The 57,286-nt window shown below is 69.6% G+C and carries 52 protein-coding genes (1 of these 52 cut by a window edge); 22 read left to right on the forward strand and 30 right to left on the reverse strand.

Features of this window, described 5'->3' with window-relative positions:
• Positions 1-74 precede the first annotated feature (74 nt).
• Both hemQ and hemG read right to left on the reverse strand, forming a co-directional pair.
• Positions 75-803 (reverse strand): hydrogen peroxide-dependent heme synthase, encoded by a 729-nt coding sequence (gene hemQ / locus Q9R27_RS17610; RefSeq protein ID WP_311253716.1) that lies wholly within the window; start codon positions 801-803, stop codon positions 75-77.
• A gap of 23 nt (positions 804-826) precedes the next feature.
• Entirely contained in the window at positions 827-2,188 is a 1,362-nt protein-coding gene (gene hemG / locus Q9R27_RS17615) for a protoporphyrinogen oxidase (protein WP_311253717.1), read from the reverse strand.
• Positions 2,189-2,343: 155 nt separating this feature from the next.
• Here hemG and Q9R27_RS17620 point away from each other — a divergent pair, with 155 nt between their 5' ends.
• Positions 2,344-3,312, forward strand: a complete 969-nt coding sequence (locus Q9R27_RS17620; RefSeq protein ID WP_311253718.1) for a DUF4349 domain-containing protein — start codon at positions 2,344-2,346, stop codon at positions 3,310-3,312.
• Here Q9R27_RS17620 and hemE read toward each other — a convergent pair.
• The gene (gene hemE, locus Q9R27_RS17625) at positions 3,269-4,297 is read right to left on the reverse strand and encodes a uroporphyrinogen decarboxylase (RefSeq protein ID WP_311253719.1); all 1,029 of its coding nucleotides are present in this window, start codon (positions 4,295-4,297) and stop codon (positions 3,269-3,271) included. The genes Q9R27_RS17620 and hemE overlap by 44 nt on opposite strands.
• 72 nt (positions 4,298-4,369) lie before the next feature.
• Between hemE and Q9R27_RS17630 the strand changes: the two genes are divergently transcribed.
• The gene (locus tag Q9R27_RS17630) at positions 4,370-4,987 is read left to right on the forward strand and encodes a DUF3000 domain-containing protein (RefSeq protein WP_311253720.1); all 618 of its coding nucleotides are present in this window, start codon (positions 4,370-4,372) and stop codon (positions 4,985-4,987) included.
• Positions 4,984-6,267, forward strand: a complete 1,284-nt coding sequence (locus Q9R27_RS17635; protein WP_311253721.1) for a ribonuclease D — start codon at positions 4,984-4,986, stop codon at positions 6,265-6,267. Before Q9R27_RS17630 ends, Q9R27_RS17635 begins: the two co-directional genes overlap by 4 nt.
• 21 nt (positions 6,268-6,288) lie before the next feature.
• On the opposite strand, the gene Q9R27_RS17640 is transcribed toward Q9R27_RS17635, so the two are convergent.
• Positions 6,289-7,698 carry an extracellular solute-binding protein gene (locus Q9R27_RS17640; protein ID WP_311253722.1) on the reverse strand — a complete coding sequence of 470 codons (1,410 nt, stop codon included), beginning with the start codon at positions 7,696-7,698 and terminating at the stop codon, positions 6,289-6,291.
• Between the two features lie 96 nt (positions 7,699-7,794).
• Between Q9R27_RS17640 and Q9R27_RS17645 the strand changes: the two genes are divergently transcribed.
• A complete protein-coding gene (locus Q9R27_RS17645; RefSeq protein WP_311253723.1) occupies positions 7,795-8,535 on the forward strand; it encodes a hypothetical protein in 741 nt (246 codons plus the stop codon).
• On the opposite strand, the gene Q9R27_RS17650 is transcribed toward Q9R27_RS17645, so the two are convergent.
• The 4 genes from Q9R27_RS17650 to Q9R27_RS17665 form a co-directional block, all read right to left on the reverse strand.
• Positions 8,536-8,916: a type II toxin-antitoxin system PemK/MazF family toxin gene (locus tag Q9R27_RS17650; RefSeq protein ID WP_311253724.1), complete on the reverse strand. Its 381-nt coding sequence runs from the start codon at positions 8,914-8,916 to the stop codon at positions 8,536-8,538. It abuts the gene before it with no gap.
• A 245-nt stretch (positions 8,917-9,161) separates the two neighbouring features.
• On the reverse strand, positions 9,162-9,761 hold the full coding sequence (locus Q9R27_RS17655) for a hypothetical protein (protein WP_311253725.1): 600 nt from the start codon (positions 9,759-9,761) through the stop codon (positions 9,162-9,164).
• A 35-nt stretch (positions 9,762-9,796) separates the two neighbouring features.
• Positions 9,797-13,765: an ATP-dependent RNA helicase HrpA gene (gene hrpA / locus Q9R27_RS17660; protein WP_397220065.1), complete on the reverse strand. Its 3,969-nt coding sequence runs from the start codon at positions 13,763-13,765 to the stop codon at positions 9,797-9,799.
• Between the two features lie 40 nt (positions 13,766-13,805).
• A complete protein-coding gene (locus Q9R27_RS17665; RefSeq protein ID WP_311253727.1) occupies positions 13,806-14,396 on the reverse strand; it encodes a TetR/AcrR family transcriptional regulator in 591 nt (196 codons plus the stop codon).
• Positions 14,397-14,469: 73 nt separating this feature from the next.
• On the opposite strand from Q9R27_RS17665, the gene Q9R27_RS17670 reads away from it, so the two are divergent.
• Both Q9R27_RS17670 and Q9R27_RS17675 read left to right on the forward strand, forming a co-directional pair.
• Positions 14,470-15,957, forward strand: a complete 1,488-nt coding sequence (locus Q9R27_RS17670; protein WP_311253728.1) for an NAD(P)/FAD-dependent oxidoreductase — start codon at positions 14,470-14,472, stop codon at positions 15,955-15,957.
• Positions 15,954-16,796, forward strand: a complete 843-nt coding sequence (locus Q9R27_RS17675) for an SDR family NAD(P)-dependent oxidoreductase (RefSeq protein WP_311253729.1) — start codon at positions 15,954-15,956, stop codon at positions 16,794-16,796. Before Q9R27_RS17670 ends, Q9R27_RS17675 begins: the two co-directional genes overlap by 4 nt.
• A gap of 178 nt (positions 16,797-16,974) precedes the next feature.
• On the opposite strand, the gene Q9R27_RS17680 is transcribed toward Q9R27_RS17675, so the two are convergent.
• Positions 16,975-18,297: a threonine/serine exporter family protein gene (locus Q9R27_RS17680; protein ID WP_311253730.1), complete on the reverse strand. Its 1,323-nt coding sequence runs from the start codon at positions 18,295-18,297 to the stop codon at positions 16,975-16,977.
• A gap of 44 nt (positions 18,298-18,341) precedes the next feature.
• Here Q9R27_RS17680 and Q9R27_RS17685 point away from each other — a divergent pair, with 44 nt between their 5' ends.
• A complete protein-coding gene (locus Q9R27_RS17685; protein ID WP_311253731.1) occupies positions 18,342-19,469 on the forward strand; it encodes a glutamate--cysteine ligase in 1,128 nt (375 codons plus the stop codon).
• A 16-nt stretch (positions 19,470-19,485) separates the two neighbouring features.
• Here the strand turns inward: Q9R27_RS17685 and Q9R27_RS17690 are convergent, their stop codons facing one another.
• On the reverse strand, positions 19,486-19,833 hold the full coding sequence (locus Q9R27_RS17690; RefSeq protein WP_311253732.1) for a hypothetical protein: 348 nt from the start codon (positions 19,831-19,833) through the stop codon (positions 19,486-19,488).
• A gap of 271 nt (positions 19,834-20,104) precedes the next feature.
• Between Q9R27_RS17690 and Q9R27_RS17695 the strand changes: the two genes are divergently transcribed.
• Complete coding sequence (locus Q9R27_RS17695; protein WP_311253733.1) at positions 20,105-21,523, forward strand: wax ester/triacylglycerol synthase family O-acyltransferase; 1,419 nt, start codon at positions 20,105-20,107, stop codon at positions 21,521-21,523.
• Here the strand turns inward: Q9R27_RS17695 and Q9R27_RS17700 are convergent.
• A complete protein-coding gene (locus tag Q9R27_RS17700; protein WP_311253734.1) occupies positions 21,520-22,704 on the reverse strand; it encodes a site-specific DNA-methyltransferase in 1,185 nt (394 codons plus the stop codon). The genes Q9R27_RS17695 and Q9R27_RS17700 overlap by 4 nt on opposite strands.
• 192 nt (positions 22,705-22,896) lie before the next feature.
• On the opposite strand from Q9R27_RS17700, the gene Q9R27_RS17705 reads away from it, so the two are divergent.
• The 3 genes from Q9R27_RS17705 to Q9R27_RS17715 are packed head-to-tail and all read left to right on the forward strand — an operon-like array spanning position 22,897 to position 25,800.
• Complete coding sequence (locus Q9R27_RS17705) at positions 22,897-23,802, forward strand: ABC transporter permease (protein ID WP_311253735.1); 906 nt, start codon at positions 22,897-22,899, stop codon at positions 23,800-23,802.
• Complete coding sequence (locus Q9R27_RS17710; protein WP_311253736.1) at positions 23,795-24,712, forward strand: ABC transporter ATP-binding protein; 918 nt, start codon at positions 23,795-23,797, stop codon at positions 24,710-24,712. Before Q9R27_RS17705 ends, Q9R27_RS17710 begins: the two co-directional genes overlap by 8 nt.
• A complete protein-coding gene (locus tag Q9R27_RS17715) occupies positions 24,712-25,800 on the forward strand; it encodes a glycosyltransferase family 4 protein (protein ID WP_311253737.1) in 1,089 nt (362 codons plus the stop codon). Before Q9R27_RS17710 ends, Q9R27_RS17715 begins: the two co-directional genes overlap by 1 nt.
• 137 nt (positions 25,801-25,937) lie before the next feature.
• On the opposite strand, the gene Q9R27_RS17720 is transcribed toward Q9R27_RS17715, so the two are convergent.
• Positions 25,938-26,927: a glycosyltransferase family 2 protein gene (locus tag Q9R27_RS17720; RefSeq protein WP_311253777.1), complete on the reverse strand. Its 990-nt coding sequence runs from the start codon at positions 26,925-26,927 to the stop codon at positions 25,938-25,940.
• A 41-nt stretch (positions 26,928-26,968) separates the two neighbouring features.
• Positions 26,969-28,276 (reverse strand): UDP-glucose/GDP-mannose dehydrogenase family protein, encoded by a 1,308-nt coding sequence (locus Q9R27_RS17725; RefSeq protein WP_311253738.1) that lies wholly within the window; start codon positions 28,274-28,276, stop codon positions 26,969-26,971.
• Between the two features lie 280 nt (positions 28,277-28,556).
• Here Q9R27_RS17725 and Q9R27_RS17730 point away from each other — a divergent pair, with 280 nt between their 5' ends.
• Both Q9R27_RS17730 and Q9R27_RS17735 read left to right on the forward strand, forming a co-directional pair.
• On the forward strand, positions 28,557-29,843 hold the full coding sequence (locus Q9R27_RS17730) for an O-acetylhomoserine aminocarboxypropyltransferase/cysteine synthase (RefSeq protein ID WP_311253739.1): 1,287 nt from the start codon (positions 28,557-28,559) through the stop codon (positions 29,841-29,843).
• Between the two features lie 55 nt (positions 29,844-29,898).
• Positions 29,899-30,987 carry a homoserine O-acetyltransferase gene (locus Q9R27_RS17735; RefSeq protein ID WP_311253740.1) on the forward strand — a complete coding sequence of 363 codons (1,089 nt, stop codon included), beginning with the start codon at positions 29,899-29,901 and terminating at the stop codon, positions 30,985-30,987.
• A gap of 102 nt (positions 30,988-31,089) precedes the next feature.
• On the opposite strand, the gene Q9R27_RS17740 is transcribed toward Q9R27_RS17735, so the two are convergent.
• From Q9R27_RS17740 to Q9R27_RS17755, 4 genes are all read right to left on the reverse strand, one after another.
• The gene (locus Q9R27_RS17740) at positions 31,090-32,229 is read right to left on the reverse strand and encodes a GNAT family N-acetyltransferase (protein WP_311253741.1); all 1,140 of its coding nucleotides are present in this window, start codon (positions 32,227-32,229) and stop codon (positions 31,090-31,092) included.
• Positions 32,230-32,267: 38 nt separating this feature from the next.
• A complete protein-coding gene (locus Q9R27_RS17745; protein ID WP_311253742.1) occupies positions 32,268-33,911 on the reverse strand; it encodes an NERD domain-containing protein in 1,644 nt (547 codons plus the stop codon).
• Positions 33,912-33,969: 58 nt separating this feature from the next.
• Positions 33,970-34,503: a hypothetical protein gene (locus Q9R27_RS17750; protein ID WP_311253743.1), complete on the reverse strand. Its 534-nt coding sequence runs from the start codon at positions 34,501-34,503 to the stop codon at positions 33,970-33,972.
• Between the two features lie 80 nt (positions 34,504-34,583).
• Positions 34,584-34,928 (reverse strand): hypothetical protein, encoded by a 345-nt coding sequence (locus Q9R27_RS17755; RefSeq protein WP_311253744.1) that lies wholly within the window; start codon positions 34,926-34,928, stop codon positions 34,584-34,586.
• Positions 34,929-34,984: 56 nt separating this feature from the next.
• Here Q9R27_RS17755 and Q9R27_RS17760 point away from each other — a divergent pair, with 56 nt between their 5' ends.
• Complete coding sequence (locus tag Q9R27_RS17760; RefSeq protein ID WP_311253745.1) at positions 34,985-35,605, forward strand: hypothetical protein; 621 nt, start codon at positions 34,985-34,987, stop codon at positions 35,603-35,605.
• Here the strand turns inward: Q9R27_RS17760 and Q9R27_RS17765 are convergent.
• Positions 35,559-35,828 carry a DUF4031 domain-containing protein gene (locus tag Q9R27_RS17765; RefSeq protein ID WP_311253746.1) on the reverse strand — a complete coding sequence of 90 codons (270 nt, stop codon included), beginning with the start codon at positions 35,826-35,828 and terminating at the stop codon, positions 35,559-35,561. The genes Q9R27_RS17760 and Q9R27_RS17765 overlap by 47 nt on opposite strands.
• A 129-nt stretch (positions 35,829-35,957) precedes the next feature.
• Here Q9R27_RS17765 and Q9R27_RS17770 point away from each other — a divergent pair, with 129 nt between their 5' ends.
• From Q9R27_RS17770 to Q9R27_RS17795, 6 genes are all read left to right on the forward strand, one after another.
• Complete coding sequence (locus Q9R27_RS17770; RefSeq protein WP_311253747.1) at positions 35,958-37,115, forward strand: acyl-CoA dehydrogenase family protein; 1,158 nt, start codon at positions 35,958-35,960, stop codon at positions 37,113-37,115.
• A 9-nt stretch (positions 37,116-37,124) separates the two neighbouring features.
• Positions 37,125-38,267 carry an acyl-CoA dehydrogenase family protein gene (locus tag Q9R27_RS17775; RefSeq protein ID WP_311253748.1) on the forward strand — a complete coding sequence of 381 codons (1,143 nt, stop codon included), beginning with the start codon at positions 37,125-37,127 and terminating at the stop codon, positions 38,265-38,267.
• Between the two features lie 160 nt (positions 38,268-38,427).
• Positions 38,428-39,693 (forward strand): O-antigen ligase family protein, encoded by a 1,266-nt coding sequence (locus Q9R27_RS17780; RefSeq protein ID WP_311253749.1) that lies wholly within the window; start codon positions 38,428-38,430, stop codon positions 39,691-39,693.
• Entirely contained in the window at positions 39,690-41,801 is a 2,112-nt protein-coding gene (gene pta, locus Q9R27_RS17785; protein WP_311253750.1) for a phosphate acetyltransferase, read from the forward strand. Before Q9R27_RS17780 ends, pta begins: the two co-directional genes overlap by 4 nt.
• The gene (locus Q9R27_RS17790) at positions 41,798-43,000 is read left to right on the forward strand and encodes an acetate kinase (RefSeq protein WP_311253751.1); all 1,203 of its coding nucleotides are present in this window, start codon (positions 41,798-41,800) and stop codon (positions 42,998-43,000) included. The genes pta and Q9R27_RS17790 overlap by 4 nt, the downstream gene beginning before the upstream one ends.
• Complete coding sequence (locus Q9R27_RS17795) at positions 42,997-43,650, forward strand: hypothetical protein (protein ID WP_311253752.1); 654 nt, start codon at positions 42,997-42,999, stop codon at positions 43,648-43,650. Before Q9R27_RS17790 ends, Q9R27_RS17795 begins: the two co-directional genes overlap by 4 nt.
• 185 nt (positions 43,651-43,835) lie before the next feature.
• Here the strand turns inward: Q9R27_RS17795 and Q9R27_RS17800 are convergent, their stop codons facing one another.
• The 6 genes from Q9R27_RS17800 to Q9R27_RS17825 form a co-directional block, all read right to left on the reverse strand.
• Positions 43,836-45,233 carry a hypothetical protein gene (locus tag Q9R27_RS17800; protein ID WP_311253753.1) on the reverse strand — a complete coding sequence of 466 codons (1,398 nt, stop codon included), beginning with the start codon at positions 45,231-45,233 and terminating at the stop codon, positions 43,836-43,838.
• Between the two features lie 191 nt (positions 45,234-45,424).
• A complete protein-coding gene (locus tag Q9R27_RS17805; RefSeq protein WP_311253754.1) occupies positions 45,425-46,120 on the reverse strand; it encodes a hypothetical protein in 696 nt (231 codons plus the stop codon).
• Positions 46,117-48,279 carry a DEAD/DEAH box helicase gene (locus Q9R27_RS17810; RefSeq protein WP_311253755.1) on the reverse strand — a complete coding sequence of 721 codons (2,163 nt, stop codon included), beginning with the start codon at positions 48,277-48,279 and terminating at the stop codon, positions 46,117-46,119. Before Q9R27_RS17810 ends, Q9R27_RS17805 begins: the two co-directional genes overlap by 4 nt.
• 369 nt (positions 48,280-48,648) lie before the next feature.
• Positions 48,649-49,554 (reverse strand): LppM family (lipo)protein, encoded by a 906-nt coding sequence (locus Q9R27_RS17815; protein ID WP_311253756.1) that lies wholly within the window; start codon positions 49,552-49,554, stop codon positions 48,649-48,651.
• 125 nt (positions 49,555-49,679) lie between these two features.
• Positions 49,680-50,525 (reverse strand): LppM family (lipo)protein, encoded by an 846-nt coding sequence (locus Q9R27_RS17820; RefSeq protein ID WP_311253757.1) that lies wholly within the window; start codon positions 50,523-50,525, stop codon positions 49,680-49,682.
• Between the two features lie 97 nt (positions 50,526-50,622).
• A complete protein-coding gene (locus Q9R27_RS17825) occupies positions 50,623-51,981 on the reverse strand; it encodes an FAD-dependent oxidoreductase (protein ID WP_311253758.1) in 1,359 nt (452 codons plus the stop codon).
• A gap of 139 nt (positions 51,982-52,120) precedes the next feature.
• Here Q9R27_RS17825 and Q9R27_RS17830 point away from each other — a divergent pair, with 139 nt between their 5' ends.
• Positions 52,121-52,663 (forward strand): PGPGW domain-containing protein, encoded by a 543-nt coding sequence (locus tag Q9R27_RS17830; protein ID WP_311253759.1) that lies wholly within the window; start codon positions 52,121-52,123, stop codon positions 52,661-52,663.
• A complete protein-coding gene (locus tag Q9R27_RS17835) occupies positions 52,660-53,223 on the forward strand; it encodes a 1-acyl-sn-glycerol-3-phosphate acyltransferase (protein WP_311253760.1) in 564 nt (187 codons plus the stop codon). The genes Q9R27_RS17830 and Q9R27_RS17835 overlap by 4 nt, the downstream gene beginning before the upstream one ends.
• Positions 53,224-53,436: 213 nt before the next feature.
• On the opposite strand, the gene Q9R27_RS17840 is transcribed toward Q9R27_RS17835, so the two are convergent.
• The 6 genes from Q9R27_RS17840 to Q9R27_RS17865 form a co-directional block, all read right to left on the reverse strand.
• The gene (locus tag Q9R27_RS17840) at positions 53,437-53,904 is read right to left on the reverse strand and encodes a hypothetical protein (RefSeq protein ID WP_311253761.1); all 468 of its coding nucleotides are present in this window, start codon (positions 53,902-53,904) and stop codon (positions 53,437-53,439) included.
• Positions 53,905-54,045: 141 nt separating this feature from the next.
• Positions 54,046-55,164: an LppM family (lipo)protein gene (locus Q9R27_RS17845; protein ID WP_311253762.1), complete on the reverse strand. Its 1,119-nt coding sequence runs from the start codon at positions 55,162-55,164 to the stop codon at positions 54,046-54,048.
• Between the two features lie 189 nt (positions 55,165-55,353).
• Entirely contained in the window at positions 55,354-55,608 is a 255-nt protein-coding gene (locus Q9R27_RS17850) for a type II toxin-antitoxin system prevent-host-death family antitoxin (protein ID WP_311253763.1), read from the reverse strand.
• 77 nt (positions 55,609-55,685) lie between these two features.
• Entirely contained in the window at positions 55,686-56,243 is a 558-nt protein-coding gene (locus Q9R27_RS17855; protein WP_311253764.1) for a dihydrofolate reductase family protein, read from the reverse strand.
• A 168-nt stretch (positions 56,244-56,411) separates the two neighbouring features.
• Positions 56,412-56,933, reverse strand: a complete 522-nt coding sequence (locus Q9R27_RS17860) for a DNA starvation/stationary phase protection protein (RefSeq protein ID WP_311253765.1) — start codon at positions 56,931-56,933, stop codon at positions 56,412-56,414.
• Positions 56,934-57,035: 102 nt separating this feature from the next.
• Positions 57,036-57,286, reverse strand: the 3' portion of a protein-coding gene (locus tag Q9R27_RS17865; protein WP_311253766.1) for a type II toxin-antitoxin system VapC family toxin. 145 nt of this gene lie beyond the right edge of the window; only the last 251 of its 396 coding nucleotides appear in the window; its start codon lies off the right edge, out of view; the stop codon is at positions 57,036-57,038.

Raw genomic sequence — 57,286 nt, forward strand, 5'->3', positions numbered from 1 at the left:
CTGAGACCGGCTGTCGGCGCCCCGCGAATTCGCACCGCCCGACCACGCGGCGCGGATCGAGCGAGCCGTCCTGCTCAGGGCAGGCGGGCCAGCAATTCCGCCGGCGTTGCTGCGGTGCCGGTGTAGAACGGCACCTCCTCGCGCACGTGGCGTCGCGTCTCGGAGCCGCGCAGGTGGCGCATCAGGTCGACGATGCGGTACATCTCGTCGGCCTCGAAGGCCAGGATCCACTCATAGTCGCCGAGCGCGAACGAAGGAACCGTGTTGGCCCGTACGTCGGGATAGTCGCGGGCCATCCCCCCGTGTTCGGCGAGCAGGCGGCGCCGCTCGGCGTCCTCGAGGAGATACCACTCGTACGAGCGGACGAAGGGATAGACGGCCACGTGCCGCTTCGGCTCCTCGGAGAGGAAGGCAGGCAGGTGGCTCCGGTTGAACTCGGCCGGCCGGTGCAGCGCCATCTGCGACCAGACCGGCGCCAGGCGGCGACCGAACGCCGTACGTCGCAGCGCGGCATAGGCGGCCTGCAACTGCTCCGAGGAGGCCGCGTGGGTCCAGATCATCACGTCGGCGTCGGCGCGGAAGCCCGCCACGTCGTAGGTCCCCCGGACGACCACGTCGTCCGCAGCGAACTTCTCGTAGAGCGCCTCGAGTTCCTGCGCCTCCGCTGCCCGGCCCTGCTCGTCCAGGTCGCCCAGCATCGTCTCCAGCCGGAAGACCGACCACATCGTGTAGCGGATGGTGTCGTTCAGTTCCCGGATCCGGGCGGCGTTGGTGGGGGCGGGGTTCTGGTCAGCACTGGACATGCCCCCATTGTGCCGCCCCTGCACTAACGCGAGGTCCCGAGGTCGGCCACGGCCCGGTGCGCCGAGGCGATCACGGCCGGAATGCCGATCCCGTCGTACGCCGCACCACACACGGCCAGCCCGGGCACCTGCGCCACCGCCTGCCGGATCCGCGCCACCCGGTCCAGGTGGCCCACGGCGTACTGGGGCAGCCCGCCTCCCCAGCGCTGGACGTGGGCGTCCACCGGTCTCACGCTCGTCCCCAGGCCGGTGGCGAGCGCCAGGTCGGCCAGTGACTGCTGGACCAGTTCGGTGTCACTGGCCTGCAGGGCTGCCTCCTCGCGGTGGCGCCCCAGGGAGGTGCGCAACACCACCAGTCCCCCTGCCGACCGTCCCGCCTCGCCCACCCAGCCCCACTTGCGGGAGCTGAAGGTGGCTGCCTTGACCCGGCGCCCGTCGACGGGCGGGACCAGGAAGCCGGAACCCTCCAGCCCGGCCAGTTCGTCGGCGGGGAACGCCAGGGTGACGATCGCCATCGAGGCGTATTCGATGGCAGCAAGTTCCAGGGTGGCCACCGGGGCGACGCCCGACAGCAGCCGGGAGGCAGCCGGGGCCGGGACGGCGAGGACGACCTGGTCCGCGGTGATCAACTCGGCCGCGGTGGTCGGGCCCACCACCGCCTCGAACCCGGACGGCGTACGGCGGAGTTCGCGCACCATTGCATCCGTGCGGACCGTGAAGCCCCCGGCGTCCACGATCGCGGCGGGCAGCTGGCCGATTCCCCCGGCCAGGCCGGCGAAGACCGGCACCTCCGATGGCGCAGGCACGGCGCTCGCCGCTGCCAGCAGGGAAGGTGACTTCTCCAGCAGGGCGAGGACCTGCGGAATGGTGGCGCGGGCGGAGAGTTCGGCCGCATGTCCGGCGTACACACCGCCGAGCATCGGCTCGACGATCCGGTCCACGACCTGGTGTCCCAGCCGGGCGCCGACGAAGTCCGCGACCGGGACGTCGCGCGCCTCCAGCGGGAGCACCTGCTCGGCGCGCACCCTGGCCATGCCGGCGTCGTCGAGGACCCCGGTCGCGGCCAGTTGGTCGAGATCCGCCGGGATCCCCATCACCGAGCGCGGTAGCGGCCGCAGCGCGTCGCGGGTCCAGATCCGGGAGGCGACGGTTGCGGGGTGGACCAGGTCGAGGCCGACGGCGCGGGCCAGGCCGGTCGCCTCGGGGCGCCGGTTGAGCATCGCCTCGGCACCGACGTCGACGGTGATCCCGGCGACCGAGCCGAGTCGCACCTTGCCACCGACCCGGTCCGTACCCTCGAGCACGAGCACCTCATGGCCAGCCTGGCCCAGTTCGCGTGCGGCGGCGAGGCCGCCGATGCCGCCGCCGATGACCAGGACTCTCACGCCCCAACCCTGCCACACACGAACGCTCACTCGTTGATGTCAGGGGCCCTGCCCACAACAACGATTGAGCTCTCGAACCGCAACCATTGAGCGTTCGCGACACAGCCATTGAGCGTTCGTGGGAACCGGGTGGCGGCAGGGTGCGTCGTACCTGCATGAAGAGGACGACCCGCACGTACGCCGCGGCGCTGGCCGCGATTGCCCTCCTCACGCTCGGCGCCTGCGCCGGCGATGACTCCACGGGTTCCACCCGGAACTCCAGCGCCGCACTGGAACAGGGCTCCGACAACGCCCCGACCCGTGCCGCCGAACCGGACCACATCCATGCCGACGAGTCCAGCTCGGGCGAATCGGCCGAATCGGCCCGCGACGCAGGGCCCCCTTCGACCCAGTCCGTCGCCGACCCCGACCCCGGCGACCGTTCGGTGATCAGCACCGGCACCGTGTCGTTGCGCAGCGCGGACGTCGCGAAGACCCGCTTCGAGGTGCAGAAGGCGATCGACACCGTCGCCGGGACCATTGGCGACGAGGAGACCACGACCGATCGTGATGGCCAGGTGAGCGCCACCCGGCTGGTGATCCGGGTGCCGGCAGCGTCATTCGACGAGGCGATGACCACCCTGGCCGGGGCAGGCGACCTGGTCGGCACCACGCGTTCGGCCCGGGACGTTTCCGTCGAGGTGATCGACGTGGCCGCCCGGATCCGCGCCCAGGAGAAGAGCCTGCAACGGATCGAGGCGCTCCTGGCCGAGGCCGACGACCTGGCCGAACTTGTCCGGATCGAGGCCGAGCTGACCAACCGGCAGGCCGCCCTGGACGCATCGAAGTCACGTCAGGCGTGGCTGGCCGACCAGACCTCGATGTCGACCATCACCGTCCACGTCCAGCACCACGACGAAGCGGTCGACGAGGAACCGGCCGCAGACGACGACCGCAACCCGTTCCTGGCCGGGCTGCTCTCAGGCTGGGGTGCCCTCGGCGCCGCCGGCGCGGTGCTCGCCGAGGTCACCGGTGCCGCGCTCCCCTTCGCCGCGATGGTGCTCCTGCTCGGCGTCGGCGCCCGGTTCGGATGGCGTCGGTTCAGGCGAGCGGGTAGGCCTGCACGAACTCCGTCAGCCGCTTGAGCTGGTCCGGGTCGGTGGTCGGGATGACGCCGTGGCCGAGGTTGAAGATGTGGCCCCTGGCCGCCTTCCCGGCCTCGATCACCTCACCGGCCCGGGCGAGCATCACCTCGGTCGGCGCGAAGACCAGGGCAGGGTCCAGGTTCCCCTGGACCGCGCGGTCCCCGACCTGGGCGATGCCGCGGTCCAACGGCGTACGCCAGTCGATGCCGACCACCTCGGCGCCCGCCTCGCCCATCAGCGAGAGCAGGTTGCTGGTGCCGACCCCGAAATGGATCCGCGGCACGCCGAGCGCCGCCGCGTCGGCCAGCACCCGGGCCGAGTGGGCCATCACGTGCTGGCGGTAGTCGGCCGGGGTGAGGGCGCCGGCCCAGGAGTCGAAGAGCTGGACGGCGCTGGCACCGGCCTCGACCTGGACCCGCAAGTACGCCGAGGCGATGGCGCCGATCTTCGCCATCAGCGCCTCCCACACCTCGGGGGCGCCGAACATCATGGCCTTGGTCCGGGCGTGGTCCTTCGACGGACCGCCCTCGACCAGATAGCTGGCCACGGTGAACGGGGCACCGGCGAAGCCGATCAGCGGGGTGTCCCCCAACTCGGCGACCAGGTTGCGCACGGCCTGGCTGATGTAGGGCACCATCGACGCGTCCAGGTCCGGGATGGAGGCGACGTCGGCCAGGGTGCGCACCGGGTTGGCCACCACCGGGCCGATGCCGGGCTTGATCTCGATGTCCAGGCCGACCGACTTCAGCGGCAGCACGATGTCGGAGAAGAAGATCGCGGCGTCCACGCCATAGCGACGCACCGGCTGCAGGGTGATCTCGGTGACGAGGTCCGGGTCCATGCAGGACTCGAGCATCCCGATCCCCTCGCGGACCTTGAGGTATTCGGGCAGCGAACGCCCGGCCTGGCGCATGAACCAGACCGGGGTGTGGGGCACGTCCTCGCCCCGGGCGGCACGCAGGAAGGCAGAGTCTTGGAGGGTCACAGGATGAATCCTCGCAGGTCAGGCGGCGTGGCACACATCCGGATCGGGCGCGACGGGCCTACTGTGGATGCCATGGTGGTCCGTCAAGAGGCGCGCCCCGGAACCGGCGCGGGGGCAGTCCCCGAGGGTTTCCGGCTGGCCGTCGAGAGCATGGCCGCTGCCCGGTTGCGGCCCGAGGTCTTCTGCGAGTCGATGCCCGCACCGCAGCGGATCGCCCCGCACGCCTCGGCGCTCAGCGCCGACGTCACCGTGGACGGGGAGGACGTCGGGACCGGACGGATCATCCTGCTCCACGACCCGGTCGGCAACGACGCCTGGGCCGGCACGTTCCGCTTCGTGCTCTATGCCCGCGCCGAGATCGACCCGGAACTGATCACCGACCCGCTGCTCGGCGGCGTCGGCTGGTCGTGGCTGACCGAGGCCCTCGACGCACACGGGGCCGGGTACGCCGCCCCCTCCGGCACGGTGACCAGCGTCTCCACCGAGAACTTCGGCAGCATGGAGGACGAGCCGGCCTCGGCACAGATCGAGATCCGCGCCTCGTGGACCCCCGTCGGGCCCGACGACGGCGACTTCGACGTCTCCGCCCACGTCGAGGCATGGGGTGAGTTGCTCTGCACCACCGCCGGCCTGGAACCGGTCCCCGAAGGAGTCGCCGTCATGCCCAGCCGGCGCGGTCAGCGCCAGTGAGCGGACCCGAGGACACCACCGAGTCGAAGGACCCGGAGGAGAAGCCTGCCCCGGTGCCGCTGCTGACGCTGCGCGACGGCCTGCCCGGGGTGATCGAACGGACACCGGACCTGGAAGCGGTCGCCGAGCAGTTCGCGGCCGGCAGCGGCCCCGTGGCGATCGATGCGGAGCGGGCGTCGGGTTATCGCTATTCGTCGCGCGCCTACCTGATCCAGTTGCGCCGCGAGGGTGCCGGCACGGCCCTGGTCGACCCGACTGCCTTCGACGACCTGGCTCCCCTGGCCGAGGCACTCGACGGCGTCGAATGGATCCTGCACGCAGCCACCCAGGACCTGGCCTGCCTGGCGGAGGTCGGCCTGCGTCCCAGTTCGCTGTTCGACACCGAACTGGCCGGGCGACTCCTCGGCTATCCGCGGGTCGGATTGGCCACCCTGGTCGAGACCGCACTCGGCCACCACCTGCGCAAGGAACACTCGGCCGCTGACTGGTCGAAGCGCCCGCTGCCCGAGTCCTGGCTGGAGTACGCCGCCCTCGACGTCGAACCGCTGGGCGAGTTGCGTGAGGCGATGGCCACCGAACTCGTCGAGTCCGGCAAGGACGAGTGGGCCCGCCAGGAGTTCGAGCACCTCCTCGACTTCACCCCCACCCAGCGCGCCGAGCCGTGGCGGCGTACCTCCCAGGTGCACAAGATCCGCAATCGCCGTGCCCTGGCCGCCGTCCGCGCACTGTGGGGCGCCCGTGACCGGATCGCCGCCGAGCGCGACATCACGCCGGGCCGCATCCTTCCCGACTCGGCCATCATCGCCGCCGCGACCGCGATGCCGTCGAGCCGACGTGCGCTGCTGGGCCTGAAGGACTTCAACGGCCGAGGCGCCTCCCGTCATGCGACCGCCTGGCTGGAGGCGATCCAGGAGGCGCGCGACCTCGACGAGGCCGACCTGCCGCGCCGCGCCGCCCGCCACGACGGTCCCCCACCGCCGCGCGCCTGGGCGGACAAGGACCCACGCGCCGGGCGCCGGCTGGCCCATTCCAAGCAGGCCATGGCCGATCTCTCCGAGGCACTGCACGTACCGGTGGAGAACCTGGTCACCCCCGATTCGCTCCGCCGGGTGCTGTGGACCCCACCGGCGACCCGTGACCCCGAGCCACTGCTCTCCGACGCGGCCGGAATGCTCAGTGACCTCGGTGCCCGGCCCTGGCAGGTGGAGCTGGTGGCACCGGTCGTCCGCGACGCGACGCTGGCCGGCGATCAGGAGCCGGACGTTCCGGAAGCGGACTAGCAGCTAGCGACCGTGCCCGGGTCAGCTGGTCGGTGACACGTTCTCCGGGACGGCGGTCTCCTGGCTCTTCGCCCGTTCCTCGGCGATGGCTTCCTTGTCGACGACCAGTTGGGCCACCACGGGCGCCGAGATCGCGTCGATCTCCTCGGTGATGGCGACCAGGTCCAGGTCGGGATCGGTGAACAGGCGCCGCACCTGGACGCTGACCGACTCCTCGAGCTGGTCCCACGACTCGAGCAACGGAGGAACCACGATGCCCCGCACGGAGGCGTTGAACACCTCGGCACGGGCCGGCTCCTGGTCACGCTGCAGGAAGTCCTCGCCCTCCGCGACCTGGTTGTTGGCCGGCACCAGATAGCCCGCCTGCGCCACCTCGGCGACGGAGTCCGCAGCGACGGCGTACGCAATGAAGTCGGCTGCGGCGGAGACGCTGAAGGGGTTGGCGGCCATGCAGAGACCGGTCACGTCACCGACCGTGGTCTGTGCGTCCAGGGTCGGCATCGGCATCACGTCGAAGCTCAGGCCCTCGGCATCGCGGAGCTCGGGCACCAGGTTGCGGTAGCCGGTGATCATGCCGAGCCGGCCGTCCTTGAACATGTCCAGTGCGGTGCCGTCCCCCAGGTCGGCGGCACTCGGCGCGAGGCCCTCGGTGCGCAGGAGGGTGAGGATCTCGGTCAGCGACTCCTGGCTCGCTCCATCGGAGAAGGCCAGGGTGGTCGGCTCGGAGGAGTTGTCGAAGAGCTTGCCGCCACCGGAATAAATGAAGGGCGCCAGGCCCTCGAGGGACGGCTCGATGTAGACGCCCCTGGCTCCCGGGGCGGAGTTCGCCGCCCAGGTCGCTGCATCGGCGAACTGCTCCAGGTTCCACTCCCAGGCATCGGCCAGGGTTTCCGGCGTCTCGGGAACCTCCAGGCCGGTTGCTGCCATCGCCTCGAAGTCGACCAGCTTGGTGTTGTAGTAGACGACCATCGGGGAGACGCCGTATGGCATGCACTGCAGGTGGTTGTCGAAGGAGTAGGCCTGGATCGCGTCGCGCTTGTAGGCGTCGCTGAAGTCGACGTTCCGCGCATCGAGCAGTTCGTCTATCGGCTGGTTGAGGCCTTCCACTGCCACGCGTGCGATGTCGCGCTGGGAGAGCAGGTAGATGTCCGGCGGGTTGTCGCCGCTGAGCCGGTCGATGACGTCCTCGCTGTCGTCGACCGCTTCGAGGGTGACCTTGTAGGTCGGGTTCTCCTCGTTGAACCGGGCCACCATGGACTCCATGGCGGTGACTTCCTCGGCTGGCCCATAGGCCAGGAAGGTCAAGGCGACGGGGTCGGCGACCGAACCCGTCGGGTCCACCTTGGGTGGCTGGGTGCTCGTGGTGCAGGCGCCCGCGACGAAGGCCAGCAGCAGCGCACCGCACGCCAGCGTCGTACGTGTCCTCAGCATTGCCGCACCCTTCTCACCCTTGGTCTCCCGGACACGATATCCGGGCACGCGGCGCGCAAACCTCCTCGGGTGCATCCAGGCACTAGGGTTGGGCGCATGCCTGGACCGTGCAGCCTCCGACGTTCCGTCCCCGCCGCCGTTGCCGCCCTCGGCCTGGCCCTTGCCCTGGCCGGCTGTGGCACCGAGGACGGCACCCCCACCGGCGGCGAGCCGAGCAGTACGCCGAGCCAGGCACCGAGCGCTGCCCCGGAGACCGGGGACGACGCCTCGGAGACCCCCGCCGCGCCCCCGTCGGGCCCGGCCGTGGAGCAGGCGAGCGACCTGCTGCTCAGCGCCGAAGCGATGCCCGGGCTCAATGAGCAGACCACCTGGTCCGAGGCATCCGGCGCCAGCGACGTCGAGCCGCTCGGCGCCTGCCAGAAGGCCTCGCTCACCGACATCGGTGCGCAGGACGTGGAGTCGGTCTCCTACACCGCGGGCGACGCCACCGCGACCCAGGTGGTGGCCTCGCTGGCCGACACGAAGTCGGCCGAGCAACTCCGCGACGTACTCCTGTCCTGGCACCAGGACTGCGCCACGACGATCACCGCCGACGAGAGCGAGGTCGGCGACCTGCTCCCGGTGGAGAGCACCCACGGCACCGCCGAGGCGTACGTCGCCCACTTCAGCGACCCGGCCCTCGCCGACGCGCACGTGTGGCAGGGCGTCGCGATCAACACCCACGACACGTGGGTCTCCCTGGTCGTGATCGAGAGCCAGGGGATGGACTACAACTACGAGGACGGGCAGACGCCGGCCGAGCGGGCTGCCGCAGCAGTCGCGGCCCGCATCGGCTGATCAGATCGGCAGGTACTCGCGCGCCGCGGCTACCACCGCGTCGAAGGTTCCCTTCTCCAGCGGCCCGCCCTCGCGGCGCAAGCCGTCGCGGGGCAGGCGCAGCAACCGGTTCAGCCGCACCTCGCTGGGCCGCCGCTTGCTGTCCCACGGCCCCGTGCCGATGTCCATCCAGAAGCGCCCGGCACGCGCCTCCTGCTCGGCATCGGTGTCGTGGTCGAACGAGGTGAGTTGCAGCGCCAGCCATGCATCACCGTCACGGGCGAGCAGCAGCACCGGGCGGTCCTTGCCCTGGCTGGCGTCCTCGTCGTAGGGCACCCAGCCCCAGACCACCTCACCGGGGTCCGGCTCTCCATCTGCCTCGGGTGCGTACGTCGCTTCCATGCACTGCACCCTAGCGGGCACCACGAGCGACATCAGGCCAGAAGAGCGCGTGGTACGCCGAACCGGGAGCGCCTCACGGCGCGTGGCCGCTCGTAGCGGCTTATTTTGGGACCCGGGGCTGCCGCGGTCCGGCGTACCGTTGGCAAGTGTAATCCGCCGGACAACCTCCTCGGACCCACACGGGTCGTATCGTTCGCAGGCGCTGGGTGACTGCGAACGACACGGGAACTCCCCGTGGCGGGGCGTCAGGCGAGTGCGTGCGCCAGTTCCAGGTGGCCCGCTGCCTCGAGTTGTTCGGCCAGGCCGAGCATCGCTTGCGCGTCGGGGGCTTCCAGCGTGGCCCGGCCCACGGCGACGACCCGGGCGAACGCAGCAGCCCGGAAGAGTACGTCGGCGAAGTCGGCCACCGCGATCCCCCGCAGCACGGCATCGATCATCGCGCGGACCTGGTCCGGCCCGGGCGGGTCCGCGACTCCCGCGACGACGCGGGCAACCGGCGCCGCCGTACGGCCCACCTCGAACTGGTCCGCAGCAAGGTTCGGAGTGGCATGGACCCAGGCCCGGAGCAGGTAGAGGCGCCACAGGCACCCGGCCAGCGAGTCGAAGGCGGCATGCGACCAGAGCTCGGCCAGGGTCTCCAGCCCCTCCTCATCGGCCAGGTGGAGCAGCCGGTCCGCCACAGCCGCATCCGCGCTATCCGCCGCGCCACGCACCAGCAATGTCGCGGCCCGATCCGCCGCCTCGCTGACCTGGGCCGGGTCCGTCCCGCCGATCAGTCCGTCGAAGAACGCACCGGCCTGCATCGCGGGGCGATGGTGGGGGCGCTGCCTCGGGTCCGAACTCACCCGTCCAGCCTACGACCCACTGCCCTACCTCCGGCTCACTCCTCGCGCTGGGTCAGGGCCTTGCGGATCCGGGCATCGCTGACCGACTGGGCAGTGCCGAGTTGCTGCGCCCACAGGGAGACACGGTATTCCTCGAGCATCCAGCGCACCTGGCGCAGGTGCGCACCGGGCGGGCGTCCCTCGGGCAGGGCCTCGATCCGGTGCAGCCAGGCGTCCTGCAGGTCGCCGATCTGGTCCATCAACTGGCGGTCCTTCATGAGCTGCGCCTCGAGCCGGTCACGACGCGCTTCGATCGCCGCGAGATAGCGCGGGATCTCGCGCAACTGGCGCGCACCGGCCTCGGCGATGAAGCCGCGCCGGACCAGGCGGTCCAGCTGGGCGCGCATGTCGGCCAGGGCGGCAAGGGTGGTCATCTCGGTCCGCCCGCTGAGCACCTTGTCCGCGCGCCGCCACGCCGCCAGGACCCGGATCACGTCGACCAGCACGGTCCGGACCCGGTCCGCCAGGTCCGCCCGGGCCCTGGCGACCAGGGCCTGCCAGGCGTCCATGTCGCGCACCGGTTCGCGAGCGTCCACAGCATCGGTCAACACGGCGAGCAGGCAGTCCTCGAGCAGTTCGGCGACGCTCGGGTACGGCGATCCGGCCAGCGCCAGCTTCTCGGTGTTGCCCAGCGAGCCGAGGATCTCCCGGACCACCGCATCCCGCTCGTCGAGCGCCAACAGCAGCAACCGTCGTACGCCGAGCCGGTGCCGGGCGTCCGCCTCGTCAGCCGAGCCGGAGACCTGCAGGCCGACACTCTCCCCCTCATCGACCAGGGCCGGGAAGCCGCGGACCTCATGGCCGGCGCGGACCTGGCTGAAGGAGGACTCGATGGTGGCGAACGTCCACTCCGTCTGGCCAGTCACCGTGATCCCGGAATCTGCGGCGACCTCGGCCATCGCCTCGGCGAACCGGGGTCGCAGGGGTGCCTTGAGCGCGTCGAGGTCCTTGCCGCGACCCTGTTCGCGCCCGGCCTCGTCGACGATGCGGAACGTGGGCTGCAGGTGGGCCGGGACCTTCGTCCAGTCCCATGCCTCGCGCGGCACCACGACCCCGGTGACCGAGCGCATCCACCGCTCCAGTGCGTCCAGGAGCGGCTCCTCCCCCGGCGGCACGGCGGCCAGGAATTCGCGGGCCTTGTTGGGTGCCGGGACGAAGCTGACCCGCAGTGTCTTCGGCAGGCTGCGGATGAGCGCGGTCACCAATTCCTCGCGCAGGCCGGGCACGTTCCAGGAGAACTGGTCGGGTGCGACCTGGTTGAGTGTGGCGACCGGGACGTCGATGGTGAGGCCGTCGTCGACCGCTCCGGGCTCGAAGTTGTAGCCGATCGAGAAGGTCAGGCCCTCGTCGTGCCACTGCGCCGGATAGTCGCTGGCGCTGACCTCCTCGGCGCCGTCGTGGGTCAGCATGTCCGGGTCGAAGGTGAGCAGGTTGCCGTTGCGCCGGCGCTCCTCCTTCCACCAGGTGTCGAAGTGCGCGCCGCTGACCACCTCGGCACCGATCCGGGCGTCGTAGAAGTCGAAGAGGGTGTGCTCATCGACCACGATGCCGCGGCGGCGCGCCTTGTGCTCGAGTTCTTCGGCCTCGGCCAGCAGGGCCGTGTTCTTCGCATGGAAGCGGTAGCGGCCGCTCGCCAGCGCCGGCCACTCGCCATATACGAGGGCGTGGCGGATGAAGAGTTCCCGGGCCATCTCGGGGTCGATCCGGCCGTAGTTGACCAACCGGTCCGCGACCAGGGGTACGCCGTACAGCGTCACCTTCTCGCGTGCCATCACCGCGGCCCGTTTGGCCGACCAGTGCGGCTCGGAGTAGGTCCGCTTGACCAGGTGGGAGCCGAGGCGTTCGGCCCACTCGGGTTTGATCGCGGCGTTCTGGCGGGCCCACAGGCGGCTGGTCTCGACCAGTTCGGCACTCATCAGGAACTCGGGGTTCTTCCGGGCCAGCCCGGAGCCGGGGAAGATCGCGAACCGGGCGCCCCGGGCGCCGAGGTATTCACGGGGGCCGCGGCGCTCCGGCTTGCGCCCCTTCGGCGCTGGTTCGCGCTCCTCGAGCGCACCGATGTGGGAGAGCAGGCCGGAGAGCAGCGCCTGGTGGATGCCATCCGCGTCGTACGGCGCGGACGTGCTGCCGGCTGTCCCGGCGCCGTCCTTGTCGGGGGCCGGACGCAAAGGTCGTGCAGTGCCCGTGGGCTTGCCCAGGTCGACGCCCATCTCCTTGCAGACCTGGCGCAACTGCGACTCGAAGTCCTGCCACTCGCGGACCCGGAGATAGTTGAGGAACTCGGCCTTGCACATCCGCCGGAAGGCGCTCGAGGAGCGCTCCTTCTGCTCCTGCTTGAGGTGGCGCCACAGGTTGAGCAGGGTGAGGAAGTCCGAGGTCGGGTCCTTGAACCTGGCATGCAACTGGTCGGCCTGCGCGCGCTGCTCCTCGGGGCGTTCGCGCGGGTCCTGCAGCGAGAGCGCCGCGGCGATCACGATCACCTCGCGCACGCAGCCCAGCCGTTCAGCCTCCAGCACCATCCGGCCCAGGCGGGGGTCGATCGGCATCCGGGCCAGCCGCCGACCGAGCCGGGTGAGCCGGTTCCCCCGCCTGGCACCGCCCTGTGACCGTCCTGCCTGGCCCAGCGCGCCGAGTTCCTCGAGCAACTGGGTCCCGGCCTGGATGTTCCGCTTGTCCGGCGGCTCCACGAAGCCGAACCGGGCCATGTCGCCCAGGCCGAGCGAGGCCATCTGCAAGATCACCGAGGCCAGGTTGGTGCGCAGGATCTCCGGGTCGGTGAACTCGGGGCGTGCCTCGAAGTCCTCCTCGGAGTAGAGCCGGATCGCGACACCGGCCTCAACCCGGCCGCAGCGCCCGGAGCGCTGGTTGGCCGAAGCCTGGGAGATCGGTTCGATCGGCAGGCGCTGCACCTTGGTGCGCACCGAATAGCGCGAGATCCGGGCCAACCCGGAGTCCACGACGTACCGGATGCCGGGCACGGTCAGCGATGTCTCGGCGACGTTGGTGGCGAGTACGACGCGGCGACCGCGGCCCGGGCGGGGCGCCTCGAAGACGCGGTGCTGCTCGGCGGCGGAGAGCCGCGAATAGAGCGGTACGACGTCGAGCTTGTTGCGCAGGTTGGCCTCGTTGAGCACGTCGGCGGTGTCGCGGATCTCCCGCTCGCCGGGCAGGAAGACGAGGATGTCACCGGGGCCTTCGGCGCTGAGCTCGCGGACAGCGTCGACGATCGCCTCGGTCTGATCGCGGACCACCACCTCGCCGTCCTGGTCCAGGTCGCTGCCGCGCTCGTCGTCGGCCCCGCCGCGGACCTCGGCCAGGGGGCGATAGCGGATCTCCACCGGGTAGGTGCGCCCGGAGACCTCGATGATCGGGGCCGGCTTGCCGCGGGAGTCCGCGAAGTGGCGGGCGAACCGCTCGGGGTCGATGGTGGCCGAGGTGATGATCACCTTGAGGTCGGGCCGTTTGGGCAGCAGCCGCTTGAGGTAGCCCAGGATGAAGTCGATGTTGAGGCTGCGCTCGTGGGCCTCGTCGATGATCAGGGTGTCGTACTTCTCCAGCATCCGGTCGCGCTGCAACTCGGCGAGCAGGATGCCGTCAGTCATCAGCTTGACCCGGGAGCTGCGCGAGGTCCGGTCGGTGAACCGAACCTGGTAGCCGACCACGTCGCCGAGCTGGTCGCCGATCCCATCGCTGGCCAGCTCGGCACAGATCCGCTCGGCCACCGACCGCGCGGCGATCCGGCGTGGCTGGGTGTGCCCGATCAACTTGCCGCGACCGTCCCCGCGGACCCCACGCCCGAGCTCGAGGCAGATCTTCGGCAGCTGGGTGGTCTTGCCCGACCCGGTCTCGCCGGCCACGATCACGACCTGGTGGTCGCGGATCGCCTCGGCGATCTCCTCACGCCGGGAGCTGACCGGCAGGTCGGGATAGGTGATCTTGGCAGGAGCGTTCACAACGCGGTCCATTCTCCCCCACCCGGCGCCCGGGTGTCGCATCTGTGCCCGATCAGGACACGGCGTCGACGATCGCCGGCAGGGCCGCGGTCATTGCGGCGACGATCCGCTCGCGCGGCACGTCCTGGGGGTCGCGCACCCAAGCGAGGGTGAGGTCCTCGGAGAAAGCGGTCCAGGCATGGACGAGCATCCGGTGCTCGGGGGTGTCGGCCAGGAGTTGTCCGCCGTCCTCGGTGAAGAGCCGGTCCGTCAACGCTGCGCGGGCCTCCTCGTAGATCTCCTGGAGCCGGGCGTTACCGCCCGAGGCACCTCGGACCAGGGAGAGATAGCCCTCGTGGTTGGCGACGACGTAGTCAAGGTAGGACTCCATCGAGGCGAGGAGCCGATCCAGCGGGTCACCGCCCTCGGGAGGCGCGGTCTGGGCGATCAGGTCGTCGGCGGCACGGCGTACGACGGCCTCGTGGAAGTCCTGTTTGTTCCCGAAGTAGTGATAGAGCAGGCCCCTCGAGATCCCGGCCTCCTCGGCCAGCATCTCGATCGAGATCTCGTCGAGTGAGCGTGTGGCAAGCAGGGAGACACCGAGGTCGAGGAGTTGCTCGCGCCGACTCTCCGGGCTCATCCGCACACGAGTTCCAGTGACCATGTGAGACATGCTACTGAATGGATTTCAGCAAGACTATTGACGCTTGTTCAACAAGACGCGTAGCGTCGTGGACATGAACCATGTGGACCACCTCGTCATCGGGGCCGGCTTTGCCGGCGTCTGCGCCGCGATCAAGCTGTCCGAGGACGGCGAGGACAACTTCCTCGTCATCGAGAAGGACTCCGGCGTCGGCGGCACCTGGCGCGCCAATGACTACCCCGGCGCCGCGTGCGACGTACCGAGCCACCTCTACAGCTTCTCCTTCGCACCGAACCCCGACTGGTCGATGGCCTTCTCCCAGCAGCCGGAGATCCAGGCCTACATCGAGCGGGTCGCCGCGGAGGCCGACATCCTGGACCGCTTCCGCTTCGGGGTCGCCGCCCAGCACGCCCACTGGGACGAGGAGGCACTGCACTGGGTGGTCGACCTCTCCGACGGCACCACCGTCACCGCCACCACCCTGATTAGCGGCTCCGGCGGACTCTCCGAGCCGAAGCTGCCCGACATCGACGGCATCGACACCTTCGCCGGCGAGGTCTTCCACTCCGCCCGCTGGAACCACGACGTCGACCTGGGCGGGAAGCGGGTTGCCGTGATCGGCACCGGCGCCTCGGCGATCCAGATCATCCCCGAGTTGCAGAAGGTCGCCGGCCATGTCGACGTCTACCAGCGGACCGCCCCGTGGGTGATCCCGCGCAACGATCGCCGCTACACCGGGCTGGAGAAGTTCGTCTTCCGCCACGTCCCGCTCCTCCAGCGGCTCTCGCGTACAGCTATCTACTGGGGCCGCGAACTCTATGTACCGGCCTTCACCCGGAACCCGAAGCTGGCCTGGCCTGCGCTGCAACTCGCCAAGGCCAACATCGCCCGTGGCATCAAGGACCCGGCCCTGCGTGCGAAGGTCACCCCCGACTTCGCCATCGGCTGCAAGCGGATCCTGATCTCCAACACCTACTACCCCGCGCTCGGGTCGGCGAACGTCGAGGTGGTCACCGACCCGATCGCCAAGGTGACCGGCGATGCCGTGGTCACCGCTGACGGCGTGGAGCGGCCGATCGACGTCCTCGTGGTGGCCACCGGGTTCCACACCACCGAGCAGCCGATCGCCGAGCACATCGTCGGCCGCGGGGGCGCCACACTGGCCGACACCTGGCGCACGAGCGGCCAGTGTGCCTACAAGGGCACCACCGTCGCGGGCTTCCCCAACCTGTTCCAGATCGTCGGCCCCAACACCGGCCTGGGCCACTCCTCGATGGTCTTCATGATCGAGTCGCAGGTGGCCTACGTCCGCGACGCGATCCGCACGATGCGCCGCCGCGGGTACGCCGCCATCGAGCCGCACCGTGACGTGCAGGTCGCGTGGAACGAGGACCTGCAGGAGAAGATGGGGCCGACCGTGTGGAACACCGGCGGCTGCGCCAGCTGGTACCTCGACGAGCACGGCCGCAACACCACCTTGTGGCCCGGTGCCACCTTCACCTTCCGCCGGCTGCTCTCCCGCTTCGACCCCGAGAACTATGCCGTCGTCCCCGCCCACGAGAAGGAAGAGGCAATCGCATGAAGACGCTTGACGACAAGGTCGTGGTGATCACCGGTGCCGGGTCCGGCATCGGTCGCGCCCTGGCCATCAACGCTGCGGCCCGCGGCGCCCTGCTCGCCCTGAGCGACGTCGACGAGGCCGGGCTGGCCGAGACCGTCGACATGGTCAAGAACACGGGCGCCCGCGAAGTGCGCAGCGACCGCCTCGACGTCTCCGACCGCGCCGCCTTCGCGGCGTACGCCGCGACCGTCACCGAGCACTTCGGCCGGGTCAACGTGGTGATCAACAACGCCGGTGTGGCACTGGCCGGTGACTTCGAGGAGATGGAGTACGACGACCTGGAGTGGATCGTCGGGATCAACTTCTGGGGCGTCGTGCACGGCACGAAGGAGTTCCTCCCCCACCTGATCGCCTCCGGCGATGGCCACGTGGTGAACCTGTCCAGCCTCTTCGGGTTGCTCTCCATCCCGGGCCAGAGCGCCTACAACGCGACCAAGTACGCCGTGCGCGGCTTCTCCGAGGCCGTGCGCGAGGAACTGCTGATGGCTGGCCACCCGGTCGGCGTCACCGTGGTGCACCCGGGCGGGATCAAGACAGCGATCGCCCGCAATGCCCGGGTCACCGCCAGCGAGGACAAGGCGAACACCGCCGCGACCTTCGACAAGAAGCTGGCCAGGATGACCCCGGAGAAGGCCGCCGACATCATCATCTCGGGCATGCTCTCCGGCAAGCCGCGGGTGCTGGTCGGCATCGACGCCCACCTGCTGCACAACTGGGCCAAGTTCACCGGCGCCCGTTACCAGGACATCGTTGCCGTGCTGGGCCGGCGGTTCATGCCGAAGAAGAAGTCCGGCGCCTGAGCCCTGCCCCGGGCATCAACCGCGCGACCACCCTGCCCGGGCCTCAACTGCCCATATGCACCGTTTCCGCCCCTGATCCGGCAATCTGGGGGCCGAAGCGGTGCATATGCGCTTTTGCGTGCGAACTGGCGGAGGGCACGCGCGGGCGGACGGACGCTCGGGCGGGGCGGGTGGCAGGTCAGGACCGACCCGAGCGGCGCTTCCGGGTGCGCAGCGGCCCGACCAGGCGTGGCCCGGCCAGGCGCTTCTCCATCCGGCGGGCCTCGCGACGCAGGGGCTGGGCAACGTACTCGCCGAAGATGACGCCCGAGGCCAGCGCCGTCGCCACCGATGCAGCAGTGATCAGCGAGAGCAGGCCGGTGGCGATCAACTCGCCCTCCGAGAGCAACGCCAGGCCCCGATAGATGGAGAGGCCGGGCAGCATCGGCACCATCGCCGAGACCACGATCACCAGCGGCGGCACCTTGATCCGGCCCGAGATCGAATAGGTGACCAGCCCGATGAAGAAGGCAGCCACGGCGACCCCCCAGATCCGGCCGAGGCCGAGTTCCCGCATGGAGAACGAGATCATGATCGCCACCCAGGCCACCACGGCGATCGGGATCATCACCCGCTTCGGGGAGTACGACGCGAAGGCGAAGGCGGCCGCACAGATGGCGGCCCCCAGGCCCATCACCGCAATCGTGGTGAGGTCACTGGCCCCGGGCTCGAGCTGGCCGACGCTGACCCCGAGGACGCTGCCGACGCTGAGCCCACCGCTGACCCCTGCGATGATGCCTCCGGTCGACAGCAGCGCCTCCATCAACCGCGCACACGAGGTGACGTAGAAGCCGGTCAGCGCATCCTGGAGGCCGCCCATGAAGCCGATCCCGGAGAGCAGCAGGATGATGTTGGCGGTGACCACCAGCGAGGGATCGACGTCGAGTTCCGCCGCTGCCGCGGCCACGGCGAAGAGGGTGGCGACGGCACCGCCGGCCACCTGGAGGTAGAAGGTCGGCAGTCGGTACGAGGCCATGTAGATCTGCAACCGGTCGATGGTCGCCGCCGCGACGAAGGCGATGGCGCAGACCAGTGGATTGCCGCCGAGCATCAGCGCGACACCTGCAGCCATCGCTCCCCAGCCGGCGGTGACCGCCCACCGGTTGCGGTGGTGCCCCGAGGAGCTGAGCCGGGCGATCGCCGCCCTCGCCTCGGCCAGGTCGATCCGGTTGCCGAGCAGGTCACGGACAAGGTGGTCGACCCGGGTCAGGTCCTCGTAGTCGATCTCGCGTTGCTTGACCTGGCGCATCATCACCAGGGGCACGTCGTCCTCGATGGACTGGTAGCTGATCGACATGCTGGTGAAGGTCACGTCGATGATGGGGTTCCGTACGCCGAGGTGGTGGGCGACGGCATGCATGGTGGCTGTTACGTCCGCGGCACCGGCCCCGTTCGACAGGAGCATCTCGCCGATCCTGAGGCTGAGGTCGAGGGTGTGCGCGACCTCGGACTGTTCTGCCATGCGTGCATGCTTTCATGCGCGGCCAGGTGTGGAACCCTGTATCCGTGCGCATCGACTTCCATGGCTCCCCTCGCCCCACGCTCGGCGTCGAGTGGGAGTTCGCGCTGGTCGACAAGACGACCCGCGACCTGCAGAATTCGGCGGCCGACCTCTTCGCCGCGGTCGCCCCGGAACCCGGCGGCTCCTCGAAGGTGCACAAGGAGTTGCTGCGCAACACCGTCGAGGTGGTCACCGGTGTCTGTGACACGGTTGCCGAGGCGATGGCGGACCTGCGCGAAACCCTCTCGGTGGTCCTGCCCGCCGCAGACGCGCTCGGCGTTGACCTGTTCGGCGCCGGCACCCACCCCTTCGCGAGCTGGTCGGCCCAGCAACTCACCGAGGGGCACCGCTATGAGGAGCTGATCAACCGGACCCAGTGGTGGGGCCGCCAGATGCTGATCTGGGGAGTCCATGTCCATGTCGGCCTCCCCGAGCAAGCGCGCGTGATGCCGGTGCTGTCCTCGCTGCTCAACCAGTATCCCCACATCCAGGCCCTCTCGGCCTCCTCTCCTGTCTGGGCCGGAACGGACACCGGCTATGCGTCCAACCGCGCGCTGATGTTCCAGCAGTTGCCCACCGCCGGCCTGCCGTTCCAGTTCGAGCACTGGTCGGAGTTCGAGGCCTTCGCCCACGACCAGTTGACCACCGGGGTGATCGACGAGCTGACCGAGATCCGGTGGGACATCCGGCCCGCTCCCCCCATCGGCACCATCGAGAACCGGGTGGCCGACGGGGTCTCCACGGTCGAGGAGATGGCAGCACTGACCGCGCTGATGCACTGTCTGGTCGTCGACCTGGACACCCGCCTGGCCGCCGGCGAAGAACTTCCGGTGATGCCGCCGTGGCACGTCCAGGAGAACAAGTGGCGCGCGGCCCGCTATGGGCTGGACGCGATCATCATCCTCGATGCGGACTCCAACGAACGGCTGATCACCGACGACCTGGACGACCTCCTCGAGCGGCTCACCCCGGTGGCGCGCCGCCTCGACTGTGAGGACGAACTCCGCTCGGTGGCCGAGATCCCCCGCCGCGGCGCCTCCTACCAGCGCCAGCGGGCGGTCGCGGCCGAGACCGGCGGGGACCTCGTTGCGGTGGTGGACTCCGTGGTCAACGAGCTGCGCACCTCCCTCTGAGTCACGCTCCCCGGGCTCAGTCGTGCTGCGCTGCGACGTACGCCCAGCGCAGCGCCAGCTGCATCCGGGCCAGATCGCGATACCAGACGCGCACCTCGGTGCGGCACCGCACGCGCTCCACCTGGGTGTCGTATTCCTGGCATTCGGCCTGCGCTTCCGAGTCCGTGGGCGGGAAGAGCGCCGTCCCGTCGTAGTGGTAGATGCCGAAGCCGTTGACGGCGTCCCCCTCGATGGCGATGATCGTCTCGGGCGGCGGCGTCCAGTCGTCGCCCTCGTCTGCACTGCTCGGGGACATGGTCAGGGTGAGGACCACCCCGGCCAGCAGGCCGAGGAGGAGTCCGGTCATGGTTCCGATCCGGTGCATGTGGTGCTCCTAATCATCAGTGCTGTCGTGTCCGGTCCACGCTAGGAATCCGGTAGGCCGCGTGGGCGGCGTACGGCGGAGCCTGTGGAAAACCAGCCGTCAGTGACGGCCTGTGGACGGAAACCGGGTTCACGCCAGCCGGGTCCATCCCGGCGTAACCGCGACCGGTGCCTGACGTTCAACACAGTGAGGTCCTCGACAGCCGGCCATCCGGAGGCAAGGATCGAGGAAACCGCGCCGCAAGGCGTCGTACGTCGAGAAGGAGTCCTGCGTGGCCACGCCGATCGATCCCACCTCCACTGCGTTCCTGGTCGCCGAGAACCGGAACATGCCGATGCACGTCGGCGGGCTCCAGCTCTTCGAGAAGCCCGAGGGGGCCGGCAAGCACTACGCATCCGAGCTCTACCAGCAGATGATCGACCCGGAGATCGAGGTCGCACCGCTCTTCCTCAAGCACCCCAAGCGGACCCTGGGTGGCGCCGGCAACTTCACCTGGGTCGAGGACGACCTCTTCGACATCGAGCACCACGTGCGCCACAGCGCCCTGCCCGAGCCGGGGCGAGTCCGTGAGCTCCTCGAGCTCTGCTCGCGCCTGCACGGCACCCGCCTGGCCCACGAACGACCACTGTGGGAGGCGCACGTCATCGAGGGCCTCAACGACGGCCGCCTCGCCCTCTACACCAAGCTCCACCACTCCCTGGTCGACGGCGTCTCCGCGATGCGCCTGCTGCAGAGCGTCCTCGGCTCCGACCCGGACAAGCGCGACATGCCTGCCCCCTGGGCAGCGCGACCGCGCCCACGCGGAGTCCGGACCACGGACGAGTCGACGCGTGGCCTCGCTGCGAACCTGGCCGAGATCCCGGCCAAGGCACTCCGCACCGCGCTCGGCATCAGCGCCGAGGCTGCCGGGATGCCGGGTGCCCTGATCCGCACCCTCAACTCATCGGTGCGCAACGAGACCAGTGCACTCTCCCTCTATGCACCGCGCACCATCTTCAACCAGAACATCACCGGCTCCCGCCGCTTCGCTGCCCAGGACTGGCCGGTGGAGCGGATGCGGGCGATCGGCAAGGCCACCGGTACGACGATCAACGACGTGGTCCTGGCGATGTGCAGTGGCGCCATGCGGACCTACCTGATGGAACTCGATGCCCTCCCCGAGACCACGCTCGTCTCGATGGTCCCGGTCGGCCTGAACGCCAAGCAGTCGCAGGTCGCCTCGGCCGACGGCGGCAACGCGATCGGCGTGGTGATGGTGAAGCTCGGCACCGACCTGCCCGATCCCGCGGGCCGCCTCAAGGCCATCCACACCTCGATGCTGGAGGGCAAGCAGGCGCTGAAGTCGATGTCGTCCACCCAGATCCTGGCCATGAGCGCGCTGGGCATGGCGCCGGCGATGCTCACCCCGATGTTGCGGATGCAGGGCGTGGTCCGACCGCCGTTCAACCTGATCATCTCCAACGTGCCCGGCCCACGGACCACGCAGTATTTCAACGGGGCGAAGCTGGTCGGGATGTATCCGCTCTCCATCCCGATCCACGGCATGGCGTTGAACATCACCTGCACCTCCTACGACGGGCAGATGGGCTTCGGCCTGACCGGCTGCCGGCGTACGGTGCCGCACCTGCAGCGCCTGCTCACCCACCTGGACGACGAACTGCAGGCCCTGGAGAAGGCCGCCGGCGTCTAGTCGGCGTCCGGGCCCACCGCCGGGGACGGTCCGGTCCGTACGACGAGGCCACCGCCGATCGCCTCGGCCACGGCGGCCAGCCGGGCCCGGGTGATCGCCGAGACGGTGGCCAGGCCAGCGTTGGCCGCGTTGGAGCCTGCCCGGGTCGGCTCGGGTGAGTTGATCGAGATGCAGTGCCGCGTGCCACCGTCGGCCGCATTCGCCAGGGCCGTCGCATGCCCCGTCGTACCGCTGCCGGCGAAGAAGTCGAGGACCACCGCATCGGGTTCGAAGCACGCCAGGATCCGGCGTACCAGTCCGGTCGGCTTTGGCGACTCGAAGACGTGGCCCACGATCTGCTTCAGCTCCGCGACCGCGGTGTCGGTCGAGCCGACCTCCTCGGCCAGCCAGATCGTCTTCAGCTTCTTGCGCCGCCCCGGGTGCAACCAGTCACGCTGGAAGATGTCGACCCGCTCCCCCAGCCGTCCCTTGATCGTGCGGCAGGCAAGGTCATCCTCGCGGGCACCGACCAGCGCCGCCGACCAACGCCAGACCGCAGGCGCTCCGTCGCCGAAGACCGGGAACACCTCGACGGCATCCTCGAACGGCTCCGTGGCAACCCGCCCCGAGGCCGGCGAACCCCACAACGGGTAGTGCATCGTCCGTGCCGTGACCGGATTGAACTTCTTGTTCGTGTTGCGCAACGGGAGGTAGCGGAAGCGGCGCCCATCGGCCAGTTCGTGCGGGAAGTCCGACGCGCGGACCATTTCGGCGGAGCTGGCATCGAGCGCACACACCGCGATGTCCCGGGCATAGACCAGCAGGTATTCGTGCGAGGTGGCGAAGAAGTTGCCGAGCTGGCGTCCCTTGGGGTTGAGGTTCACCACCACCTGGGCGATGAAGTTCCGCTCGCCGAAGACCTCGTCCATCAGCAGCCGCAGGTGTGCCACCTCGTTGTCATCGATCGAGACGAAGATCGCGCCGCTTGCGCGGAGCACCTCACGCGCCTGTTCCAGCCGGGGGCGCATGAATTCCAGCCAGGCCCGGTGCCGGTCCTTCCCGACGCCTCGGCGATCAACGTAGGCGAACTCACTCCCGGTGTTGTACGGCGGATCGATGTAGGCCACGTCCACGCTCGCCCGCTCGAGCGTGGGCAGCACCTCGAGGTTGTCGCCCTCGATGAAGGTGTTCCATGGCTCCACCCAGCGGAGTCTAGGAGACCCCCTGGCCGGACGGTGGTAGCCGGTTTCACACGCGCGCCGTACGGCGAAAAACCCGCCGGGGACGTACGCTCTTGCCTACGCTGGGTGGCGCGTGGGGCAGAATGCGTCCACGTTTCCCGCAAGTTCCCGACCACCCCACGACCACGAAGCCAGTCCGAGGAGAAGCCACAGGTGAGCAAGCCGGAGAGCCACGCAGGCCCCTCGGGTTCGAGCGTCACCACCCTGACCTCGGAGCAACTGGCGGCGCTGGCCCAGGAGCACGGGCTGGAACCGGTCGGCGTACGACCGTCGCTGGGCGCCTACCTGGCCACCATGTGGCAACGGCGCCACTTCGCGTTCCGGCTCGCCTCGTCCAAGGCCTACGCGCGCAACCAGGGCAGCTATCTGGGACAGGTCTGGGCCATCCTGAACCCGGTGCTGTGGGCGACCGTCTACTTCATGGTCTTCGGACTGATCCTGAAGACGGACCGGGGCATCGACAACTTCGTCGGGTTCCTGGTCGCCGGCGTCTTCATGTTCCACTTCGTCTCGGCCTGCATCAGCAACGGCGCCAAGGCGATCACCAGCAACCAGGGCGTGATCACCGCGCTGCAGTTCCCCCGTGCACTCCTCCCGGTGGCAACCGTCCTCTCCGAACTCTTCACCCTGCTCCCGGCCCTGCTGGTGCTGCTGCTGATCGTCCCGGCAACCGACGAACCGCTCTCGCCCGCGATGTTGTTGATGCCGGTGGCCGTGTTGCTCGCCTGGCTCTTCGGCACCGGGATCGCCTTCATCTGTGCCCGCCTGGTGGTCCAGTTCCGTGACGTGCAGCAGCTGATCCCGTTCGTGTTGCGCGCCGCGATGTACATGTCCGGCGTCTTCTTCTCCATCGAGCACTACGCCGGCGACAGCGCCTTCGCGCCGCTCCTGGAGAACCAGCCGATCGCGGTCTTCCTGCGCCTGGTCCGCTCCACGCTTCTCGAGGGCGTCCCGATGACCCCCTCCACCTGGCTGTGGGCGGTCGGCTGGGCACTGGGCACCCTTGTCATCGGGTTCATCTTCTTCTGGCAGGCAGAGGAGTCCTACGGCCGTGGCTGACATCGACCTGCCCACCACCCAGTACGCCGACGAGGGCGACGGGCCGCCGACGCCCTCGCTGATCGTCGACGACGTCCATGTCACGTACAAGACGTACGGCGGCAAGCGGCTCACCCAGAAGCAGCAACGGAACTGGAAGACCCTGGGCCGCCACGTCGGCGCCGTCGACTCGGTGCACGCGGTCAAGGGGATCACCTTCGTCGCCCACCACGGCCAGTCGATCGGGATCATCGGACACAACGGCTCAGGCAAGAGCACCCTGTTGCGCGCCATCGCCGGGGTGCTGCCGACCTCCGACGGCCGGATCTGGACCAACGGCACCGCCTCCCTCCTCGGCGTGAACGCAGCGCTGATGCCGCAACTCTCGGGTGAGCGCAACATCGTCCTCGGTGGCCTCGCCCTCGGACTGACGCCAGCCGAGGTGGCCGAGCGCTTCGATGAAGTCGTCGAGTTCGCCGACATCGGCGAGTTCGTCCAGTTGCCGATGGCGGCATACTCCTCGGGTATGGGTGCGCGACTCCGCTTCGCCATTTCATCGGCCGCGCGTCCCGACATCCTGCTGATCGACGAGGCGCTCTCCACCGGCGACGCCGAGTTCCGCGCCCGCAGCAGGGACCGGGTCGACGAGATCCGGGCCGAGGCCGGGACCGTGCTCCTGGTGAGCCACTCGATGTCGACCATCCGGCAGATGTGTGACCGGACCCTGTGGATCGATCACGGGGTCCTGAAGATGGACGGCAGCACCGACGAGGTCCTCGAGGCGTACGCCGCCAAGACCGGCAAGCCGGCTGCGAAGAAGTCCACGGCCCGCCCCAAGCCACTGGGCCACAAGCCGGCTCCTGCCAAGGACGCCACGAAGGAGCCTTCCGGGAAGACGCCCGCGCCGGGTGCCCAGGAGTCGAAGGCCTGATGCAGCGTCGCGCGCTGGTCGTCACGGTGGTGCACCACCCCGAGGACGCCCGGATCCGGCACCGCGAGATCGCGGCGCTGCTCGAGGCTGGCTGGCAGGTCACGTACGCCGCGCCGTTTACCGGCTATGGCCTCCCCCTCCCCGAGGTGGCCAGCCTGGAGCCGGTGAACCTCCCACGTGCCCAGGGCCGGCGCCGGATCGGTGCCCTCCGCGCTGCCCGGCGATTGTTGCGCGAGCGCGGTGCTGCCCACCACGTCGTACTGCTGCACGATCCGGAACTGCTCCTGGCCGCTCGCACCAGTGGCCTGGCGAACGTGGTGTGGGACGTGCACGAAGACACCGCTGCTGCGCTGACGATGAAGCCGTGGCTGCCGGGCTGGATCGCCCGCCCCGCGGCCTGGGCCGTACGCCGCCTCGAACTCGGGGCGGAGAACCGGCACCACCTGATCCTGGCCGAGCACGACTACCAGCACCGGTTCCGCAAGGACCACCTGGTGGTGCCCAACACGACCCGGGTGCCCGCGACACTCCCCGCCGGCGGTGGCCGCCATGTCGTCTATGTCGGCCACAACTCCCGTGCCCGCGGCGTACAGGACCTGATCGACCTCGGTGCGGCGCTGGCCGGCGACGGGATCGCGGTGCGCGTCATCGGCCATGCCGATGCCGAGGCAGCGGCCGCTCTCGAAGCGGCCTCGAACTCGGGGACCAATGCCCTGACCTGGCTCGGCTTCCGCACCCATGGCGAGGCAATGGCGGAACTGGACGGCGCGTTGGCCGGGCTCTCCCTGCTCCACGACGAGCCGAACTATCGGCACTCCCAGCCGACCAAGGTCATCGAGTACATGGCCCACGGCGTCCCCGTGGTGACCACGCCGCTGCCGAAGGCAGTAGAGGTGGTGGAAGCCGCCGATGCCGGGATCGTGGTGCCCTTCGGCGACACGATGGCGAGCGCGGAGGCGATCCGGTCGCTGGCGAACTCCCCTGACAAGCGCGACCGCCTCGGCGCCAACGGCCATGCCTACACCCGTGACCACCATGACTGGACCACGAAGTCCGTCGAGTTCGTGGACCACCTGGCCAGCCTCTAGTCCCGGCGTACCTTGTGCGGTGCTGGTGACGCGACGTACGTCGCCACTTGTGCGGTGCTGTTGATGAAAACGCGCGTCACAGCACTACTCAAGCGACACGGACCCCGCGTTACAGCTGGAAGGGGAGGGCGACGTCGTCAGCGGCGCAGGGATTTGTCGATGCCGCGCAGGAAGCCCCAACCCCAGGCAAGGTGCATGGTGGCCACCACCGGCGGCAGCAGCACCCTGGCCCGTGCAGAGAGGCCCTGCTGCTGGCCCACCACGGCGGACCCGGCGAGCACGGCAGCCGCATAGCCTCCGGGGGCCAGGAAGCCGAGCCGGCCCAGCGCCACGGGCTTGTTCCCGCGAGCCGCACCGACCACCCCGATCAGGCCGAGCACCGTGCCGCCGAGCACCAGCGCAGTCGCCGTGGGCGGCGCGAGATAGCGCACCGAAGCAGTGTCGGGGTATTCCTCGACGATCTGGCGACGCCACTGGCCGGAGCCGAAGAACTGCCGGGCCAGGGCCTTGAAGTCGCGGCGCGGGCGGTAGGTGACGGCCAGGTCCGGATCGAACCAGACCACTCCCCCGGACTTGCGGATCCGGTAGTTCAGTTCCCAGTCCTGGGCACGCCGGTAGTGCTCGTCGAAGCCGCCGACCGCTTCGAGCACCGAGCGCCGGAACGAGCCCAGATAGACGGTCAGTGCCGGCCCGGCCTCACCGCCGGTGTGGAAGCTGGCGCCGCCGATGCCCAGCGGTGAGGTCATCGCGGCCGCGACGGCGTCACCGAAGGGTGAGTCGCCCTCCACCCGCATCAGCCCGCCCACGTTGGCCGCGCCGGTCTCGTCGAGCAGGGCCACCACGCGTTCGACGTACCGTGGCGGCAGGAAGCCGTGGGCGTCGACGCGGACGACGTACTCGTGCCGCGCCACGGCCAGCGCGGCGTTGAGTGCGTTGGGCGTGTAACCGCTCGGGTTGGCGACCAGCGTGATCCGCTCGTCCGCGGCGGCCAGCCGTTCGGCGATCTCCTGGGTGCGGTCCTTGCTGGGGCCGATCGCCAGGATCAGTTCCCACTCGCCCGGGTAATCCTGGGCGAGCACGCGGCGGACCGACTCCTCGAGATAGAGCTCCTCCTCCAGGACCGGCATCACCACCGAGACCGGTGTGACGGCTGCTGACGCTGGGCGGCTCACTGGACTCCCAGCCCGCGATAGGTCCAGCCGGCGGCGCGCCAGGCGTCGCGGTCCAGGCAGTTGCGGGCGTCGATCACGTTCGCGGTGGCGACGACCTTCGCCAGGACGGCCGGGTCGATCTCACGGAACTCGGGCCACTCGGTCAGGTGCAGCACGGCCTCGGCGTCCTCGGCCGCCTCGTCGATGGAGGAGACGAAGGTGAGGTCGGGGAAGGCACGCTTGCCGGTGCCACCGGCGACCGGGTCGAAGATGCGTACGTCGGCCCCTGCTGCCACCAGTCGGCTCGCCACATCGAGGGCGGGCGAGTCACGTACGTCGTCCGACTTCGGCTTGAAGGAGGCCCCCAGGACCGCGATCCGGCGCCCGGCCAGGTCGCCGAGCAGTTCTTCGGCCAGGGTGACCACCCGCGCCCGGCGCGCGACGTTGATCCGGTCCACCTCGTCGAGGAAGTTGAAGGTCTCGCCCGCGCCGAGTTCGGTGGCCCGGGCGCGGAAGGCGCGGATGTCCTTGGGCAGGCAGCCGCCACCGAAGCCGAGCCCGGCGTTGAGGAACTTGCGCCCGATCCGCTCGTCGAACCCGATTGCGTCGGCCAGCACGCCGACATCGGCGCCGGCCAGGTCGCAGACCTCGGACATGGCATTGATGAACGAGATCTTGGTGGCCAAGAAGGCGTTGGCGCTCACCTTGACCAGTTCGGCAGTGGCGAAGTCGCTGACCACGACCGGGGTCCCGGCCTCGATCGTGGCGGCGTACACCGTGCGCAGCAGCGCCTCGGCACGGTCGCTGGTGACCCCGAGCACGAGGCGGTCGGGACGCAGCGTGTCCTCCACGGCGAACCCCTCGCGCAGGAACTCCGGGTTCCAGGCCAGCTCGACGCCTGCTCCGGCGATCGAGGTGAGGAGGTCCTGCATCCGCGCCGCGGTGCCCACCGGCACGGTCGACTTGCCAACGACCAGGGTTTCCTGGTCGACCAGGTGCTCGGCCAGCGAGCGGACCGCGGCCTCCACAAAGGTCAGGTCAGCTGCGTCGGAGTCGGACGCCTGGGGGGTGCCGATGCACAGGAAGTGCACCTCGGCCCCGCGCGCCTCGGCGAAGTCGGTGGTGAAGCGGAGCCTGCCGCCGGGCCCGACGTGCCGGGCGAGCAGTTCTTCCAGCCCGGGCTCATAGAAGGGCGCGTGGCCCGCAGAGAGCGCCTCGACCTTGGCCGCGTCGACATCGATCCCGATCACGTCGAAGCCCAGTTCGGCCATCCCGGCAGCGTGCACTGCACCCAGATAACCGGTGCCGATGACAGAGACACGCATGCTGTGGACCCCTCGATGCAGGTGACGTAGGCGCTGGACTCGCGTCAGTGTAGGCCGCGGCCCTCGACTTCCGGCAAACCCCGGGCGACATGGACCGAACGACTCCGTGTCGCCTTTCGGGCACCGCCTGCGGACCCTGGAAGGAACTGGTTCAATCGCATCCGGAGGCGCCCCGTCTCGACACGTGACACAGCCGCTCGAAGTTGAGTGAATCACTAGACTTTCCGGCACAACCCCAGCGGCCCGCGACACCGCGGTCCAATCCGAAAGGAACACCACCGTGACCCATCGCCCCGAAACCGTTGCCGTCCACGCCGGGCAGGAGGAGGCTGACTCGGCCACCAACGCCCGTGCCGTGCCGATCTACCAGACCACCTCCTACGTCTTCAACGACACCGAGCACGCCGCGAACCTCTTCTCGCTGGCCGAGCCGGGCAACATCTACACCCGGATCATGAACCCGACCCAGGACGTCTTCGAGCAGCGCATCGCTGCCCTCGAGGGCGGCGTCGGCGCCCTGGCCGTGGCGTCGGGCTCCACCGCCTCCACCTACGCGGTGCTCAACCTCACCTACTCCGGCGACAACATCGTCGCCCTCTCCACGCTGTACGGCGGCACGTACGCGCTCTTCGCGCACACGCTGCCCCAGTTCGGCATCGAGGTCCGCTTCGTCGACCCGGAGAAGCCCGAGGAGCTCGCCGCTGCCGTCGACGACAAGACCAGGCTGGTCTTCGCCGAGACCGTCGGCAACCCGAAGATCAACGTGGTCGACATCAAGGCCTGGGCCGACGCCGCCCACGCCCAGGGCCTGCCGCTGATCGTCGACAACACCGCCCCGACCCCGCTGCTGTGCAAGCCGTTCGAGCTCGGCGCCGACGTGGTCGTCCACGCCGCCACCAAGTTCATCGGCGGCCACGGCACCTCGATCGGTGGCGTCATCGTCGACTCCGGCAACTTCGACTGGGCCGCGCACTCCGAGCGCTTCCCGGGCCTGACCCAGCCGGACGGCGCCTACCACGGCGTGGTCTGGACCGAGGCCGTCGGCAACCTGGCCTACATCATCCGCGCCCGCACGGTGCTGCTGCGCAACACCGGCGCCGCGATCGCCCCGTTCAACTCCTTCCTCTTCATCCAGGGCCTGGAGACGCTGCCGCTGCGCATGGAGCGGCACAGCGAGAACGCGCTCAAGGTCGCCGAATACCTCTCCGGCCACGACGCCGTCGCCTGGGTGAGCTACCCGGGCCTGGCCGACAGCCCCTACAAGGAGGTGGCCGACCGCACCTTCACCGGACGCGGCTACGGCGCCCTGGTCTCGTTCGGCCTGAAGTCGGGTCGCGAGGGCGGCAAGAAGTTCATCGAGGCGCTCGAACTCTTCAGCCACCTGGCCAACATCGGCGACACCAAGTCGCTGGCCATCCACAACGCCACCACCACGCACTCGCAGTTGACTGCCGAGGAGCTCGCGGCGGCCGGCGTCCCGGAGGAGGCCGTGCGCCTCTCGGTCGGCATCGAGCACGCGGACGACATCATCGCCGACCTCGAGCAGGCCCTGACTGCCAGCAAGTGAATCCCGCACCCAGGATGAGCCACGGAGCGCTGCCCTGAGCAGCGCGCTGGGGCACGTGGAGACTCAGCGGGTCGTCCTGTTCACCCAGGACGACCCGCTGGTCCTGCGTTCCGGGGAGACCCTCGGACCGGTCGAGGTCGCCTACGAGACCTACGGCGAGCTCTCCCCCGGCGGCGACAACGCCGTCTTCATCTGCCACGCCCTGACCGGCGATGCCCATGCCGCGGGGCTCCACCTCGGCGCCAAGAAGCGCGGCTGGTGGGACAACCTGATCGGGCACCACAAGCCGGTCGACACCGACCGCTTCTTCGTGATCGCGGCCAACATCCTCGGCGGCTGCTCCGGCACCACCGGCCCCTCCTCGACCAATCCCGCCACCGGGACGGCGTACGGGCTGGATTTCCCGCTGCTGCACATGTCCGACCTGGTCGCCGTCCACCGGGCCCTGCTGGCGCACCTGGGCGTGGAGCGCCTGTACGCCGCAGTCGGCGGCTCCCTGGGCGGGATGCAGGTGCTCCAGTGGGTGATCGACGCCCCCGAGCAGGTCGAGCGTGCCGTCCTGGTCGCGGCCAGCTCGCTGCTGTCCGCCCAGAACATCGCCTTCTCCGCGGTCGGGCGCGAGGCGATCCTGACCGACCCCGACTTCCACGACGGGCAGTACGTCGCCGCCGGCACCGCGCCCCGGATCGGGATGAAGGTGGCCCGGATGATGGCCCACATCACCTACGTCTCCGACGAGTCGATGAGGTTGAAGTTCGACCGTCGCCGGCGCGAGCCCGGGGCAGGGATGCGGATGGGTCCCGACTTCGAGGTCGAGCACTACCTGCAGCACCAGGGGATGACGTTCCTGGGCCGCTTCGACCCGCTCTCCTACCTCTACCTGAGTCGCCTGCTGGACTATTTCGATCCGTTCGCCGAGGACGGGACCGACGAGGCCCTCGCCGCGACCGCGACCCGTTTCCTGGCCCTCAGCTTCGACTCCGACTGGCGCTTCGACACCCGCCAGTCACAGCGGATGGTCGCCGAGCTCGATCGGCGCGGCGTCGCGGTCCGGTTCCGCGAGCTCAGCTCGCCGTGGGGCCACGACTCGTTCCTGCTCACCCCTGAGGGCTACCACGACGAAATCCGCGCCTTCCTGGCCTGAGGCCCGGCTCACTCCTCAGTCCGCGACAGGGCACTCTTCGTCACGAACCTGCGGGGCTCGCCTCCGGCGTACCTCGTCCCTCGGCACACCTCGGCTCACTCCTCAGTCCGCGACAGGGACATCCTTGTGCCAGGACTCGGTGACGTACTTCGTCTTCCAGCCCATCCCCACATAGAGCTGGTCGGCACCGGTCGAGGAGTCGGCATCGACCTCGAGACCGACCCGGTCCCGGCCGCGTTCGGCGGCATCGGCGATCACCGTCTTCAACAAGCCCTTGGCCACGCCCCGGCCCCGGGCCGAGGAGAGCACCCCGATGTAGGCGACGTACGACCCGTCCGGACCGGTCGATGACTCCGAGACGGTGCCGACCAGGGCACCCGCGGGTTCGGCGACACCGGCCTCACCGTCGACGATCTCGGCCAGCCACCAGTGGTCCCAACGGTGACCGGGGTCCTCACGGAGCCGGTGGACGAACTCGGCGAAGGTCTCCTCCGAGGAGTTGAAGTGGTCGGTGAAGGCCGACTCCAGCACGTCATGAACCGCATGCAGGTCGTCCACGTCAGGCAGCCCGTCGCCCTCACGGCGGACCTGCCGGAAGACGACACCCTTGCGCTCCCAGTGTTCGGGGTCGGGCACCAGTACCGCCTCCTCGGCGGTGACCGCGCGGCTCATCTGCCACCAGGTCCGGACCCGGGTGAAGCCGGCGTTCTCGAGCAACTTGTGCTGGCGCTCGTCGTCGGCAAAGGCTCCGGTGTCGATCTGCTGGGTCTCCAGCCCGCGGGCCGCACCGACCGCACGCGCCTGCCCCTCGGCCCAGGCGAACATCACCTCCGAGCAGCGATCCACCACCGTCTGTGGGAGGCCGCGCTCGATGATGTGGACATAGAGCATCCGATTGATGGAGCGGTCGTGCACGCTCGCCCAGGCACGGATCCGGCCGGATCGGTCACGGATCACCAGGTTCTCGCGCATCTTCAGGCCGTGCTCGGAGACCTCTACCAGGACGTCGTCCTTCGAGGCGCCCGGCCAGCCCCGGCCGGCATCCTCGTGGGCGCGCAACAACTCGGTCAGCCGCTCGACATCCGCGGCGTCCTCGGGGTCGGGGGCGAGTGCTTCCCAGCCGATCGGCAACCCTGGATCGTCCGGCAACACTTCGACGGGATCACTCTCGAAGCGGTTGTCGTCGTAGGGCAGGAGAACCTCGCTGGGCGTCTCCCCGGTCGGCGTTGTCTCGGAGGTCATTGGACCGCATTATTCCAAATGTGCAGCGGGCGCGCGGATCAGAGTCCCAGACGGGCGGCCACCTGGTCCCCACCCATCTCCCGGATCACGCCCGGATCCCCCACCACCACGAGCAGATCCGTGGCCCGCGACATGCCCACATAGAGGCGCTCACGGGAGCGCTCACGCACCGTCGACTCGTTGACACACAGCACCACCACGCGGCGCTCCAGGCCCTTGCAGCCCAGGACGTGGCCGAAGAAGACGTCGCCGTCATCCCACCAGGTCTCCCAGTACTCCTCCTGGCTGCGGTGCGTGGTCCGCTCCACCTGAACGGGATGGCGGTGCCCGGTGGTCAGCAGGGCCACGTTCTCGGGGCGCCACCCCTCCTCGAGCAGGGCGTCGATCGCATCGTCTGCCGCGGCGACGGCGCCGTCGGCCGCGGCCGGGATGAACCGGACCTCGGGCCCGTCGCCGCCGCGTGAATACATCCGCGAGGGCGCCAGCGGACCGAAGGCCTCGTGGATCTGCCGGGTGTTGCGCAGGTTGTGGTCCAGCACCAGCGGGACCAGCGGCACCGGCGGACGCCCGAAGCGGGCGAAGATCCGCTGGTTCTCGTCGGAGTAGACATAGAGCCCGCTCTCCTCCTCGTCGCGCAGCGCCTTGAGCACCGGCGACCACCACGACTCCGCGAAGTCCTGCGCTTCGTCGACGATCACCGCGTCATAGCGGTCCCGGTCCGCCAGGCCGTCGGCCAGTTCGTCCATCCGGGTCGGCAACGTGTGCTCCCAGAAGTCACTGTCGGTCCGCGGCGCATCCGCGGGTGCGCCCCACTGGATGCCGAAGGAGTGGAACGTGCCGGCGAAGGCGGGCCTGCTCCGGCGGTGCCACGTGGCGACCTCGCGCCGCATCCAGGCAGCCAGACCGAGCGAATAGCAGAGCACCGCCACGCGCTTGCCGCTGCGGGTCAGTTCCTTCGCCTGGGCGAGCGCCAGCACCGTCTTGCCCGAGCCCGCGCCGCCCCGCACCTCGACCCGGTTGAGCAGGCGGGTCACCTTGAGCAGCATCAACTGATCCTGGGTGAGCCGCTCGGCGTCCGCCGCCCGTGCGTCGGAGTCCGCGTTCACGTCGTACGCCGTGTGCTTGCGCCCCTGCAGGATCTCAAGGATCAGCTCGACCTCGTCGTACGTCGGCGGCGTCTTGCCCTGCGCCAGCCCCCAGGTCATCTCCCTCAGCCGGCCACCCAGGCCAGCCATCTCGGTCCGGTCGTGCAGTGCCCAGCGTGGCAACTCGGGGACCGTGAAGTCGTTGCCGAACTCGGCGTGGGGCGTGACCAACCCGTGCCCCCAGGCGACGTGGTTGCGTCGCCCCCACCGTTCGTCGGCGGCAACGTAGCTGCGGATCGCGTACTTCGTGGTGCGCACCTGTTCCACCGGGTCGATGCGCACCTCGCCCCCGCCACGCCTCTGCTTCCAGCCCTCGGCGTCGAACCAGACGGACCCGCCCTTGACCTCCAGCACCGCGATCCCGATCCCGGGCATCAGCACCACGAAGTCGGCCTCATGGTCCTTGGCCTCGTCGGTCAGGCGCAGGTTGGCAATCACCACGTCGTCGTCGCCGAGGCCGTCGCGCAGGGTCTCGAAGACCTCGCGCTCGGCCCCGTTGACGAACTTCGGCTCGGCCGGGAAGGTGCGTGCTGGCATGGGGCCATGGTGCCGCACTCCCCCGACAGGATCAGCCGATCCGCGAAAGAGCCCGGGCTCAGCCCGCGACCGTGGCGGCGTCGACCACCGCGAGGGCGACCGTGGTCACCGGGACCAGGCATTCGACCTTGGCGACCGGCTTCGGGTTCGCGACCAGGCGCACCCGGTCACTCGCCTCCACCACTGCCCCGGCGGGGGTTTCGCAGCCCAGCCAGACCACGGCGCCAACCACCACCTGGCCCGGCCCCGGGGCGGCTGCGGCAACGGCGTCGCGCACCTGGTCGGCCAGGGTGGGGCCGGTGAACTGACCGACGTACGCCTCGACCGCCTGGTCGCTGTCCAGGACCGTCACCTCGGCCTCGACCGATCCGCCGGCCGCGCTCTCGCTGAGGAGCGCGACCACCTCGCCCCCCTGGTCGGGCGTAGTGGATCCGGGGGGCGGGTCATCGGAGGCCGGTCCGTCGGCAGGCGCCGGGGGCGTGCCACCCGGAGTGCCAGGCGTCGATGGATCGGTGGCAGCGTCCTGGTCTCCGCACGCGGCCAGCGTGGTGGCGAGCAGGAGGGCGAGCAGGAGTCCGAGAAGTGGCTTCATGAGGGTACGACGATAACCGGCGCCTCCCGGTTCCCCAGGCTCCAAGGTCCCGCGAGGGCGGTGTTTCGAAGCAGAAACGATCAGAAGACGAACGGGATCGCGACCAGGGTGGGGATCGTCCCGAGCAGCAGCCACCCGTTGAGTGGATTCTTCTGGTGGATGGCCATCCCGGCCGCGGCGCCGAGCATGCCGAAGATCGCGGAGATCACCATCACCCCGACCTGGCTGCTGTGGTGCTCGTCGCCGAAGGAGCGGGCAAAGAGGATCAGGCCGACCTGCAGGTGCAGGATGGTGCTCACCGCGAGCGTGGACATGACCCACTTCTGCACCCGGGTCAGCGAGCGGTCGTTGCTGGGCGCGTTGCGGACCGGGTTGTTGGGGTCCATCAGGTGCCTGGGGCGCTTCACCGGCTTCGCTTCGGACATGGGCCACATTCTCCCCCATCACCGCGGGGCGCGTCGCGTCAGGCACCATGGCAGCCATGTTGCCTTGGCCACTTGCCACCGGGGACGAGCTCCGCGAACGGCTGCTGCACGCCTGGTCGACCGGGCGCGGCTATCACGACGAACGGCACCTCGCCGAGGTGCTCGACCGGCTCGACGAACTCGGCGCGCACGGCACCGAGGTGGCACTGGCGGCCTGGTTCCACGACGCCGTCTACGAGACCAGTCCGCAATCACCGGGAGCGACCAGCAACGAGGAACTCTCGGCGCGGATGGCGACCCGCGAACTGGAGGCGCTCGGCGTACCCGGGCTGGACGTCGCCGAGGTGGCCCGGCTGGTCCGGCTCACCGAGCACCATGATCCGGCGCCCGGCGACACGTCCGGGGAGCAGTTGTGCGATGCCGACCTCGCCATCCTGGCTGCCGCTCCCGAGCGCTACCGGCAGTACGCCGCCGACGTACGCCGTGACTTCGCCGCCGTGCCGGACGCCGACTTCACCCGGGGCCGGCTGGCCGTGCTGCGCGACCTGACCGGGCGCGACCACCTCTTCCGTACGGCGTACGGGCGGGCGCATTGGGACGCTGCGGCGCGGGTGAACCTGGCCGCCGAGATCAGCGCACTCGAGGCGTCTTGCGGCGACGCAGCCCCGCCGCGCTGAGCCGCTGGACCAGTTCCCGGCTGCGCACTGGCTCGGCACCTGCCGCCAGGGCCGCCTGGTAGGCCTCGGCCGGGATGTCGTAGTGGTCACCGTCGAAGCCGCGGGCGGGCACGCCGAGCCGGGCGGCGAAGGCGTGCAACTCCTCGAGCGAGGTGTCGGAGGCCAAGTGTGACCACATCCGGTCGCGCCACGGCACGTTCGGGGGGTCGATCAGGATGGCCACGTCCCCAGCATCCCAGAGGCCGGGTGGCGACGCGCCAGGGATCGATGCGTGGCAGGAAATCGCGCACCGCACCTCGTCAACCATCCGGCCACCCGCCATGATTGGGGACAGCCAAGAGAAGGGTTCACGATGCAACTGAAGCTCTCCCCCGAGGATGCGGCCTTCCGCGAGGAACTCCGCACCTACTTCACCACCCAGGTCCCCCAGGACGTCCGCGACGCCGTCGCTGCCGGACGCGAACTCACCCGCGACCAGATCGTCGCCTCCCACCAGGCCCTGAACGCCGGTGGGTACGCCGTGCCGCACTGGCCCGTCGAGTGGGGCGGGCGCGGCTGGACCGACCTGCAGCGCCACCTGTGGCACGAGGAACTGGCGGCCGCGTGCGTGCCGGTGCCGCTGGTCTTCAACGCCTCGATGGTGGGCCCGGTGATCGCCGCCTTCGGCTCCCAGGAGTTGAAGGAGCGCTTCCTGCCGGCCACCGCGAACTGTGACATCTGGTGGTCGCAGGGCTTCTCCGAGCCGGACGCCGGCTCCGACCTGGCCTCGCTGCGCACCACCGCGGTCCGCGACGGCGACCACTTCATCGTGAACGGGCAGAAGACCTGGACCACGCTCGGCCAGTACGGCGACTGGATCTTCTGCCTGGTCCGCACCGACCCCGAGGCGCGCAAGCAGGCCGGCATCTCGTTCCTGCTGATCGACATGAAGAGCCCCGGCCTGGAGGTGCGCCCGATCGAGCTGATCGACGGCGGGCACGAGGTCAACGAGGTCTGGTTCACCGACGTCCGGGTGCCGGCGGAGAACCTGGTCGGCGAGCTGAACAAGGGCTGGGACTATGCGAAGTTCCTGCTCGGCAACGAGCGTGTCGGGGTGGCCCAGATCGGCGGCACCAAGCGCGCCCTGGCCACGGCCAAGGAGCACGGCAAGGAGCTGATCGCGGCCGACCCGCTGCTCGCCGCGCGCGTGGTGGAGATCGAGAACGAACTGCTCGCCCTGGAGCTGACCGCACTGCGGGTCTCGGCGAACTCGACCGACGGGAAGCCGCACCCGGCCTCCTCGGTGCTGAAGCTGAAGGGCACCGACCTGCAGCAGGCGGTCACCGAACTCGTCGTCGACCTGGCCGGTCCTGCCGCGCTGGCCTCCGGCGCCGGTGAGGACGACTCCGACCTGGACTTCTGGCAGCGACGCTCCACCCCCAACTACCTGAACATGCGCAAGACGTCGATCTATGGCGGATCCAACGAGGTCCAGCGCCAGATCATCTCGCGCACGATCCTGGGACTGTGAGGAAGAGACATGGACTTCACCCTTGATGACGAACAGCAGGCACTGCGCGAGGCCGTCCGCGGCCTGATCACCAAGAAGTACGGCGACTTCGAGGTACGCCGCCAGACCGTGGCGGCCGACCCCGGCTTCGACGAGCAGACCTGGCAGCGGCTGGCCGAACTGGGCGCCCTGGGGCTGCCCTTTGCCGAGGAGGACGGTGGCGCCGGCGCCGGGCCTGTCGAAGTGGCCATCGTGGCCACCGAACTGGGCCGGGTGATCGCCCCGGAGCCCTACCTGCATGCGGTGGCGCTGGCCGGTGGCCTGGTCGCCGACGCCGGCTCGCCCGAGCAGCGGACAGACCTGCTCGGCGCCCTGTCATCGGGCGCGAAGGTGCTGGCCTTCGCGCACGACGAGCCGGGCTCCCGCTGGGCCCCGACTGCCACGGCGGTCACTGCCTCCGGCGCCGGGGACGAGTGGACGTTGAACGGCACCAAGGAACCGGTGCAGGCCGGCGTACGGGCCGATGTGCTGGTCGTCTCTGCGGCGCTGCCCGACGGCGGCACCGGCCTCTTCGCGGTCGACGGTGCCGCAGGCGGCGTACAGCGTGACGGCTATGCCACCCACGACGGTGCCCGGGCTGCCCGGGTCACCTTCACCGACGCCCCCGCCACGCCCCTGGGCGAGGGCGGTGACGCCACCGAGGTGATCGAGGCCGGACTGGACCGGGCCCGGATCATTGCCGCCAACCAGGCGCTCGGGGCGATGGAAGTGGCGCTGCAGACCACCTCCGGCTACCTGACCAGCCGCAAGCAGTTCGGGGTCACCCTGAACACCTTCCAGGCACTCACCTTCCGGGCGGCCGACATGTACGTCGCGCTCGAGTTGACCCGCAGCATCGTGGACTGGGCGACGATGGTGCTCGCTGAGGGGAGCACCGAGGAGGTTGCCCAGGCCGCGTCCCGGGCCGCCCTCCAGGTGAGCAAGGCGTCGCGGCACATCGGTCAGGAGTCGATCCAGTTGCACGGCGGGATCGGGATGACGGCCGAATACTCGATCGGGTCCTACACCAGCCACCTGACCGCGCTGGACCACCTCTTCGGGGACGGCAACCTGCACCTGGCCCGCCTGGCCGAGCAGGTCACGACGTACTCCGACGTGGACCCCCTGGGCTGACGCGAAACCGCCGAGGCGGCACGAGTCGACAGGATTCAACGTCGAGGCGGCGTCAATTGACGCCGCCTCGACGCCAGAAAGCGTCAACACGTGCCGCCTCGGCGAAAGTCACAGCCCCATGGCGTTTCAGCAGGGGCACCATGGGGCCACAATGTTCCCCATGGCCGCCACGGGGAACAGCATCCGCTCACTCCCTGCCGCCCTCTCCTCACTGCGCGGCCGGCCGTGGCTGATCATCGCCGTGGTGATCACCCTGGGCGCCGTCCTGGAGACGGTGGCCCGGCTGGACCGCTTCCTGCCGCCGGTCGGGGCCGGGTTCATCGCGCTGGGGCTGGCCGCCCTGCTCCTGCATGGCCTACGACCGCACCAGTTCCGTACGCCGATCGACCTGGCGGTCTGGGCCAGCGTGCTCGCCGGGATCCTGGCCTTCGTGATCAACTCCCACGGGGGTTCGCGCCTGGTCGCCTATGCCGTGGTGGCGCTCTTCTTCTACCTCAGCGTCGGCGTGCAACGTGCCTGGCAACCCGGGCGGGTGGTGGTCTCCCTCGGCGCCGCCACAGCGGTCGCGATCACGGCCGGGTGGGCGGTGATCCAAGCCGTCTTCGACATCGACACCGGCTATTGCCGTGCCCGGATCGAGGGCGGGGCTGACGGCTGCTTCCGCGACGACACCGCGATCCGGGTCACCGGCACCTTCTCCAACCCCAACCTGCTGGCGCCGGTCCTGATCCTGCTGATCCCGGTCGGTTGCGTGGCCCTGCGGATGGCGTTCGGCAAGAAGTGGGGCCGGATCCTGGCTGCGGGCCTCGGCCTGCTCGGGGCGAGTGCGCTGATGCTGACCCTCTCCCGGGGCGGACTGGTCAGCATGGTGGTGCTCTGCCTGGCCGCACTGGCGTTGAAGAACCCGTCGCGACGCATCCTGGTCGGCACCGGCCTGGCCGTGGCGGCCGGCATCATGGTCGCCTTCGGGACACTGCTGGCGAAGTTCTCGATCGGCCCGCGCCAAGACGTCTACCGCGAGTCGCTCGAGCTGGCCCGCGAGCATCCGTGGGGCCTGGGCCTGGGCCGCTCCGGACCGTTCCTGGACCAGCGCATACCCGGCGACCAGCGCTTCTTCCACTCCCACAACCTCTGGCTGACATGGTGGGTGGAGACCGGGTTCCTCGGCCTCTTCGCAGCCTTCTGGCTCACTGTCGCGATCACCGTGGTGATCATCCGCGGCGCGCGCCGCCGCGACGCGCTGGTGGTGGCAGCCGGTTCCGGCCTGGCCGGTTTCGGGGTGATCAGCCTCTTCGACAACCCGTCCTTCGACACGCACGTGTCACTGGCCTTGTGGACGGTGCTCTCGATCGCCGTCAGTGCCCGCCACCGCCGCCCACCACGGGTCCCGCCCGATGGCGACGAGCCGTCTACGCTCTCCCCATGACCAGCTGCGTCTACATCGCCTCGGCCGAGGGTTTCACCGGCAAGTCGTCGGTGGCCCTGGGCGTCCTCGAGCAACTCTCCCGCGCCGTCGAACGGGTCGGTGTCTTCCGCCCGATCACCCGGGCCGGCGCCAGCGGGGACGGGCAGGAGCGCGACTACGTGCTCGACCTGCTCACCGCGCACGAGGCCGTCGACCTGACGTACGACGAGTGTGCCGGCGTCTCCTACGAGGAGGTGCACACCGATCCCGAGGCGGCGATGGACCGGATCGTGGAGCGCTTCCACCAGGTCGCCGATCGCTGCGACGCGGTGGTGGTGGTCGGCAGTGACTACACCGACGTGGCCACGCCCACCGAGTTCACCTACAACGCCCGGATCGCGGCCAACATCGGTGCGCCGGTCCTGCTCGTGGTCAACGGCTTCCGGCGCAGCCGGGACGAGATCGCCACGATCGCCAACGTGCTCTCCGCGGACCTGCGCAACAACCACGCCACCCTCTTCACGGTGATCGCGAATCGGGTCAGCGACGCCGACCTGCTCGGCGAGATCACCGAACTCGCCGGCGTACCGGCGTTCACCGTCCCCGAGGAGCCGCTGCTCAACGCGCCCAGCGTCGCGGAACTGATGGCGGCCTGTGACGGAACCCTGGTCGCCGGCTCCCCCGAACTGCTCGAGCACGAGGTGCCGTCGTTGATGGTGGCCGCGATGACGTTGCCGAACGTGCTCAACCGGCTCACCGACGGGGTCGCGGTGATCACGCCGGGCGACCGGAGCGAACTGGTGATCGGCGTACTGGCCGCGCACCAGTCGGCCAACTTCCCGCAGGTCTCGGCGATCTTCCTCAACGGCGGCATCCCACTGCCCGACGAGGTGGCTTCCCTGGTCGACGGCCTGGGCACCACGGTGCCGGTGGTCAGCACCGGGCTCGGCACCCACGCCACCTCCACCGCGCTGACCAACCTGCGGGGCCGCCTGGCGCGTACGTCGCCGCGGAAGATCGCCACGGCGCTGCGCCTCTTCTCCACGTACGTCGACGGGCCGGCGTTGCTGGACCGGCTCGAGGTCTCGCGGACCACCGCAGTCACGCCGCTGATGTTCGAGCACCAGTTGATCGACGATGCGGTGGCGGCCAACAAGCACATCGTGCTGCCCGAGGGCGAGGAGGAGCGGATCCTGCGCGCCAGCGACATCCTGCTGCGCCGCGGGGTGGCCGAGCTGACCCTGCTCGGCGACCCGACCACGATCCGGGCCAAGGCTGCCCAGGTCGGCGTGGACATCACGGGCGCCCAGTTGCTCTCCCCGCACGACGAAGACCTGGTCGAGGAGTTCGCGGCCGTCTACCACGAGCGGCGCAAGCACAAGGGGATCGACCTGGACGAGGCCCGCGAACAGGTCCGCGACGTCTCCTGCTTCGGCACGATGATGGTGGAGCTGGGCCGCGCCGACGGCATGGTCTCGGGTGCGGTGCACACCACTGCGCACACGATCCGCCCCGCGCTGGAGGTCGTGAAGACGCAGCCGGGCGTCTCGGTGGTCTCCTCGGTCTTCTTCATGTGCCTGGCCAACCAGGTCCTGGTCTATGGCGACTGCGCGGTCAACCCGGATCCGACCGCCGAGCAGTTGGCTGACATCGCCATCTCCTCGGCTGCCACTGCCGCCGCCTTCGGCGTGGAGCCACGGATCGCGATGCTCTCCTATTCGACCGGCAGTTCCGGCTCGGGCACGGACGTGGAGAAGGTCACCAAGGCAACTGCCCTGGTCCGTGAACTGGCACCCGACCTGCTGGTCGAGGGCCCGATCCAGTACGACGCAGCGATCGACGACGCGGTCGCGAAGACGAAACTGCCGGACTCGCCGGTGGCCGGTGACGCGACGGTCTTCATCTTCCCGGACCTGAACACCGGCAACAACACCTACAAGGCGGTGCAGCGCTCGGCCAACGCGGTCGCGATCGGCCCGGTCCTGCAGGGCCTGAACAAGCCGGTCAACGACCTCTCCCGGGGAGCGACGGTGCGCGACATCGTGAACACGGTGGCGATCACCGTGCTGCAGGCCGACCGGACCAGCACCGACCAGGACGCGGCCGAGCAGACCGGGGCGCAGGTGTGAGCGGCGCTCCCCACGTGCTGGTCGTCAACGCCGGCTCGTCATCGCTGAAGTATTCGCTGGTCGACGCCACCACCGGCGCCTCCCCCGGCGGCGGCCTGGTGGAACGGATCAGCGAACAGGTCGGCACCGTGATCCATGAGGGTCCCGAGGGCGAGGTCCGGATCGAGGGTGCGGTCGCCGACCACGAGGCCGCCTTTGCCCTGGCCCTGGCTGCCTTCGAGGAGCACGGCCCCTCCCTGGCGGCGTACGACGTGGTGGCGGTGGGTCATCGGGCCGTCCACGGCGGCGACCGCTTCTCGGCGCCGGTGCGAGTCACCGACGAGGTGTGCCGGGCGATCGAGGACCTGGTCCCCCTGGCGCCGCTGCACAATCCGGCCAACCTCGAGGGGATCGCCGGCGCCCGGGCCCTCTTCCCCGACCTGCCGCACGTGGCCGTCTTCGACACTGCCTTCCACCAGAGCCTGCCCGAGCACGCGTGGACCTATGCGGTGCCGCGGTCCTGGGCCAGCGAGCACGCGATCCGCCGATATGGCTTCCATGGCACGTCGTTCTCCTTCGTCTCCCGCGCTGCCGCCGAACTGCTGGGCAAGCCACTGGAGGAGACCAATCTGATCGTGGCTCACCTGGGCAACGGCGCCTCCATCACGGCCGTGCGCGGCGGTGCGTCGGTGGAGACCTCGATGGGCATGACGCCGCTGGAGGGACTGGTGATGGGCACCCGCTCGGGCGACGTCGACCCGGCGCTCCACGCCCACCTGCACCGCGAACTGGGCCTCTCCCTGGATGAGATCGACACCGAACTGAACCGCAACTCCGGGCTCAAGGGGCTGGCCGGCGAGAACGACTTCCGCGAGGTGCTGCGGATGCGCACCGACGGCGACGAGGGGGCCTGCCTGGCCTTCGACGTCTATTGCCACCGGCTGCGCAAGTACGTCGGCGCCTACTACGCCGTGCTGGGCCGAGTGGACGCCGTCGTCTTCACCGGCGGCGTCGGCGAGAACGCGGCACCGGTGCGGGCCGAGTCGCTGGCCGGGCTGGCCGAACTCGGCATCACCGTCGACGCGGAACGCAACGCGGCCCCGAACGGTGAGCCGCGGGCAATCTCACCGGACGGTTCGCGGGTCGCGGTGCTGGTGGTGCCGACCGACGAGGAGTGGGAGATCGCCCGCCAGGCCGTCGAGGTGATCGGCGCATCGTGATCCACGACGTACGCCGTGCCCATCGCGCCCACCGCGTCCGATTCGGCGCCTGCCTGGCCGGCCTCGGACTGGCCACTGCCCTGCTCACCGGCTGCGGCGGCGAGGACCACTCGGCCGAGGTAGCGCCGATCGCCGACGAACTCCGGGGCCAGCCGGGCGTAGCGGAGGTCGAGGGCTTCTACACTCCCCAGCAACTCAAGGTGGCTGAGTCCTACGAGGTCGACGTACGGATGACGGAGGAAGCGACGAGCGCGCAGGCATGTGCCGTGCTGCCCCGCTTCCTCACTGCTGCCGAGGCAACCGGGGTCGACTCCGGGATCATCTCGGTGACGCTCCGCCATGGCGGGCCTGAGGACGTGTACCCCTATCGCTGGATGTATTCGCTCGGCGCCGACGACGGCGAACCGGCCGAACTGGAGCAGATCTGCCTGTCCCTGCAGCGGTTGCGTGCCCTGCCGGACGGGGTGAGCGTCAACGCCCGGGCGGAGGGCTCCCACACCTATGCCCGCATCGACTTTCCCGAGGAGAGCGTCGAGGACCTGGCCGAGGCCCGGACCCTGGTCGCCGACCTGATGGAGGTCGAGGTGGAGGACCTGAAGAAGCCCGAAGTGACCGGGTTCGACCTGCGCGTGGACCTCGTGCCTGCCTGAATGCGGACGAGGTGCTGATCCCGATCCTCGTCGACTGAACGCGGGGTCCTGGCAGCCGGTGTCGCCGGCGCCTGGTTCCTGCGTGCGTGTAGCGCTGTCGCCGGGGACCTGCGCGCATGCCTGTGCCCCCGGGGAGCGGTTCGCTGTGGGCGGTTCGCGCTGTCCCGGGGGACGGGGCAGGGCAGTCAGGGATCGGTGAGGCTGGTGGTGCCGTCGTGGGTGACGAGCCATGCGTGGGTGTGGTTGGTCCAGGTGTAGGTGCCGTCGCGGTTGCGGACGTAGCGCCACGTGCCGTGGGTCTTGGCCAGATGATGTCGCCGGCAGAGCGGCGCGAGGTTCTCGGGCCTGGTCTGGTCGGGTGGGCCGTGCTCGTCGAACGGGGTGATGTGGTCGAGGTCGCAGTTGCGGGCATCGACTGTGCACCACGGGAACACGCAATGCCGATCCCGCAGAACCACCTGCTCGCGCATGGTCTCGGGTGGGTCGTGGTGCACCACCGACCAGTCACGGTTGGTGTCGATGACGGGAGTGACCCTCGCGTCGGTGCCGAGGCCCTGTAGCCAAGCCTTGAGGGTGTCGAGGTGGACGGTCCCGAAGAGGTTCGTCGCAGCGACGTGACCGTCCGCAGTCGCGCTGGCTCCTGTGGCACCTGTCGCGGCGTCGGTGGTCGCGCCGGCCAGGACGGCGAGGTCCGCCAGCGTCATGTGTACGTACAGGCGGGTCTTCAAGTAGGAGCGGCGGCGGGTCACGGGCTTGCCGGTCTCGCTCTCCGCGCCACTGCTGTCGTCACCGAGCAGGCCCAGCAGGTCAGCCGTCGCCTGCCGATCCGCCAACACACCGAGGGCCTTGGCCTTCCGCTGCCCGAGCGTGTCGGTGTCGCCGAGGCGTCCCATGGTGGCTGCCTCATCAGCAAGCAGCGAGTGGAACGTCTCCAGGTCCACACTGTCCCCGATCGCGTCCAGGCGGCTGGTCCCGTCCACGCCAGCAGCGTGGTCGACGGTGACGTCCCAATCGTCACGACCCGGCAGGCCGTTGTTCTTGACCAGATCGGGGTGGAACATCGCCATCGCGGTCTTGATGGTCTTCTCGATGGTCGGCAACCCCCACGTCCCACGCCGCGCCAACTCCACATCCACCCACGTCGCAGCCTCAAGCGAGAGGCGGTTCGTGTCCTCGGCAACCCGGCACGCCTTCCAACCAGGGATACGGAGTTCTTCCACAGCAGCCCACGTGCGAGGCAGCCGGTGATGCAGATCCAGGGCGGCCGCCAGGGTCCGTTTCGCTGACCATGTGGAGACGCCGGCTGCGGTGGCCCACAACTCGACCGTGAACGCCGCCACCTCCGGCGTCCCCTCCCCGCCGAGGGTGTCGGTGTAACCAGCCAGATCCGGGATCCCATCGGCCCACGACGCCGCATCCGCCTCCACAGCCGGATGGGTGACACACAGTTGGTAGGCGAGACGGAGCCGGCGGCGCTCCGCCCGCCACTCCTGGTCAGTGTTGTCCGAGATCAGATCGAGCAGCACGTCACCGTCGAGGTCATCCACCTCGAACGGGGCCAGAGCTGCGTCGGTATCGATCATGCGAACAGTCCATCAGGGGGTACCGACACAACCCCCGCGAAACCAGCCACCCGGTCCCGACATGCGGACGACTGCTGAAGATTGATGGGCCCGGCCGGGAAGTGGACCGGCCAAGGTGCGGCGGCGCCGGCGTTGACGCGCGGATCGCAGCCCGGGGGCGGCTGGTCCGACCACCGACGTACCTAGGTCACTTACGGCGAGACCTGCAACGTCCCCAGGCGCTTGTCCCACGCAGCGTCGAACTCTCCCGCCGGGGCGAAGGCGCGCACCCGCGTGGTCACGCCGGGCTCGACCTGGAGGAAGTAGCTGACCTCCTCGACCGTGCGTTGCTGGCCGCGGTAGTCGACCTGCCGGGTGAAGCGCAGGTACGCCGCCTGCTCGGCGCCGGGCACATCGACGGCGCCCTCTGCGACCAGCGCATAACCGTCCTGCTGCTCGGCGTCGGCGCGGGCCCGGTCGCGGACCTCGTCGAAGCTGGCCGAACGGTTCGGGATGCCGGCATAGATCGCCAGGTAGGTCGGCACGTCCGCGTCGGCGGCTGACTCTTCCGGCTCGGGTTCGCCTGCGGCGTACTCCCAGCTGGTGTCGTCCAGCGAGGCCCGCTCGGAGTCATAGACGTGCCACGTCGGGTCCACCTCGATGACCAGCCGGTGGCCCACCAGCCAGGTGGCACCGGCATGCTCGACGAACTCGAACGGATCCTCGATGGCCGACTGCAACTTGATCGGGACCGGCTTGGCCACCGGTTCGTCGCCCTGGGACGCAACCACGCGCCACACGACCAGTGCCGCGACGAGCACCAGCAGCACGGCGCCGACCACGACCAGGCGGCGTGGGGCACGCACGACGGCCTCCCGGGCGCGGGCCAGTGCCGCCGCAGGGCTCACCGGACCTCGCTCGCGTCCCGCCGCTCGGCCAGCGCATCGCCGAGCAGGCCCACCATTGCCTCGAGCTGCACGTCGGTGGAGGAGAACTCCACTTCCGAGCCGTCCAGGGCGCGTGCGGCCAGGCCGGCCTTGTCGTCGATGAGTTCGGCGATGCGGGCATCCACGGTCTGCGCGGCGATGACGCGCCAGGCGGTGACCGGGGTGTCCTGGCCGATCCGGTGCACCCGGTCGATGGCCTGGGTCTGCTCGGCGTTGGTCCACGACAGCTCAGCGAGCACCACGTTGCTGGCGACCTGGAGGTTGAGCCCCACGCCGGCGGCGGTGAGCGAGCAGACGATCACCTTCACCTCGGGGTCGTTGACGAAGGCGTCGATGTTCCGCTGGCGCACCTGCGAGGTCTGCTCGCCGCGCACCGAGGCATGGCCGATGCCGCGCGCGGAGAAGAGCTGCTCCGCTGCGTCCATGACGTCGACGTGCTTGGCGAAGAAGACCACCTTGCCGGCGCTGTGCGAGAGCTGGGCGGCGTAGTCCGCGGCGAGCTCGGCCTTGGCGCGTCCGATGCGACGGACCATGGAGAAGACGTTCTCCCCGGTCGAGGTGTTGGTCTCGTCGGTGAGCTCGGCCTTGGCGACGCGGCGGATGAGTTCCTCGTCGATGCCGAAGGTCTCCTCGCCACGGTTGCGGCGTGCCTCGACGGCAGCGTCGTAGCGGCCGACCAGCCGGCGGGCCAGGTGGCGCTCGGCCTCGCGGATGGAGCGCCCCTCGGCACCATCGAGCTCGACCGGCATGTCGGCGATCCGGCGGGCCGGGATGTCGGCGGCGACGTCGACCTTGCGGCGACGCACGATGCCCATGTCCACCACGGCCTGGCGCGCGGCCGGATAGAAGCCGTGGTCGACCGGCGAGAGCCCGGTCTCCTCCAGCTTGGCCATCAGCACGGGTCCGGGCTTCTTGGCGTCGATCCAGCCGAGGAACTCCCAGATCGCGACGAAGTCCTCGATGTCGTTGATCAGCGGCGTCCCGGTCAGCGCCATCAGCATCGGGCGGGAGACCCGGCTGCGGATGTGCTCGGAGATGTCGAGCACGTGGCGCGAGCGCTGCGACTTCTTGTTCTTGATGAAGTGGGCCTCGTCGACGACCATCCCCCGGAAGCCATGGGCGCCCATCCAGTCGGCGTGCCGGTCCAGGATCTCGTAGTTGACGATGTGGATGTCGGCGAAGCCGTCGACGTCCTCGCCGTCACCGTTGACGACGGTGACCGACCGCTCCGGGGTCCACAGCGCGGCTTCGCGGGCCCAGTTGGTCTTCACCACGTTCGGTACGACGCACAGCAGCGGGTAGGCGTCGGCTGCCTGGGCCGCGAGCAGGGCCTGGGCGGTCTTGCCCAGGCCGGGTTCGTCGGCGAGCAGGAAGGTGCGGTGCCCGCCGGTGACGGCGGCGATCAGCTTCGCCTGGTGGTCCATCAGGTCGCTGCCGGCGTACGACAGATTGCTGCGCGGCTCCGGCAGCGCCATGCAGGCCGGTGCCCCCGACGGCGCTTGCTCGAACGAGTTCAGCAGCGGCGTGATCAATTCCCATCCGGCCAGGCGCCGCTCGACCACGTGCGGGGTGGCGCCGGTGAAGTCGGGGACCATGAACGGGTTGGACAGTTGCGCGGCGCGCACCGAGGCCGGGTAGACCTTCCGCTCGGCGCGCATCGTCTCGACCTCGGAGAGCTCCACCGGCTCGGGCTCGGGCTCCGGCTCGAGGCCGCCCTCGGCCTGCATCTCCCGCTTGACCCGCCGGGCTGCGTCACTGATCTCGGCGTCCGTGTCGAGCAGGTGGAACAGCGACGGCTCGCGGGCCGCGGTCTGGGCGAGGATGGTGGCGATGCCCTCGAGGCGCTTGAGTTGGCCCTCGCGCTGGGCGTCGGTGATCTCCTGGTCGGTCTTGACCCGGGTGCGTTCCTCGCGAGCCAGCAGGGCGCTGACCTGGAACCGGACCCGGTGCGCGTTGGTGAGCTGGCCGCGCTGGACGCTGTGCTCGATGTCGCGGACCGTCTTGGCAAGGACGGGGATGATGCCCTCGTTGTCGCGGGGGGGGCGCTGATTGCGGTTCCCGTTCTGGCCGGAACGGGAGTTCCGGTTGCCGCCTGATCGACGCTGGCGTCCTGTGGCCACTCACTTCTCCTCGGTTGGCTTCGCTTCCGGATCCGCTGCGGCAGTCGGCCCCGGCGGGGCGGCTGCGGATGCCTGGACGTCGGTGACGGCCGGAGTGGCGGGCGGATCCGGTGCACCGGGCCCTTCTCACGCCGGGGGTGCCGACGGTCCGCCTCCGTTGATGCCGTGACTCGGTGACATGGGGTGACTGCGGCCACCCCGGGAGGGGTTCTTCCGTGGCACGCGCCGCCAGGACGGTCGGTGCACGACCATCGTAACGCGATTCGCGGCCCGATCCCCACTTCCCGGATCGTGGAATGCAGCGAGCCGCGCCCGGATCGGACGCGGCTCGCTGGAGGTTCGGCGCTCGGGGGCGCTGCCCCGTCGGGCTCAGCCCTTGCGCTTGGCCCTCATCAGCAGGGTGACGATCGCGCCGATCAGGGCGACCACGAGCACGCCCAGGCCGATCACGACGGCCAGGACCGGGAAGCCACCGTCGTCGCTGTCGCCGGAGGCCTCGGAGTCCTCGTCCGCGTCACCGGTGCCCCCCTCCGTGGCGCCGTCCCCGGCAGCCCCGTCGGTGGCCCCGTCAGTGGCACCGCCCCCGGATGCACCGTCCCCGGAGCCGCTGGAGCCCCCGGAGGCCTGGGCGACCGCGGAGAACTCGTTGACCTCGCTCGACGTCATGTCGGCGGTCCAGGTGACGGTGGTGCCGTCGAGTTCACCGTTGTGCTCGATGACCGTGCCCGGGAACGTGATCGCGATCTTGAACGTCGGGGTGCCGTACATGGCGTAGAACTGCTGCATCTCGGCCTCCCCGAAGAGCTCGTCCTCCGCCGCCTCGTCCTCGCCGGTGACGTCCGACATGTCGGCAGAGCCGCGGAAGACGTAGGTGTCGTCGACGCGCTCGAGGCTGAACTCGTCGTCGGAGTCCTCACTCATGTACGCCGAGAACTCGGCCAGGGGCACGTCGGCGAAGGTGATCTTGTCGCCGAGGAAGTCACCCTCTTCGTAGGGCTCCTTGGTGGCGCCGGGCGGCAGATCGTCCTCGGTGCCGTCCTCGTCGGCCATCAATGCGTCCCACGCGGCGCGGGGATCGAGGTCCTCGGGCGCCTCACCCTGCGATTCGAACGAGGCCATCGCCTGGATGGCTTCCTTGTTCATCGCCACGATCATGGTGCCGGAGACCTTGTCGTCAGGGCTGATGCTGAGCTGGTAGTCGGCCTTGAAGCATCCGGACAGGACCAGGATCATGAGGCCCAGGGCGACTATTGCGGAGAGAGTACGACGCAACACGGTGGCTGCCTTTCGGAAAGAGGGGGAGTCGGCGTGGCGCCGCCCTCCCGTGGCTTGACGACATCCTCGCAGATCCTCGGGGAGTGCGCGCGGCCACGGACCTGGTTCGGTCGCGGCGTACCGGGTCATCCGCGCAGTGCGCGGTGGACCCCCATGCCCATCCCGAGCAGGGAGAGGGCGAGCACGGCGGCGCCGAGGGCGACCCCGCTCGCGACTGCGGCCGTGGAGTCCTCGCGCCCGGCCGTGCCACCCGACTCCTTGTCGTCCTCGCCCGCCTCCCCGCCGGACTCGCCGCCAGTGCCGCCGTCCCCACCGCCGGAGCCGCCGCTGTTGCCGCCAGTGTTGCCACCGGAGTCCTTCGCGGTCGCCGTCATCGGTTCGTTCCCGGAGGCGAGCAGGTCCCGGGTCCAGGTGACGGTGGTGCCGTCGACCTCACCGTTGGTCTCGATCACCTCGCCGGGGAAGGTGAGGTCGACGATCAGTTCGGGCTTGCCGTAGAGGCTGGCGAACAGGTTCATCTCGGACTCGGAGATCAGGTCACCGCCACCCATTGCACCGTTGTCCACGCTGAAGTCCATCGAGAAGACATAGGTGTCGCCCTCGTGGACCAGGGAGAACTCACCGCCGTCGGCGCTCAGCACCGAGTCCATCTGGGAGATCGGGGTGTCGGCGAAGACGATCCGGTCACCGATGTAGCCGTCCTCGGCGTATTCCTCGACGGTGGCTCCCGGGGGCAGGTCCATCGCGTTGCCCTCGTTGAACTCCTCCCACAGGGCACGCGGGTCGCTCGATCCCGCTTCATCGAAGGCGGCCATCGCGACCAGGGCTTCCTCGCTCATCGCGGTGACCAGGGAGCCGGAGAGGGTCTCGTCCTCGTTGACCGTCATCTCCATCTGCATCCGGAAGCAGCCCGCGGTCACGAACAGGAGCAGCACTGCCACCAGGGCGGAGCGTGCGACGCGGCCGTGCATGGGTCCCCTTCAGTGGTGGTCAGGATCTGGGTCTACCCAGATCCTTCCAGATCCACGCACTGGCTCCCAGATGGATGCGCCTCCCCCGGGAGCGGGGTCAGTCGAGCGAGGTGTCCTCGCTGCGGGCAGCCGCGATCATCGCGTCGCGGGGAACGACCTTGATCCGCTCCCGGCCGGACGCCTCGCCGAGCGCGATCTCGTGGGCGTCCAGGCGCAGCCAGTCGTCGTGCGTGACGACGTCGACACCGCGGTCGGCCAGGTGGTCCAGGATGGCGTCGCGGTTCCTCACCTCGGGGGCGGGGATGCCGTCGAGGTCCTCGAGCAGGCTGCGGATGGTCTCGGCGGCGTCGCTCTTGGTGTGCCCGATGAGGCCCACCGGACCTCGCTTGATCCAGCCGGTCGCATAGACACCGGGCAGAGCGACGCCGTCGAGGTCGAGCACGCGTCCTGCCTGGTTCGGGATCACGCCGGCGACGTGGTCGAAGGGCAGGTCGGGCAAGTGCGTGGAGAGGTAACCGACCGCGCGATAGACCGCCTGCACCGGGGTGTCGACGTACTCACCGGTGCCACGGGCGTTGCCGGTGCCGTCGAGTTCGGTCCGTTCGGTGCGGATCGCCTGGACCTTGCCGTCGCCGAGCAGGGCGACCGGCGCGTGGCAGAGGTGGATGTGGATCCGGTGCGGCGCCCCGGTCGGGGTTGCCTCGAGATACTTCAACAGGGTGTCGACGACGAGCCGGACTCCCTTGTTGGAGGAGATCAGTGCCTGGCTCGCCTCGTCGATCTGGAAGCCGTCCTCCTCGACGAGGACGTCGACGCTGGGCGAGTGGGAGAGTTCGCGCAACTCCATCGGTGAGAACTTCACCTGGGCGGGGCCGCGCCGGGCGAAGACGTGGACGTCCCTGGCCTTGTTGGCGGCCAGGCCGCGCTCGACGTTCTCGGCGATCTCGGTGGTGAGTTGCTCGGTGACCGGCTTGGCCAGCATCCGGGCGACGTCGAGGCCGACGTTGCCAGCGCCGATCACGGCCACGGACTCGGCCTCGAGCGGCCAGTCGCGGGGTACGTCGGGGTGCCCGGCGTACCAGGAGACGAAGTCAGCCGCCCCGTAGCTCCCCGGGAGATCACTCCCGGGGAGCTCCAGGTTGCGGTCCGACGCGGCACCGGTGGCGACGATGACCGCGTCGTAGTAGTGGTGGAGGTCGGCGAGCTTGACGTCCCCGCCGAGCTCCACATTTCCGAGGAAGCGGATGCGGTCGTTGGCGAGCACCCGGCCGAGGGCCTTGATGATCTCCTTGATCCGCGGATGGTCAGGTGCGACTCCGTAACGCACCAGGCCGTAGGGCGCCGGCAGGCGGTCGAAGACATCGACCTCGGCCTGCTCGTACTCCTTGGTCAGGATGTCAGCGGCATAGATGCCGGCGGGTCCTGCGCCAACCACGGCTGCGCGGATGTTCCGCATCCAGACCTCCTCGTCACTAGTAAGGCCAGCCTTACCTAAACGCCGCCGTGATTCAATGTGATCTGCATCGCACTGGGTTGTCGGCCCTTTTGGCCCGCTCCCCTGTTTGACCGGTGCCGGAATCTGGAAGGCTGTTGCCATGGCGTGGGGAACTGCGGCCGCGAAGCGGATCGCCCTGGAGATCGCTGGCTGGACCCTGGTCCTGGCCGGCATTGCGGCACTGGTGCTGCCCGGACCCGGACTGCTGATGCTCTTCGGCGGGATGCTGATCCTGTCCCAGCAGTACGAATGGGCCGAGCGGCGACTCGCGCCGATCGAGCGGAAGGCCCTGCAGACGGCCGCCGAGGGCGTGCGCACCTGGCCGCGGATCATCGGCTCCGCGCTCGGGGCTGCCTGGCTGGTCGGGATCGGGATCTTCTGGATCATCTCTCCCCCGGCGCCACGGTGGTGGCCCCTGGACGAGCAGTGGTGGCTGGTCGGCGGTCCGGCCACCGGGATCACCCTGATCGCCTCGGGCATCCTCGCCTTCGCCCTGCTGATCTACAGCTATCGCCGCTTCCGGCCGCTGGTGGCAGCCGGGGTCCCCAAGGAGGCCGCGGTGGACAACACCGATGATGATCCCGACAACGACATACCGTGGACCCCGACGAGCAGCCCCCAGGGACGGAACGGAAGCGCGTGATCATCAGGAAGCACCTCGCCCGCGGCGTACTGAAGTTGACCCGCTGGAAGCGCGTGGGCACCGTGCCGCCGAGCGGGATCCTGGTCGGCGCCCCGCACACCTCGAACTGGGACTGGGTGGCGATGCTCATGCTGCTGTGGGCCGACGGGGTCTCGCCGCGGGTGCTGATCAAGCAGGACCTGTTCAAGGGGCCGGTCGGCGTGTTGCTGCGTGCCACCGGCGGCATCGCCATCGACCGCGACAACGCCTACACCGTGGTGGCCGACCTGGCTGCCCAGGCCGAGGCGGACGACCACTTCGTGATTGTGCTGGCCGCGGAGGGGACACGGTCGAAGAGCGAGTTCTGGAAGTCCGGCTTCCACCGGCTGGCCAGGCAGACCGGGCTGCCGGTCTCGTTCGGCTTCCTCGACGGCCCCAGCCGCACCATCGGGATGGGCCCGACCCTGGAGATGACCGACGACGTGCGCGCCGACATGGACAAGGTCCGCGCCTTCTATGCCGACAAGCGGGGCCTGCGCCCCGAGGGGCGCACCGAGCCGAGGCTCCGCGAAGAACGCTGAGTCGGCACGTGTTGACGTGTTCTTGCGCCGAGTCGGCACGAGTTGACGCGGCACAGGGGCCGAAACGGTGCATCTGCACCGGAAACGCCCTGGGACCCGGGGTTTCAGGGCGGAAACGGTGCATCTGCACCATCCATGTCGCCGAGGCGGCACGAGTTGACGCCGTACGACGTCGAGTCGGCGTCAATTGACGCCGGCTCGGCGCTCAAGCACTCAGCCGAGGGCCCAGACGCCGGGGCGCGGCCGGCTCATCCGCCCCTCGTTGATCAGCTTCTGCCGGGCCTTGCGCGCGGCCAGGTGCCAGCGCAGTTCCCCGGTCGGCGACTTCTCCCGGTCCCCCACGGTGAGCCGGTCGGCGAGGAGTTCCTCGAGTGCCGCGAGGGCATCGTCGTTGGCGAGCTCGCCCCCGGCCTCGGTGAGTACGACGACGATCGCCGCCTCGAAGTCCTCCGGGCGGCTCCACCGACGCGGCGCGGTCCGCTTGGTGACCACTGGTTGCTTCGCCGACGCGGCGGCCCGGGGCGTCGCTGCCTTGCGCGGCGGGGATGAGCGTGGGGCCCGGGTCCGCGGCGCGGCCACCGTGGCGGCCGGCTCGGGTGCGGGTGCTGGCTTGGGCTGCCCGTGGGGGCAGAAGGCCAAGGACATGTCACACAGTTCGCAATAATCAGCCGAAGCGCTCATCACGGCCGATTCTACGGACCCGCCGCAGTGCCGGCGGCGCGGGTCCCCGGGAGCTGCTCCCACGGCCCCGCGTGCGCCCCTCCGAACACATCCGGGTGGACTCAGCGAGCGGCACAGGCCCGGGCCTTCGCAACCAGGTCCTCAGTCCTCCGAGCGCCTCCGACGCCACACCGGGATGAGCCAGGCGAGCGCGGCCGCCGAGGAGGTCGCACCAACCGCGACGGCCACGGGGACCAGAGCGGAGCGGAGTCCGGATCGTTCACCTGCAGGCGGCTGGTCATGCGCAACCGCGCGCAGTTGGCCGTCCTCCGCCGTGACGGGCCCGTCAAGGTCGACCTCCCAGGTCACCGTCGTGCCATCCACTTCGCCATTCGACTCGATGACCGGCCCGGGGAAGGTCACCGAGATGCGCAGCGTGAGGTCTGCGAACTCCTCCTCGTACCGCTCGAAGGGATCCTCCAGTGCCTCATCGGCCAGTGCAGTGGTGTAGCGCTCGACCAGTTCGTCATCGGGCAGGGCCAGGATCTCGGGCAGCGACATCCCCGTGAAGCCGGGCATCCACATGGCGGAGCACGGTCCGAACTCGGGGTCCTGCAGTTCGGACCGGATGTCGTCAGCATCGAGGTCGGCTTCCAGCCACTCATCCTCGCCCGCTTCGAAGAGCTGCAGCAGTTCCTCGTCACTCAACGTCTCGATCTCTGCCGCACTCAGCTCGTCGAGTTCGGGGATGCCGGTGCCGCGGCTCTCCGGGTCCGGATCGGTGAGCCACTCGCGGATTTCCGCTCCGGTGAGATCAGCTTCCCAGTCCTCGTCCCAGTCCTCATCGATGCTCCCCTCGAACTCCTCGAAGTCATCGATGTCCTCGTCCGCGAGCTCCTCTTCCATCTCCATCTCAAGGATCCAGCGACCATCGGTGTGCTCGAGGCTGAAGCCACCACTGTCCTCGGCCATCCAGGCGACGAAGTCCGCGACGGGCACCCCCTCGAAGACAGCCCGCTCGCCCAGGTGGGTCTCGTCCTCCCAAGGCTCGATGACCGCTCCTGGCGGCATCATCTCGTCGTCGGCCAGTTCGGGGTCCGAGAACTCCTCCCAGACGTCGCGCAACGGGCGGTCAGCTCCCTCGAAGTCCACGCACTGCTGGAGGGCGGACTTCTCGATGGCAAGGATGAGGGCTCCGGAGATGGTCTCGTCCTCGTGGACGGTGAAGGAGATCTCGGTGCGATAGCAGCCGCCAAGAGCGACCAGCAGGAGGAGTGCCACGAGGGCGCGAAGGTTACGTCGCAACACGGCGCGGCCTTTCAGGGACAAGGGCAGTGGCCGGGCCACGCGGTGGAATGGGAACAGGATCATCGCACCCGGACGGGCATCGCGTCTCGCGATTCGACAACATTTTCCGCCGTCCCGCGCACCACCTGCCTTGGGCGCTCGGTCAGGCAGGCGTCGACGCCATCACGAGCAGCCCGAACTCCCCGCGCGGAGATCATCAAGGACCTCGCCCGTCTGGACATCCGCTTGCACCCTCGGCAGATCAGAGAGCCGGTGCCGGCTCTTCGGCGGGCGCGAAGCAATACCGGTCCCGCGGATCGGACCAATGACCGCCACCGGCACCCCGCGACGGGTGATCGTGAGGGACGCGCCCGCCTCGACGCGACGGAGCACGTCGGCGCTGTCGTTGCGCAAGTCGCGTTGGCTGATCGGCTCCATCTCCACAAGGTAGCAATTCGCAGCGCTCTCGGTTCGGTTGTCTGCATACGCGCGGAACAGAACCGCGCGAGCCCGGGTCAGGCCGCGCCCTTGAGCCGATAGGTCAGGAAGACGTTGCCGAGTGGCGACGTACCGGAGTCCACCAGTTCGAGGCGGGTCAGCGGCACGGACTCGTCGAAGAGGCGCCGGCCCGCGCCGGTTACGGCCGGGTGCATGGTCAGGGTGAGTACGTCGACGACGCCGCCGAGGAAGAGCGAGCGGACCGTCTCCACCCCGCCAGCCACCGCGATGTCGCCACCTTCACCGGCCTTCAGGTCGGCGACGTACGGGATCGGGTCGCCGTCGACCAGTGTCGAGTTCCAGTCGAGTTCACCATCCAGGGTCGCGGAGACCACGTGCTTGCGGACCGGGTTGATGAAGTCACCGAAGCCGTCGCCCGAGCCAGCGTCACTGGTCCAGTAGTCGCGCCACTCCTGCCAGAGCTTGCGTCCGATCACCACGTCGGAGACCGGGGCGAGCGACTCCGCCATCCGCCGACCCTCCTCCTCGCCGAACGCGTCGAACTGGAACAGGTGCGGTGACTCGCTGACGCCGTTGAGGGACGAGAAAAGGTGCGCGGTGACATTGCGGGACATGGCGGAGCCTTCCTGGGGTCGATGCCTGACGCCCATGTTGACCCGCGTCGTACGACGAATTCATCGCCCGCACCAGAAGCCGGCCTGCGCCAGGTGCTCGGGCTCTGAAATGGCCGAGGGGCCAGCGGATCGCGCTGGCCCCTCGGTTGCGGTTGCGATTGCGGCAGGTCAGACCTGGCGCGGGATGCTGCTGTTGGCGACCCGGTTCTCCGAGTCGATCAGCCAGGCGAGCTGCTCGATGCGCTCGAGGATGGCGTGCAGCATGTCGGCCGAAGTGGGGTCCTCGGCGTCGACGTCGTCGTGGATGCGGCGGGCCGTTCCCGCGGTCGCGTAGAGCGAGGCGACGATCGCGTCGACGGTGTCGGCGGTGTCGATCTCGTCGTTGGGGATCTCCGGGAGGCTCGACTGCGCGGCGACCGTCTTGGACCGGGCGTCCGGGGTGGCGTAGACGGCGCGCATCCGCTCCGCGATGTCGTCGGAGAAGCCGCGGGCAGCGTCGACGACCTCGTCGAGGACGAGGTGGGTGTCGCGGAAGTTCTTGCCGACGACGTTCCAGTGGAGCTGCTTGGCCTGCAGGTGCAGATCGGTCAGGTCGACCAGCATCTGCTGCAGGTGCTTGCCGAGCTGGGCGGAAGCCTGGAAGGCCGGGTGGGCCGTGTGAGTGGGCTTCGAGTCGAGGGTCTGGCTCATGGTGATTACCTTCCTCTGGGGGTTTCTTGGAATGACTCCATTCTCCACCCTTTTCTGGAACGTTTCAAGAAAAGGCAGCCTTGCCTAAGTCGGTCCCAGCGGTCACTCTCCGCCGATCGCTTCAGCGCGCGCCGCAGTCCTTGCCAAACGCAGGTCCGTGGTCAACAGTGGCGCATCCAGCGACTCCGCGAGGGCGACGTACGCTGCGTCCAGCAGACTGATCGAGCCCCGCAGGCGCCAGGCTGGAACGAGGAGGCCGGCAAGTGGGTGACGTTCGATCGGGCTTGTGGCGAGGTCGTCGAGGCAGGCCTGCACATGCTCGGCCGGCAACGCCCCCGACCGGTGCAGCCGAC

The sequence above is a fragment of the Nocardioides sp. AE5 genome (assembly GCF_031844485.1).
GTDB lineage: Bacteria > Actinomycetota > Actinomycetes > Propionibacteriales > Nocardioidaceae > Nocardioides.

Coding starts and splice junctions, on each gene's coding strand:
- hemQ (WP_311253716.1), bottom strand. CDS start 803: ATGTCCAGTGCTGACCAGAACCCCGCCCCCACCAACGCCGCCCGGATC.
- Q9R27_RS17620 (WP_311253718.1), top strand. CDS start 2,344: ATGAAGAGGACGACCCGCACGTACGCCGCGGCGCTGGCCGCGATTGCC.
- Q9R27_RS17630 (WP_311253720.1), top strand. CDS start 4,370: ATGGTGGTCCGTCAAGAGGCGCGCCCCGGAACCGGCGCGGGGGCAGTC.
- Q9R27_RS17640 (WP_311253722.1), bottom strand. CDS start 7,698: ATGCTGAGGACACGTACGACGCTGGCGTGCGGTGCGCTGCTGCTGGCC.
- Q9R27_RS17645 (WP_311253723.1), top strand. CDS start 7,795: ATGCCTGGACCGTGCAGCCTCCGACGTTCCGTCCCCGCCGCCGTTGCC.
- Q9R27_RS17650 (WP_311253724.1), bottom strand. CDS start 8,916: ATGGAAGCGACGTACGCACCCGAGGCAGATGGAGAGCCGGACCCCGGT.
- hrpA (WP_397220065.1), bottom strand. CDS start 13,765: ATGGACCGCGTTGTGAACGCTCCTGCCAAGATCACCTATCCCGACCTG.
- Q9R27_RS17665 (WP_311253727.1), bottom strand. CDS start 14,396: ATGGTCACTGGAACTCGTGTGCGGATGAGCCCGGAGAGTCGGCGCGAG.
- Q9R27_RS17670 (WP_311253728.1), top strand. CDS start 14,470: ATGAACCATGTGGACCACCTCGTCATCGGGGCCGGCTTTGCCGGCGTC.
- Q9R27_RS17675 (WP_311253729.1), top strand. CDS start 15,954: ATGAAGACGCTTGACGACAAGGTCGTGGTGATCACCGGTGCCGGGTCC.
- Q9R27_RS17680 (WP_311253730.1), bottom strand. CDS start 18,297: ATGGCAGAACAGTCCGAGGTCGCGCACACCCTCGACCTCAGCCTCAGG.
- Q9R27_RS17690 (WP_311253732.1), bottom strand. CDS start 19,833: ATGCACCGGATCGGAACCATGACCGGACTCCTCCTCGGCCTGCTGGCC.
- Q9R27_RS17715 (WP_311253737.1), top strand. CDS start 24,712: ATGCAGCGTCGCGCGCTGGTCGTCACGGTGGTGCACCACCCCGAGGAC.
- Q9R27_RS17720 (WP_311253777.1), bottom strand. CDS start 26,927: ATGCCGGTCCTGGAGGAGGAGCTCTATCTCGAGGAGTCGGTCCGCCGC.
- Q9R27_RS17725 (WP_311253738.1), bottom strand. CDS start 28,276: ATGCGTGTCTCTGTCATCGGCACCGGTTATCTGGGTGCAGTGCACGCT.
- Q9R27_RS17740 (WP_311253741.1), bottom strand. CDS start 32,229: ATGACCTCCGAGACAACGCCGACCGGGGAGACGCCCAGCGAGGTTCTC.
- Q9R27_RS17745 (WP_311253742.1), bottom strand. CDS start 33,911: ATGCCAGCACGCACCTTCCCGGCCGAGCCGAAGTTCGTCAACGGGGCC.
- Q9R27_RS17750 (WP_311253743.1), bottom strand. CDS start 34,503: ATGAAGCCACTTCTCGGACTCCTGCTCGCCCTCCTGCTCGCCACCACG.
- Q9R27_RS17755 (WP_311253744.1), bottom strand. CDS start 34,928: ATGTCCGAAGCGAAGCCGGTGAAGCGCCCCAGGCACCTGATGGACCCC.
- Q9R27_RS17760 (WP_311253745.1), top strand. CDS start 34,985: ATGTTGCCTTGGCCACTTGCCACCGGGGACGAGCTCCGCGAACGGCTG.
- Q9R27_RS17770 (WP_311253747.1), top strand. CDS start 35,958: ATGCAACTGAAGCTCTCCCCCGAGGATGCGGCCTTCCGCGAGGAACTC.
- Q9R27_RS17775 (WP_311253748.1), top strand. CDS start 37,125: ATGGACTTCACCCTTGATGACGAACAGCAGGCACTGCGCGAGGCCGTC.
- Q9R27_RS17780 (WP_311253749.1), top strand. CDS start 38,428: ATGGCCGCCACGGGGAACAGCATCCGCTCACTCCCTGCCGCCCTCTCC.
- pta (WP_311253750.1), top strand. CDS start 39,690: ATGACCAGCTGCGTCTACATCGCCTCGGCCGAGGGTTTCACCGGCAAG.
- Q9R27_RS17800 (WP_311253753.1), bottom strand. CDS start 45,233: ATGATCGATACCGACGCAGCTCTGGCCCCGTTCGAGGTGGATGACCTC.
- Q9R27_RS17820 (WP_311253757.1), bottom strand. CDS start 50,525: ATGCACGGCCGCGTCGCACGCTCCGCCCTGGTGGCAGTGCTGCTCCTG.
- Q9R27_RS17825 (WP_311253758.1), bottom strand. CDS start 51,981: ATGCGGAACATCCGCGCAGCCGTGGTTGGCGCAGGACCCGCCGGCATC.
- Q9R27_RS17830 (WP_311253759.1), top strand. CDS start 52,121: ATGGCGTGGGGAACTGCGGCCGCGAAGCGGATCGCCCTGGAGATCGCT.
- Q9R27_RS17840 (WP_311253761.1), bottom strand. CDS start 53,904: ATGAGCGCTTCGGCTGATTATTGCGAACTGTGTGACATGTCCTTGGCC.
- Q9R27_RS17850 (WP_311253763.1), bottom strand. CDS start 55,608: ATGGAGCCGATCAGCCAACGCGACTTGCGCAACGACAGCGCCGACGTG.
- Q9R27_RS17855 (WP_311253764.1), bottom strand. CDS start 56,243: ATGTCCCGCAATGTCACCGCGCACCTTTTCTCGTCCCTCAACGGCGTC.
- Q9R27_RS17860 (WP_311253765.1), bottom strand. CDS start 56,933: ATGAGCCAGACCCTCGACTCGAAGCCCACTCACACGGCCCACCCGGCC.